This window comes from Chryseobacterium geocarposphaerae (assembly GCF_002797535.1).
GTDB classification, from domain to species: domain Bacteria; phylum Bacteroidota; class Bacteroidia; order Flavobacteriales; family Weeksellaceae; genus Chryseobacterium; species Chryseobacterium geocarposphaerae.
The window spans coordinates 346029-403699 of the sequence record NZ_PGFD01000001.1; the positions used below are offsets into that span (position 1 = coordinate 346029).

At 36.2% G+C, this 57671-nt stretch carries 61 protein-coding genes and 1 tRNA gene (2 of these 62 cut by a window edge); 46 read left to right on the top strand and 16 right to left on the bottom strand.

Features of this window, described 5'->3' with window-relative positions; translation table 11 throughout:
- From CLV73_RS01535 to argH, 5 genes are all read left to right on the top strand, one after another.
- Positions 1-411 carry the end of an aspartate aminotransferase family protein gene (locus tag CLV73_RS01535; protein WP_100375144.1) on the top strand. Its footprint begins 729 nt before the window's first position, so only the last 411 of its 1140 coding nucleotides appear in the window; its start codon lies off the left edge, out of view; it ends in the stop codon at positions 409-411.
- Positions 412-548: 137 nt separating this feature from the next.
- Positions 549-1508 (top strand): N-acetylornithine carbamoyltransferase, encoded by a 960-nt coding sequence (locus CLV73_RS01540; protein WP_100375145.1) that lies wholly within the window; start codon positions 549-551, stop codon positions 1506-1508.
- A 7-nt stretch (positions 1509-1515) separates the two neighbouring features.
- Entirely contained in the window at positions 1516-2310 is a 795-nt protein-coding gene (gene argB / locus CLV73_RS01545; protein ID WP_100375146.1) for an acetylglutamate kinase, read from the top strand.
- Entirely contained in the window at positions 2285-3367 is a 1083-nt protein-coding gene (locus CLV73_RS01550; RefSeq protein WP_100375147.1) for a M20 family metallo-hydrolase, read from the top strand. Before argB ends, CLV73_RS01550 begins: the two co-directional genes overlap by 26 nt.
- A 606-nt stretch (positions 3368-3973) precedes the next feature.
- A complete protein-coding gene (gene argH / locus CLV73_RS01555) occupies positions 3974-5278 on the top strand; it encodes an argininosuccinate lyase (protein WP_100375148.1) in 1305 nt (434 codons plus the stop codon).
- 114 nt (positions 5279-5392) lie between these two features.
- On the opposite strand, the gene CLV73_RS01560 is transcribed toward argH, so the two are convergent.
- Positions 5393-5854: an Lrp/AsnC family transcriptional regulator gene (locus CLV73_RS01560; RefSeq protein ID WP_039365735.1), complete on the bottom strand. Its 462-nt coding sequence runs from the start codon at positions 5852-5854 to the stop codon at positions 5393-5395.
- Between the two features lie 243 nt (positions 5855-6097).
- Between CLV73_RS01560 and CLV73_RS01565 the strand changes: the two genes are divergently transcribed.
- The 14 genes from CLV73_RS01565 (at position 6098) to CLV73_RS01625 (ending at position 16957) form a co-directional block, all read left to right on the top strand.
- Entirely contained in the window at positions 6098-6988 is an 891-nt protein-coding gene (locus CLV73_RS01565; RefSeq protein WP_100375149.1) for an aspartate carbamoyltransferase catalytic subunit, read from the top strand.
- Between the two features lie 126 nt (positions 6989-7114).
- A complete protein-coding gene (locus CLV73_RS01570) occupies positions 7115-8188 on the top strand; it encodes a carbamoyl phosphate synthase small subunit (protein ID WP_100375150.1) in 1074 nt (357 codons plus the stop codon).
- A gap of 163 nt (positions 8189-8351) precedes the next feature.
- Positions 8352-11534 carry a carbamoyl-phosphate synthase large subunit gene (carB, locus tag CLV73_RS01575; RefSeq protein WP_100375151.1) on the top strand — a complete coding sequence of 1061 codons (3183 nt, stop codon included), beginning with the start codon at positions 8352-8354 and terminating at the stop codon, positions 11532-11534.
- 108 nt (positions 11535-11642) lie between these two features.
- On the top strand, positions 11643-12092 hold the full coding sequence (locus CLV73_RS01580; RefSeq protein ID WP_100375152.1) for a hypothetical protein: 450 nt from the start codon (positions 11643-11645) through the stop codon (positions 12090-12092).
- A 155-nt stretch (positions 12093-12247) separates the two neighbouring features.
- Positions 12248-12619, top strand: coding sequence for a hypothetical protein (locus tag CLV73_RS01585; RefSeq protein ID WP_157798693.1), 372 nt, complete (start codon positions 12248-12250; stop codon positions 12617-12619).
- A gap of 4 nt (positions 12620-12623) precedes the next feature.
- Entirely contained in the window at positions 12624-13052 is a 429-nt protein-coding gene (locus CLV73_RS01590) for an SRPBCC family protein (RefSeq protein ID WP_100375154.1), read from the top strand.
- A gap of 115 nt (positions 13053-13167) precedes the next feature.
- Positions 13168-13662, top strand: coding sequence for a hypothetical protein (locus CLV73_RS01595; protein ID WP_100375155.1), 495 nt, complete (start codon positions 13168-13170; stop codon positions 13660-13662).
- A 57-nt stretch (positions 13663-13719) separates the two neighbouring features.
- Positions 13720-14244, top strand: coding sequence for a Crp/Fnr family transcriptional regulator (locus tag CLV73_RS01600; protein WP_100375156.1), 525 nt, complete (start codon positions 13720-13722; stop codon positions 14242-14244).
- Positions 14245-14298: 54 nt separating this feature from the next.
- The gene (locus CLV73_RS19185) at positions 14299-14634 is read left to right on the top strand and encodes a hypothetical protein (protein WP_317044596.1); all 336 of its coding nucleotides are present in this window, start codon (positions 14299-14301) and stop codon (positions 14632-14634) included.
- 27 nt (positions 14635-14661) lie between these two features.
- Entirely contained in the window at positions 14662-14847 is a 186-nt protein-coding gene (locus CLV73_RS19190; protein WP_317044615.1) for a DinB family protein, read from the top strand.
- 36 nt (positions 14848-14883) lie between these two features.
- Entirely contained in the window at positions 14884-15396 is a 513-nt protein-coding gene (locus CLV73_RS01610; protein WP_100375157.1) for a methylated-DNA--[protein]-cysteine S-methyltransferase, read from the top strand.
- 28 nt (positions 15397-15424) lie between these two features.
- Positions 15425-16030 (top strand): DUF2911 domain-containing protein, encoded by a 606-nt coding sequence (locus tag CLV73_RS01615; protein WP_100375158.1) that lies wholly within the window; start codon positions 15425-15427, stop codon positions 16028-16030.
- 31 nt (positions 16031-16061) lie between these two features.
- Entirely contained in the window at positions 16062-16589 is a 528-nt protein-coding gene (locus tag CLV73_RS01620) for a GNAT family N-acetyltransferase (RefSeq protein WP_100375159.1), read from the top strand.
- A complete protein-coding gene (locus CLV73_RS01625; RefSeq protein WP_100375160.1) occupies positions 16586-16957 on the top strand; it encodes a cupin domain-containing protein in 372 nt (123 codons plus the stop codon). Before CLV73_RS01620 ends, CLV73_RS01625 begins: the two co-directional genes overlap by 4 nt.
- A gap of 170 nt (positions 16958-17127) precedes the next feature.
- On the opposite strand, the gene CLV73_RS01630 is transcribed toward CLV73_RS01625, so the two are convergent.
- The 3 genes from CLV73_RS01630 to CLV73_RS01640 form a co-directional block, all read right to left on the bottom strand.
- Positions 17128-17871 carry a dienelactone hydrolase family protein gene (locus CLV73_RS01630; RefSeq protein ID WP_100375161.1) on the bottom strand — a complete coding sequence of 248 codons (744 nt, stop codon included), beginning with the start codon at positions 17869-17871 and terminating at the stop codon, positions 17128-17130.
- Positions 17872-17984: 113 nt separating this feature from the next.
- On the bottom strand, positions 17985-18596 hold the full coding sequence (locus CLV73_RS01635; RefSeq protein ID WP_100375162.1) for an HAD family hydrolase: 612 nt from the start codon (positions 18594-18596) through the stop codon (positions 17985-17987).
- 24 nt (positions 18597-18620) lie between these two features.
- The gene (locus CLV73_RS01640; protein WP_100375163.1) at positions 18621-19052 is read right to left on the bottom strand and encodes a type I restriction enzyme HsdR N-terminal domain-containing protein; all 432 of its coding nucleotides are present in this window, start codon (positions 19050-19052) and stop codon (positions 18621-18623) included.
- Positions 19053-19059: 7 nt separating this feature from the next.
- Between CLV73_RS01640 and holA the strand changes: the two genes are divergently transcribed.
- The 4 genes from holA to CLV73_RS01660 all read left to right on the top strand — a co-directional run bounded on the left by holA (position 19060) and on the right by CLV73_RS01660 (position 23029).
- Positions 19060-20097, top strand: a complete 1038-nt coding sequence (holA, locus tag CLV73_RS01645) for a DNA polymerase III subunit delta (protein WP_100375164.1) — start codon at positions 19060-19062, stop codon at positions 20095-20097.
- A gap of 204 nt (positions 20098-20301) precedes the next feature.
- Positions 20302-21243, top strand: a complete 942-nt coding sequence (gene trxB / locus CLV73_RS01650; RefSeq protein ID WP_100375165.1) for a thioredoxin-disulfide reductase — start codon at positions 20302-20304, stop codon at positions 21241-21243.
- A gap of 219 nt (positions 21244-21462) precedes the next feature.
- A tRNA-Ser gene (locus tag CLV73_RS01655) sits at positions 21463-21550 on the top strand.
- Between the two features lie 252 nt (positions 21551-21802).
- Positions 21803-23029: a site-specific integrase gene (locus tag CLV73_RS01660; protein WP_100375166.1), complete on the top strand. Its 1227-nt coding sequence runs from the start codon at positions 21803-21805 to the stop codon at positions 23027-23029.
- 374 nt (positions 23030-23403) lie between these two features.
- On the opposite strand, the gene CLV73_RS01665 is transcribed toward CLV73_RS01660, so the two are convergent.
- The 5 genes from CLV73_RS01665 to CLV73_RS19050 all read right to left on the bottom strand — a co-directional run bounded on the left by CLV73_RS01665 (position 23404) and on the right by CLV73_RS19050 (position 26060).
- Positions 23404-24078 (bottom strand): peroxiredoxin-like family protein, encoded by a 675-nt coding sequence (locus tag CLV73_RS01665; protein WP_100375167.1) that lies wholly within the window; start codon positions 24076-24078, stop codon positions 23404-23406.
- 22 nt (positions 24079-24100) lie between these two features.
- Positions 24101-24649 carry a carboxymuconolactone decarboxylase family protein gene (locus tag CLV73_RS01670; RefSeq protein WP_100375168.1) on the bottom strand — a complete coding sequence of 183 codons (549 nt, stop codon included), beginning with the start codon at positions 24647-24649 and terminating at the stop codon, positions 24101-24103.
- A gap of 129 nt (positions 24650-24778) precedes the next feature.
- Entirely contained in the window at positions 24779-25369 is a 591-nt protein-coding gene (locus tag CLV73_RS01675) for a Crp/Fnr family transcriptional regulator (RefSeq protein WP_100375169.1), read from the bottom strand.
- A 167-nt stretch (positions 25370-25536) separates the two neighbouring features.
- On the bottom strand, positions 25537-25719 hold the full coding sequence (locus tag CLV73_RS19045) for a cyclic nucleotide-binding domain-containing protein (protein WP_228424145.1): 183 nt from the start codon (positions 25717-25719) through the stop codon (positions 25537-25539).
- A gap of 14 nt (positions 25720-25733) precedes the next feature.
- Positions 25734-26060, bottom strand: a complete 327-nt coding sequence (locus tag CLV73_RS19050; protein ID WP_228424147.1) for a Crp/Fnr family transcriptional regulator — start codon at positions 26058-26060, stop codon at positions 25734-25736.
- Positions 26061-26231: 171 nt separating this feature from the next.
- Between CLV73_RS19050 and CLV73_RS01685 the strand changes: the two genes are divergently transcribed.
- The 3 genes from CLV73_RS01685 to CLV73_RS01695 all read left to right on the top strand — a co-directional run bounded on the left by CLV73_RS01685 (position 26232) and on the right by CLV73_RS01695 (position 28427).
- Positions 26232-27107, top strand: coding sequence for an AraC family transcriptional regulator (locus CLV73_RS01685; RefSeq protein WP_100375170.1), 876 nt, complete (start codon positions 26232-26234; stop codon positions 27105-27107).
- Between the two features lie 112 nt (positions 27108-27219).
- A complete protein-coding gene (locus CLV73_RS01690) occupies positions 27220-27645 on the top strand; it encodes a YybH family protein (protein WP_100375171.1) in 426 nt (141 codons plus the stop codon).
- A gap of 29 nt (positions 27646-27674) precedes the next feature.
- Complete coding sequence (locus CLV73_RS01695; RefSeq protein ID WP_100375172.1) at positions 27675-28427, top strand: SDR family oxidoreductase; 753 nt, start codon at positions 27675-27677, stop codon at positions 28425-28427.
- A gap of 47 nt (positions 28428-28474) precedes the next feature.
- Here CLV73_RS01695 and CLV73_RS01700 read toward each other — a convergent pair whose 3' ends face one another.
- Entirely contained in the window at positions 28475-29065 is a 591-nt protein-coding gene (locus CLV73_RS01700) for a Crp/Fnr family transcriptional regulator (protein ID WP_100375173.1), read from the bottom strand.
- A gap of 189 nt (positions 29066-29254) precedes the next feature.
- Here CLV73_RS01700 and CLV73_RS01705 point away from each other — a divergent pair, with 189 nt between their 5' ends.
- Positions 29255-29767, top strand: coding sequence for a YceI family protein (locus CLV73_RS01705; protein WP_100375174.1), 513 nt, complete (start codon positions 29255-29257; stop codon positions 29765-29767).
- Between the two features lie 64 nt (positions 29768-29831).
- Here the strand turns inward: CLV73_RS01705 and CLV73_RS01710 are convergent, their stop codons facing one another.
- Both CLV73_RS01710 and CLV73_RS01715 read right to left on the bottom strand, forming a co-directional pair.
- Complete coding sequence (locus CLV73_RS01710; RefSeq protein ID WP_100375175.1) at positions 29832-30560, bottom strand: pirin family protein; 729 nt, start codon at positions 30558-30560, stop codon at positions 29832-29834.
- 72 nt (positions 30561-30632) lie between these two features.
- On the bottom strand, positions 30633-31208 hold the full coding sequence (locus CLV73_RS01715) for an isochorismatase family protein (protein WP_100375176.1): 576 nt from the start codon (positions 31206-31208) through the stop codon (positions 30633-30635).
- A gap of 334 nt (positions 31209-31542) precedes the next feature.
- Between CLV73_RS01715 and CLV73_RS01720 the strand changes: the two genes are divergently transcribed.
- The 4 genes from CLV73_RS01720 (at position 31543) to CLV73_RS01735 (ending at position 34279) form a co-directional block, all read left to right on the top strand.
- Positions 31543-32088 carry a carboxymuconolactone decarboxylase family protein gene (locus CLV73_RS01720; RefSeq protein WP_100375177.1) on the top strand — a complete coding sequence of 182 codons (546 nt, stop codon included), beginning with the start codon at positions 31543-31545 and terminating at the stop codon, positions 32086-32088.
- 158 nt (positions 32089-32246) lie between these two features.
- On the top strand, positions 32247-32825 hold the full coding sequence (locus tag CLV73_RS01725; protein ID WP_100375178.1) for a Crp/Fnr family transcriptional regulator: 579 nt from the start codon (positions 32247-32249) through the stop codon (positions 32823-32825).
- Between the two features lie 95 nt (positions 32826-32920).
- Positions 32921-33412 (top strand): cupin domain-containing protein, encoded by a 492-nt coding sequence (locus tag CLV73_RS01730; protein WP_100375179.1) that lies wholly within the window; start codon positions 32921-32923, stop codon positions 33410-33412.
- Between the two features lie 27 nt (positions 33413-33439).
- Positions 33440-34279, top strand: a complete 840-nt coding sequence (locus tag CLV73_RS01735) for a helix-turn-helix domain-containing protein (RefSeq protein ID WP_100375180.1) — start codon at positions 33440-33442, stop codon at positions 34277-34279.
- A 393-nt stretch (positions 34280-34672) separates the two neighbouring features.
- Here CLV73_RS01735 and CLV73_RS18820 read toward each other — a convergent pair whose 3' ends face one another.
- Positions 34673-35158 (bottom strand): hypothetical protein, encoded by a 486-nt coding sequence (locus tag CLV73_RS18820; RefSeq protein WP_157798694.1) that lies wholly within the window; start codon positions 35156-35158, stop codon positions 34673-34675.
- Positions 35159-35214: 56 nt separating this feature from the next.
- On the opposite strand from CLV73_RS18820, the gene CLV73_RS01745 reads away from it, so the two are divergent.
- On the top strand, positions 35215-35409 hold the full coding sequence (locus CLV73_RS01745; RefSeq protein WP_100375181.1) for a tyrosine-type recombinase/integrase: 195 nt from the start codon (positions 35215-35217) through the stop codon (positions 35407-35409).
- A gap of 83 nt (positions 35410-35492) precedes the next feature.
- Here CLV73_RS01745 and CLV73_RS01750 read toward each other — a convergent pair whose 3' ends face one another.
- Positions 35493-36083 carry a Crp/Fnr family transcriptional regulator gene (locus CLV73_RS01750; RefSeq protein ID WP_100375182.1) on the bottom strand — a complete coding sequence of 197 codons (591 nt, stop codon included), beginning with the start codon at positions 36081-36083 and terminating at the stop codon, positions 35493-35495.
- Positions 36084-36198: 115 nt separating this feature from the next.
- Complete coding sequence (locus CLV73_RS01755) at positions 36199-37152, bottom strand: beta-1,6-N-acetylglucosaminyltransferase (RefSeq protein WP_228424149.1); 954 nt, start codon at positions 37150-37152, stop codon at positions 36199-36201.
- Positions 37153-37532: 380 nt separating this feature from the next.
- Here CLV73_RS01755 and CLV73_RS01760 point away from each other — a divergent pair, with 380 nt between their 5' ends.
- The 4 genes from CLV73_RS01760 (at position 37533) to CLV73_RS01775 (ending at position 40707) form a co-directional block, all read left to right on the top strand.
- Positions 37533-38648 carry a DEAD/DEAH box helicase gene (locus CLV73_RS01760; protein WP_100375184.1) on the top strand — a complete coding sequence of 372 codons (1116 nt, stop codon included), beginning with the start codon at positions 37533-37535 and terminating at the stop codon, positions 38646-38648.
- Between the two features lie 53 nt (positions 38649-38701).
- Positions 38702-38896 (top strand): cold-shock protein, encoded by a 195-nt coding sequence (locus CLV73_RS01765; RefSeq protein WP_072960946.1) that lies wholly within the window; start codon positions 38702-38704, stop codon positions 38894-38896.
- A 203-nt stretch (positions 38897-39099) separates the two neighbouring features.
- Positions 39100-39558 carry a MaoC family dehydratase gene (locus CLV73_RS01770; RefSeq protein WP_100375185.1) on the top strand — a complete coding sequence of 153 codons (459 nt, stop codon included), beginning with the start codon at positions 39100-39102 and terminating at the stop codon, positions 39556-39558.
- Between the two features lie 51 nt (positions 39559-39609).
- Complete coding sequence (locus CLV73_RS01775; RefSeq protein ID WP_100375186.1) at positions 39610-40707, top strand: calcium:proton antiporter; 1098 nt, start codon at positions 39610-39612, stop codon at positions 40705-40707.
- Positions 40708-40825: 118 nt separating this feature from the next.
- Here the strand turns inward: CLV73_RS01775 and CLV73_RS18825 are convergent, their stop codons facing one another.
- Positions 40826-41068, bottom strand: coding sequence for a hypothetical protein (locus tag CLV73_RS18825; protein ID WP_157798695.1), 243 nt, complete (start codon positions 41066-41068; stop codon positions 40826-40828).
- 314 nt (positions 41069-41382) lie between these two features.
- On the opposite strand from CLV73_RS18825, the gene CLV73_RS01780 reads away from it, so the two are divergent.
- The 10 genes from CLV73_RS01780 to CLV73_RS01825 all read left to right on the top strand — a co-directional run.
- On the top strand, positions 41383-42387 hold the full coding sequence (locus tag CLV73_RS01780) for an SDR family oxidoreductase (RefSeq protein ID WP_100376946.1): 1005 nt from the start codon (positions 41383-41385) through the stop codon (positions 42385-42387).
- Between the two features lie 503 nt (positions 42388-42890).
- The gene (locus CLV73_RS01790) at positions 42891-44018 is read left to right on the top strand and encodes a serine hydrolase domain-containing protein (protein ID WP_100375187.1); all 1128 of its coding nucleotides are present in this window, start codon (positions 42891-42893) and stop codon (positions 44016-44018) included.
- A 321-nt stretch (positions 44019-44339) separates the two neighbouring features.
- Positions 44340-44936: a Crp/Fnr family transcriptional regulator gene (locus CLV73_RS01795; RefSeq protein WP_100375188.1), complete on the top strand. Its 597-nt coding sequence runs from the start codon at positions 44340-44342 to the stop codon at positions 44934-44936.
- 408 nt (positions 44937-45344) lie between these two features.
- A complete protein-coding gene (ligD, locus tag CLV73_RS01800; RefSeq protein WP_100375189.1) occupies positions 45345-48047 on the top strand; it encodes a DNA ligase D in 2703 nt (900 codons plus the stop codon).
- 42 nt (positions 48048-48089) lie between these two features.
- Entirely contained in the window at positions 48090-48275 is a 186-nt protein-coding gene (locus CLV73_RS01805; protein ID WP_100375190.1) for a hypothetical protein, read from the top strand.
- A 655-nt stretch (positions 48276-48930) separates the two neighbouring features.
- Complete coding sequence (locus CLV73_RS19055) at positions 48931-49554, top strand: hypothetical protein (RefSeq protein ID WP_228424151.1); 624 nt, start codon at positions 48931-48933, stop codon at positions 49552-49554.
- A gap of 511 nt (positions 49555-50065) precedes the next feature.
- The gene (locus CLV73_RS19060; RefSeq protein WP_228424328.1) at positions 50066-50509 is read left to right on the top strand and encodes a T9SS type A sorting domain-containing protein; all 444 of its coding nucleotides are present in this window, start codon (positions 50066-50068) and stop codon (positions 50507-50509) included.
- Positions 50510-50518: 9 nt separating this feature from the next.
- Complete coding sequence (locus CLV73_RS01815; protein WP_157798696.1) at positions 50519-54004, top strand: hypothetical protein; 3486 nt, start codon at positions 50519-50521, stop codon at positions 54002-54004.
- A 12-nt stretch (positions 54005-54016) separates the two neighbouring features.
- Positions 54017-57517 (top strand): DUF6443 domain-containing protein, encoded by a 3501-nt coding sequence (locus CLV73_RS01820; protein WP_228424153.1) that lies wholly within the window; start codon positions 54017-54019, stop codon positions 57515-57517.
- Positions 57514-57671: the 5' portion of a hypothetical protein gene (locus CLV73_RS01825; RefSeq protein WP_100375192.1), read on the top strand. It continues 214 nt past the right edge of the window; the window shows 158 of its 372 coding nt (coding positions 1-158); the start codon lies at positions 57514-57516; its stop codon lies off the right edge, out of view. Before CLV73_RS01820 ends, CLV73_RS01825 begins: the two co-directional genes overlap by 4 nt.

Consider the following 57671-nt stretch of genomic DNA (forward strand, 5'->3'; position numbering starts at 1 on the left):
GGTTTCCCTATCGGTGGCGTTTTGATTCACCCGAAATTTCAGGCAAGCAATGGTTTGTTGGGAACAACTTTCGGTGGAAATCACTTGGCTTGTGTTGCGGCAATTGCAGTATTAGACGTGATGAAAGATGAAAATCTCATCGAAAATGCTCAGAAAATGGGCGCTTATATTGAAAATGAAATTAAAGATTTTCCACATATTAAAACGATCCGAAGGAAAGGCTTGATGATTGGGATCGAACTCGACAGGGATTGCTCGGAAGTGAGGAATAGTCTGCTGTACCACCATCATATTTTCACAGGAAATTCTAATGATAAGGCGGTGTTGAGGATTCTTCCGGCGCTTACCATTAAAAAAGAAGAAACTGATTTGTTCATAAATTCTTTGAAAGAAGTATTGGAGAATATTTAGAATGTGAAAATTTTGCATTATGTCATTCTGAACGAAACGAAGTGTAGTGAAGAATCTCCATCGTAGTACAATAGATTCTTCCTTCGTCAGAATGACAATAATATGTAAGAAAAAAAATCTTTAAAATCAATTCAAAAATGAAAAAATTCACCTCTGTAAGTGATGTTGAAAACTTACAGGAAATTATAAAAAAAGCGTTACAAATTAAAGAAAATCCTCTTTCGGAAACCGGGAAAGGAAAAGGAAAAACCATAGGACTTGTCTTTTTAAATTCAAGTTTGAGAACCCGTTTAAGCAGTCAGATTGCGGCTCAAAATTTAGGCTTAAATGTTTTAACATTAAACGCGGCTCAGGAAGCCTGGAACTTAGAATTTGCAGATGGGGCGGTAATGAACGGCGATACGGTTGAGCATATCAAAGATGCGATTGAAGTATTAAATCAATATTGCGATATTATTGCCGTTCGTTGTTTTGCAGGTATGAAAAGTAAAGAAGACGATGTGAATGAAAGTATTTTAAGCCAGTTCGAGCAACACGCAAAAGTTCCGGTTATTTCATTGGAATCAGCAACATGTCACCCTTTGCAAAGTTTGGCAGATTGCATCACAATTACAGAAAATTGGAAAGAAGAACGCAAACCGAAAGTGGTTCTAACCTGGGCTCCTCACATCAAACCAATCGCTCATGCGGTGGGAAATTCTTTTGCGGAATGGATGCAGGAGATGGATGTAGATTTCGTCATTACAAATCCTGAAGGTTATGATTTAGATAAAAACTTTACTAAAGATGTCAAAGTAATTCATGATCAGGATGAAGCGTTGAAAGATGCAGATTTTATTTATGTTAAAAATTGGTCGTCTTTTGATGAGTATGCAGCAATGCCGGAAGTGAAAGAAAACTGGATGTTAACGAACGAAAAATTAGAAAACACCAATCAGGCAAAGGTAATGCACTGCCTTCCGGTTCGTCGAAATGTGGAATTGAGTGATGAGGTGATGGATGGTGAAAATTCGATCATTTATCAGCAGGCCAAAAACCGGATTTTCTCGGCTCAGGCAGTTTTTTCAGAAATTTTAGATGAAATTAATTCAAAATAATTAAATCATGCAGGAAAAGCTTTTCGTTATAAAAATAGGAGGTGCTTTAATTGATGATGAGGAATTATTAGAACAATTTTTAGAACAGTTTGCTGAAATTCCGGAAAAGAAAATTTTGGTTCATGGCGGTGGAAAATTGGCAACTACTTTAGCGGATAAGCTGGGAATTGAACAAAAATTGGTAAACGGACGGAGAATAACAGATAAAGATACCCTGGATATTGTAGCGATGGTGTATGCAGGAGGTATTAATAAAAATATTGTCGCAAAACTTCAGCAAAAGAAGTGTAAAGCCATAGGTTTTTCGGGTGCTGATGCAAATTTAATTAAAGCTAAAAAACGGGAACACGAAGAAATTGATTTCGGGTTTGTGGGTGATATTACAGAAAAAAGTGTGAACAGAAAGCTGATCTCAAAGTTGTTAAAACTGGAATTGGTCCCTGTGTTTTCAGCGATTACCCATGATAAAAAAGGGCATCTCTTCAATACGAATGCAGATACGATTGCTTCGGTAATCGCACAGGCTTTATCAGTGAAATATGATGTAGAATTATTGTATTGTTTTGATAAAGAAGGTGTTTTGGAAGATGTAGACAATCCGGAATCCGTTATTAAAAATATTTCTGAAGAAGAATTTTCTACCTTAAAAGACGAAGGAAAACTTCACAAAGGAATTCTTCCAAAATTGGAAAATGCTCTTGGAGCAGTAAAAAATAATGTAAATAAGGTATTCTTAATTAAAGAGACCGAACTAAAAAAACATATAGAAAACCATCATGCAGGAACTGAAATCTGTTTATAGTAAAGAAGAATTACTGAATAACGCAGTAGAATTGTTGAAAAAACTGATTGAAATTCCGTCATTCAGCAAAGATGAATTTAATACGTCGGTGGAAATTGAAAATTTTTTCAAAAAACATCAGATTCCTACCAAACGTTTTAAAAATAACATCTGGGCGGTGAACAAAAATTTTGATGTTTTCAAGCCGTCGATTTTGCTGAATACGCATCATGATACGGTGAAACCGAATAAAGCGTATACGTTGGATCCTTTTGTACCCATAGAAAAAGACGGGAAATTATTCGGACTGGGAAGTAATGATGCGGGAGCTTCTTTGGTTTCGATGGCGCAGGTTTTTTTGCATTTTTTCGAAAAAGAAGATTTAAGATATAATTTAGTTATTGCTTTGACGGCCGAGGAGGAGATTTCAGGGTTTGACGGGATCGAAGCTTTATTTCCGCAGCTTCCGAATGTGGAGCTCGCCATTGTAGGAGAACCAACGCAGATGAATCTGGCGATTGCGGAGAAAGGACTTTTGGTGATAGATGGGGAAATGAAAGGTACTCCTTCTCACGCCGCTCATCCGAACAACGATAATTCGATTGTGAAATGTATGGAAGATTTGCAGCATATTCTGGGCTTCAAATTTCCAAAAGTTTCGGATTATTTGGGTGAGGTAAAGGTAACGCTGTCAGGGATTCACGCCGGAGTTCAGCATAATGTGGTTCCGGAATCGTGCACTTTTACTTTAGATGTAAGGGTTACGGATGAATATTCTAATAAAGAGGCATTTGAAATCATCCAGTCGCAGATGAAATCAACGTTGACAGCGAGATCTTTCAGATTAAATTCTTCAAAAATAGAAATGGAACATCCGTTCGTACAGGCAGGTCTGGAAATCGGAAGGACAACGTACGGCTCACCCACTTCATCGGATCAGGCCATTATACCTTGTACATCTGTGAAGCTTGGTCCAGGTGACAGCAGGCGCTCTCACACAGCAGATGAATTTATTTTCATCGAAGAAATTGCGGAGGGAATTGAAATTTATATTAAGATTTTAGAGAAAATGTTATAGGCTTGAAGTGGAGATGATGGATGCATGTAAATGACCTAGGAAAATGGAGCGTTAAGAAAATTAATTCTATGAACGTTAAGAAAATTCTACTGTTCGAAGCGCGAGACAAATCGAAAACAAACATTGAATTCGCGAGAGTTTTAGAATTTTTAGAGAATAGAATTAATTTTTAGCGGAAGTTTCCAAGTCTTGAACTTTTGTTTCTTTTGTTTCAAGACAAAAGAAAAAGTATACAAAAAAACAGTTTTTTGTCATTCTGAAAGGAACGAAGTGGATTGAAGAATCTCTTTCGATCATTCAATAGATTCCTCCTTCGTCGGAATGACAAAGTTGAGTACAATAATAAATAAAGGAAGGGAAGTAGTGGTAATAAATTTTTAGCATACTGCTTCGGAATTCCTTTCCAAACATTTAGTTTTAGTTAGTTTTTTACTGTTTTGACTTTACTCAGCAGGCAATGAAGTTTGAATATTTTTAATAAAGATTTATGCAAAAAGTTATATTAAAAATGAAAGGCTTTAAAAATGTGGAAATGTTTAAAGTTATGGAATTAGAAATGGGTTCTGCTGAGTTGTCAAAACAGATTAAATTTTAAAGAAAAAAAATATGAAAAAAATATGGCAGAAAGACGATAATGCCACCAATATATTAGTGAATACATTTACGGTCGGGAAGGATCTTGACTTTGATGAGCGTTTGGCAAAATACGATGTCAAAGGTTCGATGGCGCACTGTACAATGTTAGCAGAAGTTGGGATTATTTCCAATGAAGAATCGAAGCAGATGCTGTCTGTTTTGGCAGCGATTTTAGAAGATATCGAAAATGGAAATTTTGAGATTGATAAAAATGCGGAAGATATTCATTCTCAGGTGGAATCTATTTTAATTGAAAAATTAGGAGACACTGGAAAAAAAATTCATACGGCAAGATCCCGTAATGATCAGGTTTTATTGGATATAAAATTGTATTTATTAGATGAAATCCGTGAAATTACAGCATTAACAGATGAATTCTTTCAGATATTAATCAAACTGGCAGAACAGCATAAAAATGTTTTGCTTCCGGGATATACCCATTTACAGATTGCGATGCCATCCTCATTTGGATTATGGTTTGGAGCGTATGCAGAAGCATTGTTGGATGATGTTGAGATGTTGTTTTCGGTAAAAAATATCATTAATAAAAATCCATTAGGTTCAGCGGCAGGTTATGGCTCGTCTTTCCCAATTGATCGTGAAAGCACGACTTATAATTTAGGTTTTCAGTCTATGAATTATAATTCGGTTTATGCACAGATGATGCGCGGGAAATCTGAGAAAATGTTATCGATGGCAATGGCAACATTAGCGGGAACATTAGGAAAATTTGCTTATGACGTTTGTCTATATTTAAATCAGAATTTTGATTTTATCAGTTTCCCTAAAGAATTCACAACGGGAAGCAGCATTATGCCCCACAAGAAAAATCCTGATATTTTCGAATTGGTTCGTGCGCGTTGCAACAGAATTCAGTCACTGCCGAATGAGTTTATTTTGTTGACGAATAATCTTCCTTCAGGATATCACAGAGATATGCAGTTAACGAAAGAAATTCTTTTCCCGGCAATTGATTCATTAAAAGAATGTCTGGAAATTTTGAATTATACCTTACCAAATATCCAGGTAAAAGACGGGATTTTGGAGGATGAAAAGTATAAATATCTTTTCAGCGTAGAGAAAATAAATGAAGAAGTTAAGAATGGAAGTTCATTCCGTGATGCGTATGTAAAAGTAGGCCAGGAGATTGAAAATAATGAGTTTGATTTTGAAATTGGAAATCTGAACCACACTCATCAGGGAAGTATCGGAAATTTGTGTTTAGATAAAATAGAGTATCAGTTTAATAAACTGAAAAATAAATTATTGGGTTGATTTATTTTGAACCATTAAGCTTTATTAAGGGGTTATTAATTGAGGAAATTTAGCATTGTTGCGAAAAACTCAATGCCCTAAACTTCTTAATAAAGCTTAATGGTTAAATTCATTTTAATCCAAATCAATCTTAAACTTAGTAGATTTTTTCACCTCATGAAGCACAATAGAACTATGGTACTGCCCGATATTAGGAATATTTGAAATTACATTGACGGCGAATTCATTATAAGAATTGATATCTTTTGCAATGATTTTTAACATATAATCGTATTCACCGGAAAGACTGATGATCTCCTGAACTTCATCGTGCTTGCCAATGTTTTTCTCAAATGTTTCTAAAACTTTCTGAGATTGCTCTTTGAGACGAACATTGCAATATACAACAATATTCAAGCCCAGTTTTTCACGATTCAAAAGACCTACATATTTTTCAATAATTCCGTTTTTCTCCAGCTGTTTGATTCTTTCATACGTTGGAGTAAAGGTAAGACCTATCTTTTCCGAAATTTCTTTCACGGATAAAGTGGAGTCTTCCTGAATTATGCTGAGAATCATTCTGTCTTTTAAATCCATATCATAAAGTTGAGTTCTAACAAAAATAATATTTAAAAATGAAAATAACGAGAGATTACTATTTTTTAATCTAAATCAGATTTTAGTTTTGTTAGTTTGTAAAATTGTTGTATCTTTGCACCTAATGAATAAGACAGTATTTATATCATTAGAATTACCGGGCGATAACGTCCTTTACGATATTTATTTATAGTAAGCGAAGATATTTTCTTCGCTTTTTTTTTGTGAAAAAATTAAGAGAGTATGTTTACAATTACAGAACTAAGCACCGAGAGAATCAATAGTATAGTCACAGATGCATTGGCTTTTGCCAATGGTAAAACGGCTAAAATAGAAGGAGAGGTTTTTTGCTCAAATCTTTTCTTTGAAGACAGCACCAGAACAAAAACAAGTTTTGATATAGCCGAAAGAAAATTAGGATTACAGGTTGTTCCTTTTGATGCTTCTCACAGTTCTGTAAACAAAGGGGAAAGCCTTTATGATACGGTAAAAACAATCGAAAGTCTGGGAGTAAATCTGGTTGTAATCAGAGATAAAAAAGACAGATATTTTGATGAATTAAAAAATATAAAAATTCCTGTAATCAACGGAGGAGACGGAACAGGAAACCACCCTTCTCAGTGTATGCTGGATTTAATGACCATCTATCAGGAATTCGGAAAGTTTGAAGGTCTGAAAGTTGGAATTGTAGGAGATGTAAAACACAGCCGGGTTGCCAATTCAAATGCAGAAGCTTTGAGAAGATTGGGCGCAAAAGTGTACTTCTCGGGGCCTGAACAATGGTTTGATGAAGGAGCTTTAATCAACGGGACATACTTAAGTGTTGATGAGTTAATTGCTGAGGTCGATGTGTTAATGCTGTTAAGAATTCAGCACGAAAGACATGATGCTAAAATGAGTTTCTCCGCTTCGGAATACCATAGAAAATATGGTTTGACGAAAGAAAGGGAGAAAGCCATGAAAAAAGAAGCCATCATCATGCATCCGGCTCCGATTAACAGAGGAGTAGAAATTGATACAGACTTAGTGGAATGCGAACGTTCAAGAGTATTCAAGCAAATGCAGAACGGGGTTTTCGCAAGAATGGCGATTTTAAAAGAAGCCTTGGAGAAAGAAGGGTATACTTTTAAATAAGAGCCAAGTAAAAAGATAAAAGTGCACTCAAATTCCCCTCCTCTGGAGGGGTGGCAAAAATTCCAAGAATTTTTGACGGGGTGGTTTAAATAAATACAAAATAAAATAAAGAGATAAAAGTTTAAAATGAAGAAAAAATTAATACTGGAGTCCGGTGAAGTGTTTCATGGAGAAGGTTTCGGAGCAGAATTGGAAACTGCAGGAGAAGTAGTTTTCAATACCGGAATGACAGGGTATCAGGAACTGATTTCTGACCCGTCTTATTGCGGTCAGATTGTTTGTATGACCTATCCATTAATCGGAAACTATGGGATTAATAGAGATGATTATGAGAGTATTGAACCAGCGATCAAAGGGCTTATCGTAAAAGAACTTTGCGATTTTCCTTCGAATTTCCGTACTCAGATTACTTTAGATGAACTGTTTAAAAAGAAAAACCTTTCAGGAATTTCAGGAATCGATACCAGAAGACTGACAAGAATTCTTCGTAACCACGGAGTTGTGAAAGGAAAAATCGTAAACGCTGATGCTGATGAAAGCACAGTAGTTTCAGAATTAAAATCAACCAATTTCCCAACAAACCAGGTGGAGCAGGTTTCAACAAAGACACCTTACGCAAATCCGGGAAGAGGGTTGAAAGTAGTGTTGGTAGATTTTGGTTCTAAATTAGGAATTATCAGAGAATTGTCTCAAAGAAACTGCGATATCACAGTAGTTTCTCAGGATGTAACAGCTGAAGAAATTTTACTGATGAATCCTGATGGAGTAATGTTGTCGAACGGCCCAGGAGATCCGGAAGATAACCAGCACGCTCTTGAAATGATCAGAGGAATCCTGGGTAAAGTTCCAATTTTCGGAATCTGTCTAGGACACCAATTGATCGGTTTGGCTTGTGGAGCAAAGACTTTCAAATTAAAATTCGGACACAGAGGAGGAAATCACCCGGTGTTGGATTTAGAAAAAAACAAAGTGGCAATTACTTCCCAAAACCACGGTTATGCTGTTGACCAGGAAAGTTTGAAAGGAACAGATTTAATTGAAACACACATCGCATTGAACGACAGAACCAACGAAGGTCTGAAACACAAAATTCACCCTTGTTTTTCCGTTCAGTATCACCCGGAAGCAAGTCCAGGTCCAGAAGATGCAAACTACTTATTTGATGAGTTCATTGAATTAATGGAAAACTTCAAAAAGTAAAACACTCAGTTTGTCATTCTGAATGAGCGAAAAGCGGAATGAAGAATCTCTACAAATAAGTTTAGATTCCTGGGAATGACAATGTGTGGAAAAATTAAGTCAATAAACACAACGCTGGAAGTCTAGATCTGAAATCTGACATCTGGTATCTAAAAAAAGAAAAATGGCAAAACGTACAGATATAAAAACAATTTTAGTAATCGGTTCAGGCCCAATTATTATTGGTCAGGCGGCCGAATTTGATTACGCGGGAACGCAGGCTTGTCTGTCTTTGAAGGAAGAAGGCTACAAGGTAATTTTGATTAACTCAAACCCTGCGACGATTATGACGGATGTTGAAATCGCGGATAAAGTATATATCGAGCCGATTTCACTTCAGTTTGTAAGTCATATCATCAGAAAAGAGCGTCCGGATGCACTTTTACCGACTCTTGGAGGTCAGACTGGTTTGAATATGGCGGTAGAATTGGAAAAATCAGGAATTCTTGAAGAATGTAAAGTTGAAGTTTTGGGAACGAAGCTTTCAGCGATCAACAGAGCGGAAGACAGAGATTTGTTCCGTGAGTTGATGAGAGAACTGAATGAGCCGGTTCCGGAATCTGATATCGTAAACACGGTAGAAGGAGCATTAAATTTTGCTGACAATATCGGATATCCTGTTATTGTTCGTCCGGCTTTCACCATGGGTGGAACAGGAGGGGGTATCGCTTCCAACGAGGTTGAATTGAAAGAAATCGCTGAATTAGGATTAAAACACAGCCCGGTAACCCAGTGTTTGATCGAAAAATCAATCGCAGGTTTCAAAGAAATTGAATATGAAGTAATGCGTGATGCAAACGACAACGCAATTGTGGTTTGTAACATGGAAAATATAGATCCGGTTGGAGTCCATACAGGGGATTCAATCGTTGTGGCGCCTTCTCAAACGCTTTCAGACAGAGAGTATCAGTTGTTGAGAAACGCTTCATTAAAGATCATCAGAGCTCTAGGAATTGAAGGAGGATGTAATGTACAGTTGGCATTAGACCCGCATTCATTCAACTACTATATCATCGAGGTAAACCCTAGAGTATCCCGTTCATCAGCTTTAGCAAGTAAGGCAACAGGGTATCCGATTGCAAAGATTGCAGCAAAAATCGCAGTAGGTTTAACGCTTGATGAAATCATGAATCCGGTTACAGGAAAGACTTACGCTTGTTTCGAGCCGGCTTTGGATTATGTGGTAACTAAATTCCCAAGATTCCCATTCGATAAATTCGAAACGGCGGACAGAAGATTATCAACCCAAATGAAAGCGACGGGTGAAGTAATGGCGATCGGAAGAAATTTCGAGGAGTCTTTACAGAAAGCCATCCGTTCATTAGAAACAGGGATTAAACATTTAGGTTTAAAAACCAAACAGGCTGCAGCTTTAACGGCTGAAGAAATCGAAAGAAGAATCAGAATTTGTGACGACGAAAGATTGTTCATCATTGGTGATGCTTTAAGAAGAGGATACGACTGGGAACAAATCGTAGAATGGAGCAAAATCGATAAATTCTTCATCTGGAAATTAAAGAAATTAGTTGATTTCGAAAAGACAATTGCGGAGAATAAATTCAACAAAGAAACTTTAATTGAAGCGAAAAGATTAGGTTTTGCAGATGTAAATATCGCAGTTCTTTGGGACGTAACGGAGCGTGAAGTTTTCAACTTCAGAAAAGAAAATGGGGTGATGCCAGTTTACAAAATGGTAGATACCTGCGCCGCAGAATTCGAATCTGAAACGCCATATTTCTACGGAACTTACGAAGAAGAAAACGAAAGTGTTGTTTCAGATAAAGAAAAAATCATCGTTCTAGGTTCTGGACCAATCAGAATCGGACAGGGTGTTGAGTTTGATTACGCAACGGTTCACTCGGTTTGGGCAATCAAAGAAATGGGTTACGAAGCGATTATCATCAACAATAACCCTGAAACGGTTTCTACAGACTTCTCCATTTCAGATAAATTATACTTCGAACCTTTAACGGAAGAAGATGTCATGAACATCATCGAGCTGGAAAAACCAAAAGGTGTTGTAGTACAGTTCGGTGGTCAAACAGCGATTAACTTAGCGGATAAATTGGCTTCTCACGGAGTTCAGATTTTAGGAACAACTTTGGAAGATCTAGACAGAGCTGAGAACAGAGATAAGTTCGAAAAAGCGCTTCAGGAAATGCAGATTCCACAGCCTTTAGGAAAAACTTCGACTTCAAAAGAAGAGGCGATAAAAATTGCCAACGAAATAGGGTATCCGGTATTAGTTCGTCCGAGCTACGTTTTGGGAGGTAGAGCAATGGAAATTGTATACACGGAAACAGAACTGGCGCATTACATGGAAAATGCGGTGGAAGCAAGCCCGGAACACCCGGTTTTGGTTGACAAATACATGGTTGGAAAAGAGGTTGAAATTGATGCCATCTGCGACGGTGAAACAGTAGTAATTCCAGGGATTATGGAGCACATCGAAAGAGCGGGAGTACACTCCGGAGACTCGATTGCGGTATATCCTCCACAGAATATTTCACAAAAAGAAATTGAAACTTTAGTTGATTATACAAAGAGATTGGCAAAAGGATTAAACGTGATCGGTTTAATGAATATCCAATACGTTCTTTTCGACGGAAATGTGTATGTAATCGAGGTTAATCCAAGATCATCAAGAACGGTTCCTTTCTTGTCTAAAATCACGGATGTTCCAATGGCGAACCTGGCTACAAAGGCAATCTTAGGTCAGAAGTTGAAAGATCTAGGTTACGAAAGCGGATTGGTTCCGAATAAAGAAGGAGTATATGTAAAAGTTCCTGTGTTCTCTTTCTCAAAACTAACGAAAGTTGACATCTCTTTAGGCCCTGAAATGAAGTCTACAGGAGAGGTTATGGGTAAAGATACAACACTTGAAAAGGCTCTTTACAAAGGACTGGTTGCGGCAGGAAGAAAAGTTCCGATGCACGGTTCGATCCTGTTCACGGTAGCAGATAAGCACAAGCAGGAAGCTGCTGATCTGGCGGCGAGATTCCATGAAGTTGGTTTCAGAATCTGGGCAACAGAAGGAACGGCAAAATTCTTCGAAGAAAAAGGAATTCCTTGCAAAATAGGCTACAAAATAGGAGAGGAAGATGTAAACCTGATTGATCTGATCCAAAAAGGGAAGGTTCAATATGTTGTCAACACGACTACAAAAGGAAAACAAGCCGAAAGAGACGGTTTCCAGATCAGAAGAATGAGTGTGGAAAACGGTGTTCCTTGTTTAACATCAATGGATACAGTTGAAGCCATTCTAAAAGTAATCGAAAGCATGAGTTTCAAAATGGAAACAATGTAATTTTCGGATTAAAATATTTTTAAAACGCATCTTTTTAAGGTGCGTTTTTTATTTTATAGTATGGCTAAAATTTATAAATTAGAAAAAACAAATGGCTAGTTTAAACAAATGAGTAATGCTATAAGATTAATAATTTTTTCACTTAGTACCCTGCTAATTTCCTGCAATCAAACAAAAAAGCAAAAACTAATTGATGATAAGATTTTAAGATCAAAACTTTCTGATTCGATAAATAAACTTTCTGATAAACCAGCTTTTAAAGTTGATGCAAAAGTGAAAACTTTGATTCTGGATTATAATGCGATTTCCTGTAGTTGCGCACAGTGGAGCGAATCGAAATCAAATAAAAAAGAATATTACTGGCTAGAACCTGCCAATGAACAATTAATAAATGCAGATCATTTATTTAATGGGAGAAATTTACCAATACAAATTAAAGTAACCGGTCAGATTGTGAGTGAAAATGGATTTCCTAAACAAAATACTTTATCAAAAGTAGGTGAAAATGAAGCTGGAAAAGTCTTTCGGTATACAAATATTGAAGTACTTAAAAAGTAAATCTTCATAGATGATCTACAAAAAGTTCGCTTTGTGAAAATTAATTTTTTAGAGTGAATTTATTAAATTAGTTTTGAAATTATAATTTAGATTCAAATATAGTGGGGAAATATAATATCAAAAAATTACCAAAAGGGTTCCGGTTCTTATTGAATTTGAAAGAGATTAAAGAAATAGAAAGCTATGCTGATCTCAAGTTTACAAATGTTACTTATGGCAGCTTGGCAAATTCAAAAACATTTAATGATGAATCATTTTTTCAAAGCAGTTTTCGGGGTTTTTCAATTCAAGGCTTAAAAAAAGGATCAATCTGGGAATTTAGTTTATTACAAAAGGGATTTAGAGATGAATTATTACCTGAAATTTATGAAGTAGACATCAAAAAAACGATAAAGGAAAAAATAAAAGATTATCTGAATAAAATTTATTATTCCCAAGAAACAGACTGTTACAATAACCCACAGCTTTGGTGTTTGATTTCTATAATTCAAAATAAAGCTGATATATCATGGACTGAATTAAAATAAAAATATGCCAACACAAAATTTCTCCTACACATTCACTACATCAAAGCCTATTGATAAAGTTTTCAATATTTTGATTGATCCACAAAAATGGTGGTATGGTTTACACAATGAAATCATTACCGGAAAATCGGAACAGCTAAACGATATATTTATTTTCGATGCCGGAAACGGGGTGCATCATACCAAGCAAAAACTGATAGAAGTTATTCCGGACAAAAAGATTGTTTGGGAAGTTACGGACAGCAATCTGACTTTTGCAAGTAAGGCGGATGAATGGACGGGAACGAAAATTGGTTTTGATATTTCTACGAAAGATAATCATACACAGGTTGTATTTACCCATAATGGACTGACTCCCGAATTTGAATGCTATGAAGGCTGTTCAAGTGCCTGGACGCAATATTTGGAAAAGCTGGAAAAAGAGCTGAATTAACTGAATAAAAAACCAATCAAAACTATATCCATGAAAGAAATTTTATTATTCTTAGTAGCACCTCTAAGTGTATTTTTTTGTAATACGGCATTTATTAACAACAAAATAAAAGCTTATGAAAGAGTATAAAGTAAGGTCAAAAAAAATGTTAACTTTCGAATTGGTTGAAAATGAGATACTTATCGGTACGCTAGTGTATAAAAGCTGGTTCAAGTTCAATGCTGACATCGAAACTTTAGGTTCTAAATATCAAATCGAACCCAAAGGCTTTTGGGGAACAACCATTGAACTCAAAGAAGGTGAAAAAATACTTTTAAAATTCAGAATGAACTGGAATGGAGAAATTGTGATTCAAACCTATTTTAATGAAGTAAAAAGTGGATATATTTTTAAACATAGAGGCATTTTCAAAGAATCATTTGTACTTGCAGATCAAACCGGAACTGAGCTTTTGGTAATGAAGCCCGATTTGAAATGGAATACAATGAATTATGAATACCATATTACTACTTCAGACATTTTCGATACCTTTTCAGAGAAAGAAATATTGCTAATGATTGCTTTGCATTGCGCCAATTATTATATGTCGATGATAACAGCGGGAATGTGAACCGATGTAAATGAATATGGTTTTTAGATAAACCTGATTTTAATTAAATATTTTTCTGTGGATTTTATTAAAACACTACTTGAAGCAGATCTTTTTCAGGATAAAAAGATCATTCAGCGGTATCAGTTTCTCAAAGTAAAAGATGAAACAGACACCAATATTTATTTTATTGAAAAGGGAAGTGTCAGAATCTTTATGATGGACGAAAATGAAGAAAGAATCATCCGTTTTGGATATTCTGGAAATATTATTGTTTCGTTAGATTCGTTTTTATCGGGAAAGTCTTCTGATCTGTATATTCAAACCATAAAAAAAACAGAAGTTAGAATAGCTTCAAAGAAAGATTTTTATCAATTTATACATTCCAGCGATGAGCATCTTAAACTTTGGATTTTAGTATTAGAAGATTTGGTAATGCAACAACTTGAAAGAGAAAAAGACCTGCTCATTAATTCTCCTCAGGAACGATTTGAAAGAGTGCTGAAAAGGAGTCCGCAGCTTTTTCAGGAAATTCCACAAAAATATATTGCCAACTACCTGAGAATGTCTCCCGAAACTTTATCAAGACTCAAAAAATCTTGAGTTCAGTCAATATTTAACTGAGCATTAAAAGGGAAATTTGTACAAAAAATAATAATGAAAATCTCTTCCTATCAATTAATTGTTGATTTAAAAAATATCACCCAGGAAAATCTTCAGTCTGCAGAAAACCTATTACAGAAATCAGATCATGAACTTAATTATCGAACGTCGCAAGAAAGCTGGAGTGCTTTAGAATGTTTTGAACATCTTAATCGGTATGGGAATTTCTATATTCCCGAGATCAGGCGGAAAATTGTATCCTCTAGGACCTCTTCCAATCCATTTTTTATGCCGGGAATTTTAGGAAACTATTTTGCTAAAAGTATGCTTCCCAATGAAAAAGTAAATAAAATGAAGACTTTTAAAAGCATGAATCCTATTCATAGCTAGCTAAGCAAAAATGTTATTGTTGAATTCATCAAACAGCAGGAACAGATGTTAGATTTACTAAAAAACGCTCAAAATGTAGATTTAAACAAAACAAAAACCGGTATCAGTATTTCATCACTGATTAGGCTTAAGTTAGGAGATACATTCAGATTTGTAATTTATCATAACCAAAGACATGTTCAGCAGGCGAAAAGAGTTTTAACTAATTTATAATTCCTAGATTTCCGGATTTTGTTTAACTTTAATTCAATGGAAATCATATATCGAAAAACCATAGAAACTCCGCTCGGAACAATGTTTGCCTGCGCTGTTGAAGAAGGAATATGTCTGCTGGAATTCACAGACAGGAAAAATATGGAAAAGCAATTCAAATCCCTGTCTAAAACTTTAAACGCTGAATTTGTTGAAAAAGAACATAAACATTTTCAGCAACTGGAAGGAGAACTGGCAGAATACTTTGAAGGAAAAAGAGAACGGTTCGAAACCCCTTTATTCATTACAGGAACCGATTTTCAGAAGAAAGTCTGGCAGTTACTGGCAGAGATTCCAATGGGAATAACAAGAACCTATAAACAGCAGTCGGAATTTCTGGGAAATTTAAAGGCAATTCGGGCAGTTGGAACGGCAAACGGGATGAATAAAATTGCCATTCTGATTCCCTGTCATCGTGTAATTGGCTCCAATGGCGAATTGGTCGGTTATGCAGGAGGAATCTGGAGAAAACAAAAATTATTGGAACTGGAGAAGGCTATTTTGTTTTGATTTTGTAATTTTAAACAAAAATTTACACGTGAAAAAGTTACTATTTGCACTTTGCATATCAACATCAGTTTTCAGTTTTGCTCAGGATTATTCGGTACCGGCAGTAAGTCCGCGTCAGAAGGTAGAGCAGCAGTTTTCAATGTCTAAAATCACCATCGATTACGGAAGACCGGGAGTGAAGGGGCGTAAGATTTTTGGAGATCTGGTTCCTTATGGTCAGGTTTGGAGAGCAGGAGCGAACTCATCAACAAAAATTACTTTCGGACAGTCGGTAAGCTTCGGAGGAAAAGTGGTTCCTGCAGGAACATATGGATTATTTATTGTTCCAACAGAAAAAGAATGGAAGGTTATCTTAAATAAAGATTTTCAGCAGTGGGGAGCTTATACGTATGATCCAAAACAGGATGTGGTAGATGTTACCGTTCCGGTGAATAAACTTGCGGATAAACAGGAGTGGTTTGAAATTACTCTAAATCCTATCGATGAAAATACCGGTAATTTAGTGATTAAGTGGGATACTTCCGTGGCTGAAGTAAGCTTAAAACCTTCAAAATTGGATGCCGTGATTAAAATTTCGGACAAATTGAAAGAAATTAAAAAAATTGAGTCGGATGCCGCAAAAGCTAAAAGCTAAAATAGCTCTGATTTAAATTCAATATTTACAGATGAAATTTTCTATACAAACCATTTTAGAAAATCAGGAATACCAATTAATCCCCTTACAGCAAGGGGATTTTGAATCTCTATACGACGTGGCTTCAGATCCTGAAGTCTGGCTACAGCATCCGAATAAAGACCGTTACCAGCGGGAGGTTTTCGAAAACTTTTTTAAAGGGGCAATAGAAAGTAAAGGAGCTTTTAAAATTATTGAAAAATCAACCGGAGACATTTTAGGAAGTACAAGGTTTTATGATTTTGATGAAAATAACAACAGTATTTTCGTTGGATACACATTTTACGGAACTAAATCCTGGGGAAAAGGAATTAATCCCCAGATAAAAAAAATGATGCTAGACTATATCTTTCAGTTTGTGGATATTGTTTACTTCCATATCGGAAAAGAAAATTTCCGTTCACAAATTGCATTAGAACGACTTGGGGGACAAAAAATTTCGGAACAGGAAGTTGCCTATTTCGGAGAGCCGGCTAGAACTAATTTTGTTTATGAAATCAAAAAAGGAAACTGGATATGAAAAAATATAAAATTCAGCAATCTCCGTTTGTAGTTCCTACAAAGGATGGAAAGCTAATAGAAGAACATTGGGGACACTCAACGCAGAACCCTAATATTTCAATTGCTCATATGGTAGCGCCCCCGGATTGGAGCGAGCCACATCAAACTCCTGAGTTTGATGAATTTACCATCATTGTTTCAGGAAAAAAACAGTTTGAAATCGACGGAGAAATTGTAGTTCTTGAAAAAGGACAAAGTATTTTAGTTGAAAAGGGAGCGAGGGTTCGGTACAGCAACCCATTTCCTGAGTCCTGCGAATATATTTCCATTTGTCTTCCTGCATTCTCTATGGAATTGGTGAACAGGGAAGAAGAAGGTGTTGACTAAATTATGGCAACATAAATTTTGTCCAAAGTAGTCCTTTGTCATTCTGAAAGCAGCGAAGCGAATTGAAGAATCTATCTTAATCATCTTAATTTCTAAATGAACTTAATGGTTAAAATTAAAAAATAGAGGTTCTTCCTTTCGTCAGAATGACAAAGAGACTAATTATTTTGTTATTTTAAAATCTCTTTCAGGAACATTAATGTATGGTTCCAGGCTCTTTTTGCCATGATTTCATTATAATCCGGTGATTTCGGGTCTGTAAAAGTATGTTTTGAGTGGGCATAGGTGATGATCTGCCAATCAGCATTTCCTTCATTCATTTCCCTGATCAGATTGTTGTAATCTTCAGGCGTTACACTTTTATCATCTGCCGGATTTTCCACCAGAATTTTAGTGCTGATCGGACCATTTTTCCTGGCCTGATCTTTCCCGATACTTCCATGAATGGAAACAACGCCTACAACAGGCAGGCTTGCTCTTGCGGATTCAAGTGCTCCGGTTCCCCCGAAACAATATCCTATCACTGCAATTTTATTTGGAATTGCCCCATTTTTTTTCAATTGTTCCAAAGCCAATGTTATTCTTTTCTGATAGGCTTCATAGTTTTGCTTGTAATATCCCGCAGCTTTACCTGCAGCAGCGTTGTCAGCAGGAATATTTCCTTCCCCGTAAATGTCTGCAATAAAAGCAATATATCCTTGTTTTTCAAGTTCTGCGGCAGCTGTTTTTGCTTCATCGTCAATGCCTTTCCAAGCCGGAAGAACCAAGACTCCTGGAAGTTTTTTACCTGCGTTGGAAGTTACCAGCCCGTTAAGTTTTTGCGAACCGTCCTGATAAGCAACCGGTTTAAGATTTTGACTGAAAATTGTCCCTGAAACAATGAGCAATGCTGAGGATAAGATTGATCGTACCATATTTTGTAATTTTAGTAATGAGAGTGGAGTGTAATGACAAGAAGATCTTTGAATTATAATAAAATCCTCATCTAAATTAATAAAAATAACTCATAATGAAGATGATATTCAGATTAAAACTGAATGCCTAAATCGATCAATTCTTTTTCTAAATTGGTTTCAGTAGTAATATGAACTGTTTCAAAACCTAATGACCGCGCTGTTTCAATATTTTTTAGACTGTCATCAATAAAGACAGATTCCTGAGGCTTAAGGTTATATCTTTCTAACAAAACATACCAGATTTCAGGATCGGGTTTAATTAATTTCTCAGTTCCCGAAACCACGATCTTTCCGTCAAATAATTGAAAAAAATCATAATTTTCCAAGGCATAAGGAAACGTTTCTTCAGACCAGTTGGTTAATCCAAATAAATGATAATGAGTTTTTGCAAGCTTTCTCAACACTTCCACATTCTGGGGAATATCGCTTTTCAGCATGGTGGTCCAGTTGTCATAATATGCTCTGATTTCCTTTTCCCAATCCGGAAACTTTTTTACCTGGACTTCTGTTCCTTCCGAAAGTGATCTCCCTCTGTCCTGTTCTTGATTCCATGCAGACTGGGTAACATTTTCCAAGAAATATTCCATCTTTTCATCATCATTAAAATAATCTTTGAAAAAATACCGGGGATTCCAGTCCATCAAGACACCTCCGAAGTCAAATATGATGTTTTTTATTTCCATAGTAAATTCTGAATATTAGAAAAGTTATTCAGGTCTGTAAAATTGATATTGTTCATTTTCATAATAGGCATTGATGTGCTGTAAACCATTGGTTAAAATGATTTCTCTGGCTCCGATAATGGAGTTGTATCTTGCCGTCTGTTCAAATGTTTTTTCGGTTAATTTAATATGGGGAGCTTTACATTCCACCAGAATTATAGGCTCTGTTTTTTCAGTGATTAACAGATCGACTCTTTTAGTTAATCCGTTCAGAACAATTTTTTTTTCAGTAATTAAAGCTGAGGTTGAATAAGATTTTACTGTAAGATAATAATGAATCCAGTGCTGACGGACCCATTCTTCGGGAGTGAGCAAAAGATAGGTCTTTCGAACTAAATCATAAATAAAAAACTTATCTTTGTCTTTCTTGAATTTAAAATCAAAAGTTTCCTGAAAATTCAGTTTTGGAAGTTCCATTTATAAGATGAAAGAATTAGATTTAATCCTCAAAAATATTAAAAATAAAGAAGTTTTACCTATTTATTTTTTCCACGGAGAAGAACCTTACTTTATAGATCTTGCGGTAAAAGCCTTAGAACACGACTTTTTGAATGAAGATGAAAAAGCATTCAACCAAACAGTGGTATACGGAAAAGATACCTCTTATCAGGAAGTTCTTTCGCTGGCAAGACAGTTTCCGATGATGGGAGATAAGCAAGTAATCATTGTAAAAGAAGCGCAGGATTTAAAATTAAATGAGGAGGAAAACAGAATTTTGGAAGCTTATGTAACGAGTCCTGTTCCATCTACCGTGCTGGTTTTTGCCCATAAACATAAAAAATTAGACAGCAGAAAAAAAGTAACGAAAGCGTTGGATAAAGCCAATGCGCTATTTTTAAGTGAGTCCATCAGAGAAAATAACCTTCCGAAATGGATTGCTGATGAATGCATTGCTTTAGGGGTCAAAACGGCTCCCAATATTTCTCATCTTTTGGCAGAATATCTTGGTAATGACCTTTCCAGAATTGCCAATGAACTGAATAAACTTAAAATCATTCTTAAAGAAGGGGAAGTACTGGACGGAAAGATCATTGAAGACCACATCGGAATCAGCAAGGAATATAATGTTTTTGAGCTGCAAAAAGCTTTGGGAACAAAAAATGCCAATGCAGCATTCAAGATCGCCCATTTTATGGGGAAAAATCCTAAGAACAATCCTTTTGTGATGATGCTGGCGAGTTTATATAATTATTTCTCTAATGTCATTATTTACAATACAATGGCGGGCCAGTCGCCACAGACAATTGCTTCTCAAATGGGAGTAAACCCGTATTTCATCAAAGACTATGCAGAATCGGCAAGATTGTATCCTTTAAAGCATGCTACAAGAGTGATTTCTATTCTAAGAGAATTCGATATGAAAGGAAAAGGATTGGGAGCGGTCAATATGAGCGAGGCGGAACTTATTAAAGAGCTGGTTTACAAAATTATTAATGTTGATAAGATTAAGATGAAAGTGTAATTTGGTTGATGGTTGATAGTTTACAGTTGTTGGTTTATTGAATTTTATTTACCATCAACTAACAACCAACAACCAACAACTAGCAACCGCTATCGAAATTCAACATATTAGATATTGACAACTATCATTAAAATAACTTTAAATTAACAGTAAAAATCACGAAATTAGCGCACGTTAATTTTATAATCTTTTGAAAAGCAAATTATGGAGCAAAACATTTTAGATTGTGTGATCGTTGGATCTGGACCTTCTGGTTTCACAGCGGCAATTTATGCAGCAAGAGCAGACCTTAAACCTGAATTGTATACAGGTCTGGAACCAGGTGGACAATTGACTACAACCACGGAAGTAGATAACTTCCCGGGTTACCCAGCGGGAATTACAGGTCCTGAAATGATGATGGATTTGCAAAAACAGGCAGAAAGATTCGACACAAAAGTTCATTACGAGATGATCACCAAAGTTGAATTTTCTAAAGAAGTAGGAGGTATTCACAAATTATATGCAGGAAATAAAGAGATTTTTGCAAGAACAGTGATTATTTCTACAGGAGCTACTGCAAAATATTTAGGGCTGGATGACGAAAAAAAATACAATGGAGGAGGAGTTTCTGCTTGTGCAACATGTGACGGATTTTTCTACAGAGGTAAAGATGTTGTAGTGGTAGGAGCAGGAGATACGGCGGCTGAAGAAGCAACTTATCTTGCCAAATTGTGTAAAAAAGTAACGATGTTGGTGAGAAAGGATGAGTTCAGAGCTTCAAAAGCAATGATTCACAGAGTTCAGAACACACCTAATATTGAGGTGAAATTTCACCACGAGTTAATTGGTATTGAAGGGGAAAATAATCTGGTAGAAAGAGCAGTAGTGATTAATAACCAGACTCAGGAAAAATCTACAATCGATGTTCACGGAATTTTTATTGCAATTGGTCACAAACCCAATACAGACATCTTCGTAGGGCAAATCAATTTAGATGAAAACGGATATATTGATACTGAAAAAGGTTCTTCAAGAACAAACCTTCCGGGAGTTTTTGCAGCGGGAGATGTTCAGGATCATATCTACAGACAAGCGATTACCGCTGCAGGAAGTGGTTGTATGGCTGCAATGGACGCTGAAAAGTATCTGGCAGAATTACATTAATAGCAAATTAGTTTTTACAACATAAAAAACGCATCTTTCGGGATGCGTTTTTATTTTTAGAGTCTTGGTTTCTTCTCTATCCATGGTTTATGAAAATAATTAGTTTGATTTATAGTTTATTATTAAGTTTTGTTAAAATTTATATGGAAAATATTTTGAGGGAATTAAAAAACATTCTATATTTGCACCACTGAAAACGACGATATAATCGGAGTTTATGGAGAGTTGGCAGAGTGGTCGATTGCGGCAGTCTTGAAAACTGTTGACTGTAACAGGTCCGGGGGTTCGAATCCCTCACTCTCCGCCAGGTTAGAAACCAAAATAAGCTAAAACGCTGTAAACATTGATGTTTACAGCGTTTTTTGTTTTAGCGCAGGTATCAAAAAAAACCAAAATAGGTCATGATTTATATGTCCTATTTCGTGTCCCATTCAAAAAATTATAAAAATGGGTCACGAAAAATCAAGGAAAGCCCGACCAATAGGTAGTCTAACGATTGTACATCTTGCAAAAAGTGGTAACAAAAAGTAAATTATTAATCAATTAAAGTTATCACACAATGAACAAAACATTCAACCTGCTATTCTTTATCAAAAAGAATAAAATCAGAACAAACGGAACCGCTCCCATCTACTTACGAATTACGATAGACGGTAAGGCAGCAGACATTGCCGCCAAAAGATATATCGACCCGAAGAAATGGGATGTTAAAGCACACAAGGCATTGGGTAATTCGCAAGAAGCCAAAACACTGAATCTCTATCTTAAAACTTTGGAACAGAAAGTTTACGATTTCCACTACCTGATGCTGAAAGAAGAAAACTTTGTAACTGCAGAGAGTTTAAAATCTAAACTGCTTGGAACTGACATTGAGCAAAGAATGCTTATTCCGATATTTCAGGAGCATAATGACAAAGTGGAAGCTTTAGTCGGTCAGGATTTTGCCCCAGGAACATTGGAGCGCTATAAAACATCTTTAAAGCATACCCAGGAATTCATTAATTGGAAATACAAAGTTTCTGATATCGACATCACGCAAATCGATCACGGTTTTATCAGTGATTATGACTTCTGGCTCCGCAGTGTAAGAAAATGTGGAAATAATACCGCTGTGAAATACCTCAAAAATTTCAAAAAGATCATCCGTTTGTGTATGGCGCACGGCTGGATCACCAAAGATCCTTTTCTGGGTTACAAAGCAAAGATCAAAGCTGTTGAACGTCCCTATCTTACCAAAGACGAAATTCAGATGATCTATGAAAAGAATTTTGCATCAGATCGATTGAATCAGGTTCGCGACATTTTTCTTTTTAGCTGCTACACCGGCTTGGCTTATGTGGATGTCAAGCAATTGTCTAAGTCTAACATCAACGTCGGGATTGATGGTGACCAATGGATTTTTACCCACCGTCAAAAGGCCGATACCTCAACCAGAATTCCATTGTTGCCTGTGGCTCAGGAACTGGTTTTAAAATATGAGAACCATCCACAATGTGTCAATTCGGATGTTCTTTTTCCTGTTCTAAGCAATCAGAAAATGAATTCTTACCTCAAAGAAATTGTGAGTGTCTGTGGAATCAATAAAGATTTGACCTTCCATATAGCTAGGCATACGTTTGCTACTACTATTACATTATCCAATGGTGTTCCAATTGAAAGTGTTAGCAAAATGTTAGGACACACAAATATTAAAACTACACAACAATATGCGAAGATATTAGATAAGAAAGTAAGTGATGATATGACGATTTTACGAAATAAACTGCAGCACGTAAGTAGATTTTAAGCTAAATTAGATAAAAACATAATTTGTTTAGTCCTGTTAAGTGATTTTAACCAGTGTATTTTCAAACACTTTTATAGATGATTTGGTTCAATTAAGTCAAATTAAAAATGAATAACATCCCTCCAATTTATCAAACAAATCTATTAGATTTTTGTTTTAATGTCATTTAGTTTTCAACACTTGTAGAAAATACTAGTGGAATAGTAAGTGTTTACTTATCTTTTTCGGTCTTGTACTCAGGACCGAAGAAATATCGAAACATTTAGTGGAAGATTTGGAAAGAATTTTAGAAATTCGTAATTCTGTCATGTGACCACGATGAGCTTATCTTCAAACACTTTTATAGATTTAACTCGATTGAACCAAATTAAATGTTACGGCTTCGCTAAGTTTTTGATAAATGTTAATGTGGCATAAGGTTCCGGCCGGAAACGGTAATCAGGATCTGCCAATACGTCCAGAATCTTTCCGTCCTGCCCGATTACGAACCGGGCGGGAATTGGAAGTTCCCAGGCAGAACCCTCATTGATCTTCTGGATATTATTATTAAATCTTTCCATATACAGATCTTTTAAATATTGAGGAAATTCGTACACCAATCCGAATGCTTTTCCGGTTTTGTTGTCATCATCAACAAGAAGATTATATTTCAAATGCAATTCTTCAGCTTGCTTTTCTGTTCGGCTAAAACTTTGTGGCGACAATACGACCAAATCTGCTCCGTTGGCCTGAATTTCAGGATAAAACAGGTCTAAAGCTTTTACTTCTTCGACACAATATGGACACCAGCTTCCTCTGTAGAAGCTAACGACCAACGGTCCCTTTTTTAATAATTCGTAGGATGAGATGATCTCTCCGTTTTGATTTTTAAGATTAAATTCAGGAGCGTGATCGCCTTTTTTCAACACTTTATCCAACGCTCCTGAATCACGGAGAAACTCAATATGTCTTTCCATTGTTTCATTTTGTGCAGCTGTTAATTTGGAACCCCAAAAATCTCTGTGCTTTTTAAGACGTGTTTCTAACTGAAAGTTTTCTGTATTTTTCATTGTTTTGATGATTAAAGGTTAGTTATAATTGATCAGCTAAAGGAAAATCAATTTCAAGGTTCGTAAGATTGTGAATGTAATTGCTAATGATCTTGTCGCCAACGACCATAATGACGTCGATCAGATTAGCTTCAGTATATCCGGCTTCAAAAAACGCGTCAACGCTTTCCTGAGCGGCCTTACCACGATTTTCAACGACAGAAGCCGTGAATTTTGCCAAAGCATCTAATTTTGTATCAAAGGAAGCTTTACCACTGCGGATCTCTAAAATATTTTCTTCTGAAAAACCATTCATTTTACCTAAAACCGTATGGGCAGATTGGCAGTAACGGCATCCGTTGATCTGGCTCGTTACCAGATTGATCACTTCTCTTTCTTTAGGTCTTAATGTGCTTTTACGATTCTGGAATCCAAGATAATCGCTTAATGCAGTTTCATTCTTCCCAAAATAGGCGTATAGATTCGGCACAAAGCCAAGACCTTTCTGAAGATTCTCGAAAATGTTTTGATTGTTGGAAGAAACTTCGTTGCGTGTAGGAACTGTAAATGTTCTGTTGTCTGTTGTACTCATATTCTTTCTTTATATATAAATTATTTGTCATTATTGACATTACAAAGGTGCGGCAATCACCGCTGCGAGTACAATCAACTAGATTAGGAAATCAACAGAAACCAGTTGAACATAAAAAGTGAAACTGGATTAACTTTTTTTGGAGACCCTTATGTTTCGGAGTTTAGAAAGATATTGGGTGGTCATGCCCAGGAAAGAGGCCAAGGCGTACTGAGGAACACGCTGAGTGATGGAAGGATATTTTTTTTCGAATTCCTCATAACGTTCTTCAGCAGTTTTTGTAAGGTTGCTGATCAATCTTCTCTGCATCGCTGCCACTGAGCTTTCTGCCATTTTTCTAAAAAAAGTTTCGAATTTGTGGTTAACAGCTTTTAAGTTTTGTTCACTTTGGTAATCGATCTGCAGTATAATGCTGTCTTCCAAAGCCATGACAAACATTGATGCCGGCTGCTGGAAGATATATCCGTTGTAATCTGAAATCCACCAATCCTCAATGGCAAACTGGACAGTATGTTCCTCGCCTTCATCAGCGACAACATATGCTCTGAATGCACCTTGTACCACATAATTTCTATATTTAGGAACAAAATCCGGCTGGATGATGAATTGTCTTTTCTTGATTTTGGCTACTTTGAAATAGGAAATAAACTCCTTCATTTCATCCTCGGTAAGGGATACTTTTTTACTGATGTGATCGATAAGCGGCTGAAATGAATCCATATCTATTTCTAAAATTTACATTGCTAATATAAGATATAAAGTTTTATTTGAAAAAATGTAGCGTGTTATGTCGTTCTATTTGGAAAAAATAATATTGTTGATAGATACTTTGTAATCTATATTCCGGGCATCTCCTTGAATTATTTAGTTATAAAAATTATCCCCATCTATTTTTGTTTTCGAATACGGCTCAATGTTTCTTTTGTAATTCCCAGATACGATGCTATCAGGTGCTGCGGGAATCTCTGCAGAAACGCCGGATGAGTTTTAAAAAGATTATTGTACCGCTCAACAGCAGGAAGACTTATCGCATTATTTACGCGGTTTTGCATTGCTATTCTGTAGTTCATGTCCAGTCGTTTTGTCAATTCGTGAAAGCAGTAACTTTTGTCATTTCTTTAATGCCTTCTTGCGAAATCATCAGTATTTTGGTGTCTTCACAAGCTTCAATGTTATAAATAGTCGGCTTGGAGCCCAAAAGACTTTCCCGATCCGCAACCCACCAGTTTTCCAGATAAAGATTGATAACATTTTCTTTGCCTAAGTCATCTTCAGAATATTGTTTCATTGAGCCTTTGATGATAAAACCACAGTATTTGCAGATTTCTCCCTGTTTCAGAAAGAACTGTTTTCTGCCAATTTTTTTGTAAACAAACAACTCTCTTATAAATTCTTTGTCTTCGGAACTCAATGGTGATGTGCTGTGTTCTTCTATGTAACTTAGATAACTGTTAAAAATGGATGTTTTTTAATTTTGTGACGGATGAAAAATTGCACATTTAGTTAGCTTCTTTAATTTAGTCTTGAATAATACACACTATTAAATAAAGAAAAACTAAATTAGTTGTGCAAAGAAATTGTTATGCCTAAAAACGATTCAATTACATTAAATAGAATGGATTACAGCAGTGGGATTGCTGTTGGTATTTGGAACGGATCTACACCAGGTATTATAAAAGCACTTTCACCTCACAGGCACGATCATTATACTTGCATGCTAATTGAAGCTGATCAGCTTGAAGTTGTATTTGATTTTAAGCATTTAACAATGCCGGTGGGGACACTTTTTATCTCTCCTCCTGGACAAGTTCATCAGATTCTAGAGACTCTTAGCGCAACCGGTTGTTATCTGTCTTTTGAAAGCCGTCATATCGGTAGAACGGCACAAACCAGATTGGATAATTTGTTAGAGGAAACCTTGATTATCGCTCTCTCTAATAATGAGCGTGATTGGTTTAGAACAATCTTTGATTCAATGATGAAATTACAAGATCTGAATGATAGCGCTTACAGGCAAGTTGAAGAACCATTGCTTTCAGCTTTTATTGAACAGGCAGTTTTATGCTACAAACGCCAATCATTCATTAATTCCGAAAGTATCAGTCTACGTTCTATCAGTCTCACGAAGGAATTCAGGAATCTTGTAAAATCACATTTCCGGAGTATAAAGCGTCCATCTGAATTTGCAGAAATGCTTAATATAACTGTTGGACATCTAAGCGATACAGTAAAAAAAGTAACTGGTTTATCCGCTTCCGAACATATACAAAAGGAAGTGATGAATGAAGCGCAAAGATTGCTCTACTATACGGAAATAAGCATCAAGGAAATTTCCTATCAGCTAGGATATCAAGATACCAAATATTTCATCAGGCTGTTTAGTAAAAAAGCAGGTTGCTCGCCAAGTGAATATCGGAAGAAATACGCTGAAAACTCAGACCAAACCTTAGATCATTAAGATTGTTCCTTATTTTGTCCACCTTTTACCTTAATTTGTGAGTGGCGTTGCATATGCCAATTGCTCAATTTTGTAAGACAAAAAAATTACTTCTAAAGAAAATTTAAGTCTTATGATTGGACAGAATTTTGTTGAAAGCTCAGTATACTCATTGTCAAAAACTCCCGAGGGAATAGTCGACTCTTTTCTTGCTCATATGAATTCTTTCCATACGGAGACTATGCTTCGTTTCTATGAGGAAGATGCAATCTTTATTAATGATAACGGTGAGCCTAGGAGAGGAAGATTGGAGATTGCGCGAGAATTGGACTGCTTCTTTAAATTCGGTTTGCCAATCAAAATTACAACAAGGAATGTTTATGTAGATGGTAATCTAGCATCACTAATCTTGGGCTGGAGTATAGCAGGTATTGCGAATAATGGTGAAAAAATATGTATGCGAGGAACATCTAATGATTATGCTAAAAGAGGAACCGATGGATATTGGAGATACTGGTTTGAAAATCCCTTTGGTGTTCAAGTGCGCAGCTTATTTTAAAAAACTTTACAATATTAAAAAAATCAGATATGAAAATTTTAGTAGTAGGAGGTACAGGTCTAACAGGGAGGCTTGTAACTAACAAATTGGAAAAACTTGGTCATAAAGTAGTAATTGGTTCGCCATCACAAGGTGTAAATATCCTTACTAGTGAAGGGCTTCAGGAAGCATTGACCGGAACTGAAATAGTAATCGATCTATCAAATTCATCTTCTCCCGAAGGAGAAAATGCACTTCGATTTTTTGAGACTGCGGGAAAGAATCTTGTCAAAGCAGAATTGAATGCTAGTGTTAAGCATCATATCGTTCTATCAATTGTAGGAACAGATGATGCATTGGAAATCGGTTATCTTAGAGCAAAAAAACTTCAAGAGGATACTATTAAAAACTCAGGTATACCTTACACTATAATTAGGTCAACACAATTTCACGAACATGTGGAAGCCATCATCCAAGTTCAGGGAGAAGGGGATAAAGTTTTTGTTTCGAACTTAGACTATCAGCCAATTGCACTTGATGATGTTGCCGAGTTCATAGTACAATTTTCTTTGGAAGAACCTAAAAATAATACCATTGAAATTGCAGGACCAAGACGTGGCAAAATGGAGGCTTTTGTCTCTGAGTATATTCAAATTACCGGTCAGGATAAAAAAGTGATTATAGACAATGAAAATAAGTATATGCATTTTGTTGTTCCTACTTCACTTTTAGTCCCCGCTGGTCAGTACTCCGTTGGTCAGGTACTTTTTGAGGATTGGGCACTTGAAACATTTAAAAGCTAAATTTCACCTTTGGAAATCAGGAAATGGTTTAATTAAGATTTTGAAAATTATTTTTGTTTTCGGATACGACTCAATGTTTCTTTTGTAATTCCCAGATACGATGCTATCAGGTGCTGCGGGAATCTCTGAAGAAACGCAGGATGAGTTTTAAAAAGATTATTGTAACGCTCAACTGCAGGAAGGCTAATTGCATTGTTAACGCGGTTTTGCATTGCAATTCCGTGGTTCATGTCCAGTCGTTTTGTCAATTCGTTGAAAGCCGGAACTTTTGTCATTTCTTTAATGCCTTCCTGCGAAATCATCAGTATTTCGGTGTCTTCACAAGCTTCAATGTTATAAATAGTCGGCTTGGAGCCCAAAAGACTTTCCCGATCCGCAACCCACCAATTTTCCAGATAAAGATTGATGACATTTTCTTTACCCAAATCATCCACAGAATATTGTTTCATTGCTCCGTTAATAATAAAACCGCAATATTTGCAGATTTCTCCCTGTTTCAGAAAAAACTGTTTTCTGCCAATTTTTTTGTAAACAAACAACTCTCTTATAAATTCTTTGTCTTCGGAGCTCAATGGTGATGTGCTGTGTTCTTCTATGTAACTAAAAAGGATTAAAAAACTGTCTTGATTGATATTCATATGAAATGCTAACCTTATTCTAGATTTACGAATTTAATGAAAATAATCTAGTCGTTATAGACTATTATAAAGTCCAAATTAAAAATTGAATTTATTCAACACAAAATATTTATTATCAAATATCAACAATTTCCGTTTGGTACTCCCTATAAATTTGTAGTATAAATAACAATTTAAAATATAATTACAATGGCAACAAAATGGAACCTGGACCCGACACACAGTGAATTGACTTTCAAAGTTAGACATATGATGATATCAAATGTCAAAGGAAATTTCACCAATTTTGATGTACAGCTGGAAGCGGAGGACGATACTTTTGCAAACGTAAAAACAGTGGCAACCATTCAGACAGATTCTATCTCTACGTATAATTCCGACAGAGACAATCACCTGAAGTCTGCAGACTTTTTTAACGTTGAAGTACATCCTACAATCACTTTCGAAGCTTCAGCGCTTAGTGACGATGTAACCGGAAATCTTACCATCAACGGAATTACAAAACCAATTACCCTTGATGTAGATTTCAACGGAATCAAGACAGATCCTTACGGAAATATAAGGGCGGGATTTTCTTTCGAAGGAAAAATCAATAGGAAAGATTTCGGACTTACTTGGCACGCTGCACTTGAAGGTGGAGGAGTAATGGTAAGTGATGAGGTAAAATTGGCAGGTGAATTACAGTTTGTAAAACAGCAATAAGCAGACTTGCATATAATAGAAAAGCCTTTGGAACTTCAAAGGCTTTTCCATTTTGTAGGTGTGATCAATGGAATTTATTTCCGCTGAACATTCCCGTCTCACTGTATTTGGCATCTTTTTTTATCTGAAATAAAACCAGGTCACTTTCTGTAGTCGCTTTTAGAGGAAGATTTTCTTCAAGAATCACGCTGTTGCCTTTTGCAATGATCTCGTTTCCGATTTTAATTCCTCCGTTGAAACAGTAAATAAAATTGATGAATTCTTCATTCCATTCTGGGATTTCCACAACTTTATCTTTTTGTAGTCTGATGTCGAAAATATTAGTTTCTACCCTTAATTTCAATGGTGAATCAGCTCTGTTTCCGGCGACCAATCTCCAGATATTTTCACTGAAAACATTTTCAAATTGATTAAACTGAACCTGCGGTGGCAAATCATTTTCAGAAGGTCGCATAAATATTTGGAGCATTTCCACATCTTCTTCGGCACTTTCTTCGTGTGAAATTCCGCTTCCGGCATTCATCAACATCATATAAGAATTATTCAGATGTTCCTTTTTGCCGGTGCTGTCCATATGAATCATCTTTCCGGAACGGATGTATGAAAATATTTCGTCATCCTGATGCGGATGCATCGGAACTAAACCGGGAGGTTTAAATAAGGCGTGGTCAATTCTTCCAATGGTTAAAAATCCCGTATCATTTTTTCCGAGATTGGTTCCGGGATACAATATTTCGACGTGAAATGTCTGATTTCCGTGTGTATGCTTTTCTAAAGCTCTAATGATTTTCATAATGTAGGTTTTAATATTACAAAAGAAACACCGCTTTACTTCCGAAAGAATGTTTCTTTCATGAACTAATTTTTAATGATAGTTTAAAATTCCAACCAGTTTTCCTCCGTTTGGACTGGTCCAGTCAATCGCCAGTTCAGAAATAATCTGGTCAACTGTCGTGATAATTGCCCCTGCCTGTCTCATTCTTTCTAAAGCTAGATTATCGCCGTATTGGGTGTAAGAAGCTGATGCATCTGCGGAAACCTGCACTTCATATCCTTCATCCAGCATCTGTAAAACCGGAAAAGTGACACAAATTTCAGTAGTAACACCTGCTACGAAAAGTTTTTTTCTGCCTAACGCTTTTACTGCTTCATTGAAACCTTCGTGATGCATCGCATTTACAATTCCAGGACGTTTGATTCGAGCTTCAAAGGCTTCGGGTAAAATTTCTTGTAATTCGGGAATCAAAGGCCCCTGAACTTGGTCTTCCATACTTGATGTTAAAATTACAGGAAGATTTAGGGCTTTTGCAATTTTTGCCAGCTTAATGGCATTTTGTTTTACCAAATTAATGTCGTGAGAATGTGTCCACGCCATTGTTCCTACTTGGTGGTCGATAAGTAGTATCGCTGCGTTTTCCGGATTGAATGCTTTTGTGTGCATAATAAATGTATTTAAGTTAATATTATTTTATTCTGTACTTCAGCCGTGTAATTGCTTATTGTACAGGACAAAATTAGGATGAGTTGATTCGTGAAAACGGTGATATTTGATACAAAAAACTTGTGACAAATGTCAATGAACTTAATTAAGTGTTTGATTTTAAATATTAATAAGGTAAATGTGTTTTTGCAAATGAATTTTCGAGAAGAAAATAAAAGAAAAAGTTTGTAAGGAAAATTGCCAACTCTTCGGGAAATGATGCCTAACTGTTGCCAGCTCTGAAGCCGCAACTTTGTACCGTCAATAATGACAAACAATTTTAAAACATATTATTATGGCACGCATTAAAGCATTAAATCCGGAAGAAGCTACCGGAAAAACAAAAGAACTTTTTGATACGGTAAAATCTAAAATGGGAATGGTTCCTAATATGATGAGAACATTGGGGAATTCTCCCGCAGTACTGAATGCTTATCTGGGATTCAATGCAGGATTGAGCTATTCGTCACTTGGCGGTAAATTAGGAGAATTGATTGCCCTCACCGTCGCCAATGAAAATGGTTGTGACTATTGTAATGCCGCTCACAGTTTTGTAGGCGGTAAAATGGGAATCAGCGAACAGGAAATTGATGGTGCAAGAAATGGATTTTCTTCTGACACTAAAATAAATGCAGCATTAACTCTCGCAAAAGAAATCCTGAATAAAAAAGGAGCAGTTTCCAACGAATCTTTGGAAAATTTAAGAGCTGCTGGTTTTAATGATACACAGATTCTTGAAATTTTAGCACAGGTTTCGTTAAGTATCTTTACCAATTATGCCAATATTTTATCAGAAACAGACATCGATTTTCCGAAATTGGCACCTATTTTTAAAAACTAATCAAATTTAGATTAGCGATTTAGTGATGATTGAAAATCGTCCTGGGAATCAATAGGACGATTTTTATCATTTTAAGATTGAATATAATAAATGACAATTGAGCGAAAATTTTTAAATTTGATGAATAACGATTTTCTTTATCGCCTCAAAAAACTAAAATGTACGAACCACTTTTTAATTATATAGAACGCTACAGCAATTCAATTCTTTCCTCAGAAGAAAAAGAAAAGATCCAGTCGCTGTTGCTGCCGAAAAAATTAAGGAAAAAACAGTATTTTCTTGAAGAAGGAAATGTTTGTCCATACACAGGTTTTATCCTCAAAGGGGCAACGAGACAGTTCAGCGTAGACAGTCATGGGATAGAGTACATTCTGCAATTGGCGGTAGAAGACTGGTGGATTGTTGATCGCCAGAGTTTTATGAATCAGATGCCTTCCAAATATTACATCGAAGCTTGGGAAAATACGGAATTATTGATTTTACCAAGACCTAATCTTGATGCTTTTCTTGAGATTCCGTCAGTGAGAGATATGTTTTGGAAAATGAGTGAAAACAATCATATTGCTTCACAAAAACGAGTGGATGACGCGATAAGTCTCAGTGCTTTGGAGCGCTATGAAAGTTTTGTGAAACTTCATCCGGATATGATTCAGAGATTTCCTTTGCACCAGATTGCTTCTTATTTGGGAATCTCCCGTGAAACGCTCAGCAGAATCAGAAAGCAGAGTTTTCGTTAATTAGGTTCTGTCACATTGATTGTGACAAATGTCAACGATTTCTAGTTTGGCACTGATGTAAATTTGTTTCGTTAATAATTTAAAAAATCAAAACTATGGACTCCGATATTAAAATTATAGACGAGAAAAGTGGCAAAAGGCTGGCAGTTGCAGGAGGAAATTACCGAATCGTTATTTCTGGTGAAGAAACGGAAAACCGTTATGCTGTCATCGAGATGACTGTTCCGCCGAATGGAGGTCCGCCACCACATTTTCATCCGAATACCCATGAAACTTTCTATGTTTTGGAAGGCGAAGTTGAATTTAAAACTGAAAAAGGAAAAACGGTTGTATCCAAAGGTGGGTTTGTGAAAATTCCTTTTGGAGGCGCTGTTCATTGCTTTAAAAATGCTTCGGATTCTTTCGCTAAACTTCTCTGTACCGTAATGCCTGCAGGTTTGGAAAAAATCTTTGAAGCCATCGGACAGCCGGTTTCCGAAGTTGAGTTTTTGCCAATTCTGGAAATGACGGAAGAACGGAAAAAGTTCCTGCAAAATCTGGATGAAAAGTTTGGACAGAAAACTTTTCCGCCTGATTATTTAGATTGAAATCAACTATAATTAATCAAAATCAGTATGATTTTCACCAATAATTCTAACGAGGTTTTACAGATTTATGATCTGAATCCCTCCAATTCGGATGTTATTTTTGATGTTAATAAAACAGATCTCACATTTATCTGGAATACGGGAGAGAGTATGGAGATTATGGTTGATAAAACCTTATTTAAGCTTAAGAAAAACCAAATAATTTTTCTTACCGAATTTCATAAAATAGATTCTATTGAGTTTGAAACGGCAAGAATGATAAGATTTAACCAGCCTTTTTTCTGCATCATCAATCACGATAACGAAGTGGGAAGCAAGGGCTTACTGTTCTTTGGAGCTTCGAATATTCCGGTCGTTACCATTGAAGAAAGCATGGTAAGGGAATTTGAAATTTCTTGGGAAATTTTCTGTTCAGAAATGCAGAAAGTCGATATTTTACAACGTGATATGCTTCAGTCTTTGCTGAAGCGATTGTTGATTTTATCCGTAAGAATTTTAAGGCAATCCAATAATTTCAATAAGCTTGAAAACAGCCAGAGTGATATTATCCGTGAGTTTAATTATCTGGTGGAAAGTCATTTTACAGAACATCACGATGTGGCTTTTTACGCATCTCAACTGAATAAATCTCCCAAAACATTATCCAATTTATTTTCCATTGTTTCGCAATGTGCCCCGCTGAACATTATTCACGACAGAATTATGATGCATGCAAGGAAACAGATTAATTATTCCAATTTATCGATAAAGGAAATTGCCTACGAACTGGGCTATGACAATATCCAGACTTTCAGCCGGTTTTTTAAAAGTAAAGAAGGCATTTCTCCCGTTCACTACCGTAAAAAAGCTATGGAATTGGTGGCTTAATCGGCATGCTGGATATCGGCTTTGTGCGGATACAACAGTTTAAGGCCGGTATTTCCAAATACATGATTCATCAGGATGCTTTTTCTCTGGTGCTGCCTAAAAAGCCACCCAATGAAAAAGGCCAGTTTTAAAGCGGTGAAAAAACTGGGCAACGAACCTTTATCTTTTTCTCGAGCGATGACAGTACCTTTTATTACACCTAATGATAAGTATCTGTGAAGACCATGGATTTAACCCCAAAAACTATCAATACCCTAACCATTTATAAATTGGTAGAAGAAGGTTTACGTATTGCCATTGTGCCAACAGGCTTGCAATACGGCTATCAGGAAAACGTGAAGTTTATAGAGATGACTCATATCCCAGAACGAACGGAGCTGTATATGACTTCGATTATTCCAAAATCCGTTTTTCCAATTTTTGAGTTAGTTCATCCAATGGAACAGGAAGTTTCTGTGCTATAAAAGGCAGAAAATCTTTTAATAATGGATGGCTAATAAAATCAATCGGCAGGCCTTGTTGTGAACGCAATTGCAGAAGTGCTATAATTTCTATTGGAAAATATTGCCATCTTTCACGATTAAATGCAAATGTTAAATCATCCTTACTATTGGCTATATGGAAATTGCACATTCCATTTATCCATTCGTTTAAAGAATCAGTGTTAGTGGTATGTAGCTCACTAATAGCCATCTTATAATCTGTAATGGGAGATTTACAATAGCTCAGAATTTGAGAAGAAATATTAGAACACCCCGATTGATCTAATAAACAAGAGGTTAAATATAATGTGCTACTGTAACGAAATTCCAAATTGTCTGGATAGATTTTAAATTGTTCTTCAGTAGCAATGAGAAAATCAAGAAGATGCTTTGCCAAATGTTTAGCTTTTATTGCTAAGAATTATATGCCTGATTGCTACCATAAAGTAAAGATTGCAAAACATTACTTTTCACAGCACAAGGCATCCAAATGCAGTATTACTACTTGAAAATGGTTCAGATATTCATATAGTATCTAAAAGGTTAGTACACAGGAAATTAAGAACCACTCAGATTTATGCAAAAATTGTTGATTCTAAAATGAAAGAAGCTGTCGAAATGATACCGGAAATGTTAATTGTTTTTTAATTAACCGACGCTAATTAATTGAAGTGATCCGAGATTCTGTGCTTCACAGCTTAATCCGGCAGCTTAATCCCTATAGAGGCGGGTTAATAAAAAATTTTACCTTTTGTAATCACAAGAAGACCCTCACTTTCCAACTGCTTGATTGTTCTTATGACAGTTTCAACTCTTAAACCGGTAAGGGAGGCGATCTCCTGTCTTGTAAGTAATACTTCATCCGGATTGGTTGAAGAATCATTTGATACTTTTAAATATCGAAGTAAATTAATAGTTTTCTCTGCGGGATTCTCTAAAGCAAGTCCCCTCATCATGTAGGTATAGTGCAAGCTTTCGGCAATACTTTCATAAAGATCCCGTAGAATAGCTGGATTATCCTTTAGCATTAGATCAAAATCCGACTTTTGCAAGATGAAAATCCGACAATCCTCCATTGCAATAGCACTTACAGAATACTGATGTTTTAAGAACAGGAACAATTCACCCAAGCAATCTCCCTGATTAAACATATGGTGAATAAACTCACGACCCGGCTTTTTCTGACTAACAATTTTTACTCTTCCGGTTAGAATCTGAAAGTAGGCGAGTGCTTCTGTATTTTCCTGAAATACAAACTGATTCTTGGCATAATTTGCAATTTTAGCACCAGAACTCATAAGAAGGTCTTCATTTATCAGCATACGTCGTAGCTCTAATCATTCAGGTCAAGCACCCTGCTTTTTAGCTGTTAAAGCTAAGAATAAATTTTCTATAGCTTTATGACTGGAAGCACAAACCATTATAGATTAAGATTTATTAAGACCATTTATCGTTGCGGTCATCTCTTTTAATTTCTCTATCTATCTCGTCTACATATGGTAGTGGCAAAAGATAGGTTTCATCAATATATTGTAAAATGCTCTTATTGGTATCATTATTAATCTTTCTGATAAAAAGCTGGTTGCTTTTTTTTAATGATTCAATAAAAGAAGTGTGGTAAGAATTTTTATTAAAGATTATTTTTTCAATAGATGCTCTTTTATCATCATTTACCACAATATCCTTAAAATCAGTATTCATAAGAACCGTCTGAAAAAAGGATTCTGCCGGTAAGAGTGTATGCAGGTAATAGTCTTCGAAGTCCATTACCCGTTTATTGTTGGTCAAAAAAGAACAGGTTTCTCTTGTGAAAATAAACCATTTGCCTCCGATGTAAGGTGTTACCCCTTCCATAAATGTTCTTTTATAAATTAATGACGATATTTTATGGCTTAGTTCGGTAAAATGATTATGTATTCTCCTAAGTGTATCAGGTCTGTAAAATTTTTGGTCGTAATAGAACAAATAATTCCTGCCGTTATTAGCTGTAAGAAACTGACGAATAATATTCTGCGACTTTAGCGGATAATCTTCGCCACTTAAGTTGATGAAATAATCCCATTCTGCGGTTACATTGAGTAAATATTCCATAGCATTGAGCTCTGCCTGAATGATACTGAATCCTCCTGCCACAATATTCATGCTCTCAAGAATATAGACATTGGGAAAATGGATGAGGTATTGTTGAATTTCCTCAGTAAACTCTTCTTTAGCTTTTCTGTCTATATGAATCAGATAAAACTGATCACGGGTATAGATTTTCTCAAACATTGCCTTAAAAATATCGGGTTTATGATGGATCATGATAAAATAAGCAATTCGGATCTGAGAAGATGGTGGACTGTCTGACTTTCTTGTAAAGGGTTGGATTTGGGATGCTAAAGTTTGCATAGGCTGGAATTTTAAAATCATCCGCACTTTGCAAACAATTAGATTATGTGCGTAAGCTACGAATATATTTTTGATAATCAACTAATTATATTGTATTGTTATTGGGTTGTTTTATTATACATTTGCAAAGTATCAATAAAAAAGGTTCCTGCCTCTGCTACTCTGCAATAATTTAAATCAGATTTTTATCATTCAGTTTGCTTTTTCAGATTCCCGATTGTCAACTGATTTCTTTAAGGAAGGCTTTTTATTTTTTAGCTTTCAATAAAGAAAAAGTTTAAAGTAATGAAAGCATATGGAATTAGTATTAATTCTTACCAATACAAATAATTCATTAAAAATGCACCTGCCGGAAAAAAGATCGGAAACTGCAAAAATTTATGATAAGTTTCAAGAATCTACAATTAATTAATCCCATAATCCGAGCGATTACAGAGTCTGGATATTCCCAACCTACTGAGATACAGAATGCTATAATTCCAAGTGTTTTAAAAAGAAAAGATGTTCTGGCCTCTGCACCCAAAGGAAGTGGAAAAAAATTAGCTTTTACGGTGCCGATATTACAATTGTTGGGAAGAAACCCTACTGAACACACTAATATCAGGGTACTGATCATTGTTCCTACAGATGAAATCGGAGCTCAGACCGACGAAAAGATTAAACAGTGCAGTAAATATCTTTCTCTTTTAACATTTAGAATTAATGATGGAGAGTCAACTGAGAATCAGCTTGCTGCTTTCAGAAAGAGAATGGATATACTGATCGCAACTCCTGAAGGGCTTTTAGAGATTGCCGAAAGAAGACCTCTGAATTTTTCCAAGTTAGAAATTCTGGTTTTATATGATGCAGATAAAATGATTGAGAAAACATCAATCAACAGAATAAAAAATATTCAGAAACTAATTCCTAATCATATACAAGCTTTAATCTTTTGTACAGAAGCTTCAGATTATCTAAAAAAATCTGTTTCTTCTTTTCTCAGAAATCCAGTAGAGATTTTAATAGATGCAAGCTTGGCTTCAATAGAAAGTATTTCCCAGTGTGTATATTTTATTGAAAAAAGAGATAAGTCAGGATTTTTGATTGATCTTCTCAGAAAAAGCAACATGAAAGGATTTATGGTTTTTACGCGCAGCAAATACATAGCCGATGAGCTGGTACAACAGCTGGAAAATGCCGGTGTTAATATTGGATGGATTCATGGAAACAGATCAAGAGCTGTGAGGAATAATGTCGTGGATGATTTCAAAAGCGGAAAAATTCAGGCTTTAGTCACTACAGATATCGCAGCAAAGGGAATCGATCTGGATAAGATATTTCATATCATCAACTTTGATCTTCCTGCTATTCCTCAAACGTATATACAAAGGATTGAGAGGATACGAAGGTTAGGAAGTGACGGTTCTTTAATATCATTTTGTACGGCAGATGAACACATGGATTTAAAAAACATCCAGAGTCTGATAGGTTTTACGATGCCTGTCGGTACATTTTAAAAATAAAGCTGTAAAGTTTACAGATTATACATACAATTTTAATAATAATTACAATGCAACAAGGCACAGTAAAGTTTTTCAATGAAGCAAAAGGCTTCGGATTTATTTCTCCTGCAGATGGGAGTAAGGACATATTTGTACATTCTTCAGGGTTGGTTTCAGGATCAATTCGTGAAAATGATAAAGTGAATTTTAATATTCAGCAAGGCGACAGAGGTTTAAATGCTGTCAATGTGAAATTAGCATAAGGTGAAACGATTTCTTGCTTACAAAAGTTAAAACATTTTTTCTCATCTTTAGTAGATTAGACTGTTTTTAATATATGTTTGAATGAAATATGGATATAACTACATCCGTTTTTTCATGTTCATCCAACCTCTTGCAATTTAGCGAGAGGTTTTTAAATGATGTAATGATACAATGCTTTTAATCTCTTATTTTTTTGTATAAAATGATTATTATCAACAATTTTGACGAATATAAATTGCTGGAAGGAACTATGGTCGGAGCGTCATCTTGGCATAGGATCGATCAGAACCAAATTAACCTTTTTGCAGATGCCACTTTGGATCATCAATGGATTCATACCGATGAGAAGAAAGCAGCAGAAGAAAGTCCCTATCATTCTACAATTGCTCATGGCTATTTAACACTTTCGCTGATTCCTTATCTCTGGAAGCAGATTGCAGAGGTGAGAAATATCAGTATGGAAATCAATTACGGAATAGAAAACCTCAGGTTTGGTCAGCCCGTGAAAGTTAATGATGAAGTAAGTCTTGAGGCAACTATTAAAACCGTAAACAATATTAAAGGTACTGTAAAAGTTATGGTAGGAGCTAGGCTGAATATTAAAGATCAGGCTAAACCTGCCTATACAGGAGATGTGGTCTTTCTGTACCGATTTTCGTAACATTAAGGAGAAAGATTAATGTAACAATGACTAAAATTAAGATATAAGCAGATGATCAAAAAAAAATATCTTTCTGGTTGGACAATACTAATCCCGTTTCTGGCATGGATATTTTATTTTGCTAATGCAACGTTTTCTTCAGGGTATTATTCTCTGGTCCTTAGTGTATTACTTTTGGGAACTGTTCTCGCAGCAGTTTACCATTCCGAAGTCATAGCCCATAAAGTAGGCGAACCTTTCGGAACCTTGCTTCTTGCATTTGCAATTACGGTTATAGAAGTGGGACTGATAATTTCTATTATGATGGGTGTAGAAGGTCTTGAAACCGTTACGCTCGCAAGAGATACTGTTTTTGCTGCAGTGATGATTATCCTTACGGGGATCATCGGTATTTGTATTGTCATAGGATCATTGAGATATAGGGAGCAGACTTTTATTTTACAAGGGGTAAGCACGGCCTTAATAACGCTGACTGCGGTAGTGGTTTTTGTTCTCATCTTGCCGAATTATACGGTAAGCCATACAGGTGGCGAATATACTTCTTCCCAATTGCTTTTTATTGCTTTGGTTTCACTGGCACTTTACCTTGGATTTACCATGGTGCAAACCATGAGACACCGAAGCTTTTTCATATCACCACAAAACAAACTGCTGACAGATCAAAAGGAACAAGACAGCAATAGGCAACTTTCCCGAAAAAAAATGCTTGTCAGTTGCTTTATGTTAGTTTTATGTCTGGGAATAGTTGTACTGATGGCAAAACTTCTGTCCAAAGATGTTGAACATATTGTTTTATCATTCGGAGCACCAAAATCGATAGTCGGAGTTATTATTGCCGGAATTGTTCTTCTTCCGGAAGGGCTTGCTGCTTTCAGAGCGGCAAAGAACGATCAGATACAGACGTCTTTAAACCTTGCATTTGGTTCTGCATTGGCAAGTATCGGTTTAAGTATTCCTGCGATTGCTATCATATCTGTTATTTTCGGAATACGAATGACACTGGGCATAGATATTAAGTCAACTGTGCTTTTAGGACTTTCTTTGTTTATCATTACGGTGTCACTTGCAACAGGTAAGACTAATATTATGCAGGGGAGTGTTTTGGTTGGAATTTTTTTGATTTATCTTTTTATATCCATAGTGCCTTAATTCATTTGAGTTTTCAAGAAGAGTTGTTACTACATTTTCTAAAACTTATAAGTAATGATTTGATTACTTTTAAGAAAGTTAAAACCATTTCACATTTATTGTTGTATCTTACAAAATGCTACAGCGTAAGCTCCATGAAATTTTCGAGAATGAGAGTAGCGGTCAATAATAGCGCTTGTTGATTGTAACAGAAGCTTAGCCCTGCACCATTGTCAACAACTGTAGCTGTCGAAAATCGGGAATCCGAAAACAATAAATTCAGATATGCAGAAGTGGTACCACCGTAACCAAAAGATAAATTAATAAGAAAAAAATATACCCTTGTGAGTGAAAATAGCCACTGGTCGGAGAGGCTATCCATAAATAAATCATTAAGTGACGGCGTTACTATTGTTCATGCTGTCACTTTTTATTTTCCGATGTTTTTAGAAATAATAATAAAACTTATCATTGCTAATATAATCAGGAAAGCATTCCAAAACAATATAACATCGTTCATATCGCAAATATAATATCAGGATCTACCGAAAGCATTTTTTGCTTAAAACCAGTCCTTAGGAGAGCAATTGAATTATGATTTGTATCATAAAACCTTTGTTGAGTAGTCTATTAATTTTACATAAGCACCCATTTTACAAATTACAGAATTCTAAAACGCCAAATAATCATATTGATATGGAAAATAAAATAACAAGGAGAGATGCTATTGGAAAGATAGCTGCAACCGTTGCCATAGCAGCGGTTGCTCCAGGCGCTTTAGCGCAGTCACAGAACAGCAATACAAATAAAGCGAATGCAAAGGAGCTTACTGACCCGCGAAACAAATATCCCAAACCGCCTTTTAATAAGCAATCGCAACCTTTTCCTGGTTTGGCAGGCAAAATGACACCGGTGCCGGACCATGGAGAGAAGAGCTATGTAGGTTCGGGAAGATTAGAAGGAAGAAAAGCATTGATTACTGGCGGTGATTCCGGTATTGGTCGGGCTGCTGCCATTGCTTATGCAAGAGAAGGAGCAGATGTAGCCATTAATTACCTACCTGCTGAAGAGGAAGATGCTAAGCAGGTGATCGAACTTATCAAAAAGGAAGGCCGTAAAGGTATAGCCATTCCAGGAGATATTCGTAGCGAAGCCTTCTGCAAACAATTGGTTAGCCAAGCTGTGCAGCAACTCGGAGGTCTGGATATTCTGATCAATAATGCAGGACATCAGAAAGCCAATGAATCTATACTCGATCTTAGTTCCGATGATTTTGACTGGACTATGAAAACAAATATCTATGCACCTTTTTGGATCACAAAGGCTGCTCTACCTCATATGAAGCCTGGCTCATCTATTATTGGGCTGTCATCCATCCAGGCTTATGATCCTTCTGCTGATCTTTATGATTATGCACAAACCAAAGCAGCAACGACCAACTATGTAAAATCTCTTGCCAAGCAGCTGGGACCGAAGGGCATAAGAGTCAATGGTGTTGCGCCCGGACCTGTCTGGACACCCCTTCAGGTAAGCGGAGGCCAGACACAGGAAAACCTGGAAAAATTTGGTGGCGATACCCCTCTCGGAAGACCGGGACAGCCTGTAGAGCTAGCTTCTATTTTTGTTCAGTTAGCCGCTGATAATGCCAGTTTTGCAACAGGACAGATCTACGGAGCAACTGGAGGCAAAGGACAACCGTAATGTTTTGACTACAAATAGAAAAAGATTCTTGTCGGAAAAATTATCCTTTTACAGGAATTCAAAAAAATAATAAGTGCGCTTTACAAGCTAAAGCGCACTTATTTTAATAAAAAAAATAGGTAAGTGAACAAAAAATTGACGATGGGTAATTTTGTACGTGTCAATATATTTTTTCCTTATTCTCCATTATATAAATAATTATATTTGAATTTGAAACCTTCATAGACAAATAATTATGAAAGCAATCATATTATTTTGCCTGTTATAGGAAGTCTTTTTCCAGGCTCACAAACACATTGAATACCAATAAAAATGAAACCAAATTTTATGAAAGAAATCTATTAATTATCGATTCTTTAAATCAACAATACCCAAAAACTGAATAAACAGCTAAAAAATATGCAGGCAATTATAGGAAAATGTAATAATCCTGTTGAGGTTGATAAGGCTATAAAGTATAATTAATATTGTCAATAAACCTTTAATTTTAATAAACATGATTCATGATAAAAACAGGATTAAATAGTATTATCTTCTTTATTACAGATTACATTTTAAAACAAATGAAAATAAAATTTCAATCTATTTTTATCTTTTTAATATCCTGCTATACAACTGCACAAAATATTTCAGATAAGATTGACAGTATCAGAATTAGATATCAAATTCCTGCTTTAGAAATCGCTGTGATATCTTCTGATTCAATTTTAGATATGAAGGCTTTTGGAACAAATAAGATTAATTCTAATGTAAAGGTTACTCTACAAAATAGGTTTCACCTGGGTTCAAATACAAAGGCAATCACATCATTTATTGCTGCTGATCTGGTATCACAAGGAAAAATTAACTGGAATACTGATTTTTTTCACCTGTTTCCGGAATTGAAGACAAAGCAAAATCATGGTAGGTATCTAACACTAATTAATCTTCTGAATTTTAAAGCCCAACTTGCTCCGTTTTCTTATGATACATATATCCCGGAATCCGTTATAGTAACGGGAACGAATCAAGAACAACGATACAATATTGCGAAATATTTACTTACTCAAAAAGTGGTAAAGAAAAATAACGATGATTTGTATTTAACTAACCTGGGCTACGTTTTAGCGGGACTTATGTTAGAAAAAGTAAGCAATAAAAATTATCATGAATTGGTCAATGATCTCAATAAAAAATTAAATACTGATTTCAGATTTGGTAGTCCAAATATCCAAGATGAACAACAGACTTACGGCCATAATGAACAACTAGTCCCACTCACAGAAGAGAATGTAAAATTAAATTGGTTGTTGTCAGCGGGTAATCTTAATACAACCTTGCCTGATTATTCATCATATATTCAAAACTATTTGAAAGGAATTGAAGGAAAAGGAATACCATTTCAGAAAAAAACTTTTGAACAACTTCTGTTTGAATTTCCCACGTTTTCTTTTGGTTGGTTTAACAAAACCGGAAAGGAAGGAAACAATTATATAAACAATTTTGGAAATGCAAACGGCTTTATGTCCTCTGTATCAATATTTAAAGATAAAGGAATTGTTGTGATTATTTTCAGTAATTTATCTTCGGACTCAGCAAGTGAAGGAATAGACCTGATCCTTGAAATGTTAGCGAAAAAATATTGCAATTGACGTCGTCTGCTTCTAAATTATATTGCTAATTTAGGTCTATATTCATCTTAATTAATAACCAGATCAGTTCTGATAAATTATTCTATCTCTAAACTTTTTAATAAAATACAATTATGATCTCAATCACAAAATTTCCCGATGAATAACACGAAATTTAGGGATTCATAAAAACTAACCATTTTGTGATTTATCACGTGGTAAACTACCAGTGATCAGTTCAATATTCATGATTCACCGCTCTGAATGGCTCAAAATTTGCATTTTGAAAACTTATAACTTGCTATATTTTAGTGGATTGTGTTTTAATTTTAATTTTTTGTTATGATTATTAAGGAAAATCTTTTATTAGAATATGGCGCCGAATTTATTGAATATAAGGCTAAAGAGATCATCTGCAGTAAAGACGGCACACCCGGAAATTATTTACAGATCAGTAAGGGCATTGTGGAACTTAACAATTATCATGAAGATGGTAAAGAGTTTACCCTGAATATCCTTTATGAAGGACAGAGCATCGGCGAATCGCTATTATTTAACGGAAGAGGCTATCCCATGTATGTTATTGCAAGAACGGACTGCCGTTTATTAAAATTACCCAAAGAAAGATTTTTGCAGCTGATAAAGGATAATGCTGATGCAATGGACAGTTTGCTAAAATACATTTCGGACAGGCTGTTTTATAAATACCTGATGCTTTTTAATAATTCGGCAACTGACCCCAGCGTAAAAATCAAATACCTGATCGACTATTATAAAGAAGCTTCCTCCAAAGCTGGAAAATATGAATACGAAGTACCTCTGACCAGAAAACAGATAGCCAATTTAACAGGCCTACGGGTGGAAACTGTAATAAGGACCGTAAAAAAAATGGAAAGTGAACACGTTCTAAAAATGGAAGGCGGTAAGATTCTGTACTGATTCTTTCTTCTGATCCAGATCACGAATCCTAGGCAATACCTCTTTTAATTCACGTTTTTCATATAAGTAGTTCCTGTAGAAAACCTTTTTACATTGACTTTTGTGCTACTTAAATCGATTTTTAAGCGGCTTAGTATTTGCTTTTTTATAATTACCAAAATATTAATTCTTAAAAACAACAGATCATGGCAGATAACAAATCCAAAAAAGGGAAATCCGACAGAAATAAAGTAAGCGGATCAGAAAACTACGAAATCTAGTATCTAAAGAAAAAGATGGAAGTGGGCTCTCAAGCTGTTACCGGCGCAATCCGTGTGACAGGATTAAATGATAGAAAAGTTCTTGAAATATCTGAAAGAACGGCATGGTAAATAACCTATTCTTTTAACACACTTAAATATAACAGTTATGGGCCTATCTAAATATCGCGAAAAGCGTTCTGAAGAGAAAACCCCGGAACCATTTGGCGGAAAACCGAATGGAACTGAATTACGCTTTGTTGTGCAGAAACACGATGCTTCACATCTCCATTATGACTTTCGTTTAGAGATGGACGGCGTGCTGAAAAGCTGGGCGGTTCCCAAAGGACCATCGATGGATCCAAGCGTCAAACGTCTGGCGATGATGGTCGAAGACCACCCCTATGATTACCGGAATTTTGAAGGGATCATTCCCAAAGGACAATATGGGGGCGGTACAGTAATCATCTGGGACGAAGGAACATACGAGCCCGCCGAAGGCGACTTAAAAGATGTACCGAAACAGGAAAAAGAACTGTTACACCAGCTTTATTCCGGCAAGCTTAAATTTAAGCTCAATGGAAAAAAGCTTAAAGGTGAATTTGCTCTGGTTAAAGCATACGGAAGAGGAGATAACGGCTGGCTTCTGATGAAGCTTGATGATAAATACGCCAGTGAAAAAGATATTACGGCCAAAGATAAGTCCGTGATTTCCGGAAAGACTATTCCGCAGATGGAAAAGTCGCCAGATAACGTATATGGTGAGAATATCCTGAGGAAGGACAGTACCGTAAAAGACAAACGTCCCACCAAAAAGAAAGCATCCGAGCTCATTAATGACCAATTGGAAGCTGTTCCAGCATTTACTTCAAAAACGAAAACTAATATTGAGATACTTTTAAAAAATGCGCCAAAACAAAGATTCTATTCCCATATTGAGCCTATGCTCGCAACGCTGGTCAACAAACCTTTTGATGACGAAGACTGGATCTATGAAGTCAAGTGGGATGGCTATCGTGCTGTTGCTTTTATGAATAAGGGCGAAGTAGAATTAAAATCCCGTAATGACAAAAGCTTTAATGAAAAATTCTATCCCATATATGATAAATTAAAGGAGTTGGATATAGATGCAATATTAGATGGAGAGGTAGTAGTTTTAGGAGAAAGCGGTACGGCAAATTTTGGTTCGCTCCAAAACTGGCGTAGTGAAGCCGATGGCGATCTTGTCTACTACGTTTTTGATATTCTTTGGTATAAGGGACAGGATCTAAAAGATCTGACACTTCTTGAGCGTAAAGCTATTTTAAAAGAAGTCCTCCCTAAAAATAACAGCATCCTGGTCAGTGAACATTTTGAAACTTCCGGAATACAATTTCTAGAAGAGGCGAAGAAACTTGGGCTTGAAGGAATCATGGCTAAAAGAAAGGACAGTATATATCATGTCCATAACCGTTCCAAAGACTGGTTAAAAATTAAAGCTAATAAAAGACAGGAGGTTGTGATAGGAGGATATACGTTGAACGATGATTCAAGTAAACAGTTCAGTAGCCTTTTAGTCGGAGTTTATGAAGGGAAAAAATTAATCTATAGCGGAAAAGTTGGTACCGGTTTCAATGATAAGCAGCAGAAAGAGATGATGAAGCTTTTCAAACCTCTTGTTATTAATAAGGCTCCTTTCGCTGAGGAACCTGACATTAATAAGCCTTCACGCTTCAGACCAAATCCACCACATGCCTCCGTGACATGGCTTAAGCCGGAACTGGTCTGTGAGGTGAGCTTTACGGAGTTAACCAGTGACGGGATCATGCGGCATCCTTCGTTTGACGGGATGCGGGAAGATAAAAGCGCCAAAAAAGTTATTCTTGAAAAGGAAGCTCTAACTGAAAAAGTTGTAGATGATAAGAAAACAAGCAGCATGGTTAAACCAAGAGCAAAGGGTGAACGGAAAACCCTTTTAAATCCGTCAGATAAAACCCAGGTCAGAAAAGTAAACAGACATGAATTAAAATTCACCAATCTTGATAAGGTTTTCTGGCCGAAAGAAGGCATTACTAAACGAGACCTCATTAATTATTATTATCAGGCAGCTCCATTTATATTACCTTATTTGAAAGACCGTCCGCAGAGTATGAACCGTTTTCCGAACGGCATTGAAGGAGAAAACTTTTATTTCAAGAACGTGACCGATACGGCTCCTGATTGGGCAGAGACTTATCTTTACCATAGTGATACCGATGAAAAAGACCGCCATTATCTTGTTGGCAAGGATGAAGCTACATTGCTCTATATGGCGAATTTGGGCTGTATTGAAATGAATCCCTGGAGCAGTACGGTTAAAAAGCCAGATCATCCATCTTTCTGTATTATTGATCTGGACCCGGACAAAAATTCGTTCGATCAGGTTATTGAAGCTGCACAGGTCACAAAGAGCATTTTAGATGATATGGGCGTTCCGAGCTATTGCAAAACTAGTGGTTCAACTGGTCTTCATATCTATATTCCGCTTGGCGGAAAATATACCTACGAGCAGTCAAAAGAGTTTGCCCGGGTCATTGTTACCTTAATCCATAATGAACTTCCTAAATTCACCAGTATTGAACGGGCTATAAAAGACAGAAAGGGTAAAATGTATCTGGACTTTTTACAGAATAGGCCACATGCAACCATTGCCGCTCCCTATTCCGTCCGACCAAAGCCCGGTGCTACGGTTTCCATGCCGCTGCATTGGGATGAGGTGAAGAAAGGTTTAAAAATAAGTGATTTCCGTATTTTAAATGCCATTGAAAGGATGCTGAGTGAAGGAGATATTTTTAAACAAGTATTGGGAAAAGGGATCGACTTAAAGCAGATCGTAGATAAGTACTATCAATAACAATATCTTATTCAAGCATTATTAATCTAAAAATAAACTATTATGAACGTTAAAAGAATTTTTGGAACCATTCTGACCGTTCTTGGCATTGTCGGTTTGATTTATACCGGATATGAACTTATCAATAAAAGCGCTGCATATACTACCTTAGGGGTAGTAGGCGTGCTGGGATTGATCTTCTTTTTTACAGGTATCAGCCTTGTGAAGAATACTAAAGATGAGGCTTAATTCGATTAATTAATGGTTTGTAAGGATATTGCCACATATATGAACTGGCATATTTATCCATACAGCACCATCAAAGCTAAGGGAAACATGGCTTGAACAAATTTTTGTACTTTTGCCTGAAACCGAACCATACGAATAGTTTTTCATCCATTCATTCGGTTTATTGTTATTAGTTGATCGACAGGATAATGGTCTTGTCGATTTTTAGTTTCCGGATCAGACTGGTGTAGTACACTTTTTCTTAGAATCATTAACTGGTGCTGCTAAAAAATTCTCCCTTTGAGGCACTATCAGAGCATTTGACATAGAACTTCTCGGAATTTGCCTCATCTTTATCTTAAGTGGTAGTTGGTATCATTGGTTTGGTTGTGAAGGATCAAATGATTGCTAAAAGCTTTGCTATGGTTTAAATTTGGAGGTTGACTAAAACTATGTTATTGGTTGTTTTTTGATTATACGTCTTTATTTTATTACTATTTATCAGCATATTTTTTATGATAAGTAGTAGTATTTATTTTTAATTATTAGTATTTTATGTAATTTTTATATATTGAAAATTATGATTACTTCAAAATTTATGGTATAATAGCTAATATTTTTGTTTATTATTTGGTTGTTTTCATATTTTAGTGAAAAATTAACAAAAATAATAACCATGCGAAAACTCTACATGGGTGCATATTCCCTATGCACAGTTCTGAGCCTATCCGCTCAGGAAGTCCTATGGCAGAAAGACATCAAATCCACTACTCAGGATTTTCTAAGCCAGGTGACTCCAACCGTAGATCTTCAGTATTTAATTACCGGAAGTTCCATTCAATCACAAAAACTCTCTACCGACAATAAACAAAATAACGGCTACGATTTCCATCTCGTAAAACTCAACCAACAAGGCGAAGTCGTCTGGGAAAAATACTTTGCAGGCAAGAACCACGATTACCTTTCCGCATCCCTTTCTACACAAGACGGAGGCTTTGTTCTCGCAGGGACATCGTATTCAGGCAAAGGCCTAGACAAAAAAGACGACTCCAAAGGAGGCTCCGATATCTGGCTCATCAGAATCAATGAATTTGGAGACGAATTATGGCAGAAAACCATAGGTAGCACTTTCGATGAAGAAGCCAGGGCAGTCATTCAAACCACCGACTTAGGATTCTTTGGCAGGAAATGTTCAGAACTCCGCACAGGGTTACGGTTCCAAAGACGTTCTTGTTATCAAATTAGACAAAAATGGAAAAGAACTTTCCCAGCTCATTCTAGGTGGAAAAGGCTTAGATGAAGTAGAAAAAATGATTCCCACCAGAGATGGAGGAGTTTTACTCGGAGTTTATTCCAGAAGTGGAAAAACTGCAACCAACAACCTACCATCTGCAGCCCCAAAACAAACTGAAAACTTTGGAGAAGGCGATTACTGGATCATTAAGCTCAATAAAGACGGCAAAGTAGAATGGGAAAAGAACTATGGCGGAACAGGAGACGATCATTTAAGAACCATGGCCATGACCACTTCGGGCTTTATCATCGGAGGCGAAAGCCGTTCCGAGAGATCAGGCAATAAAACCGTAGGCATAGAAGAAGGTACCGACCTTTGGTTCATCTCCTTAAACGAAAGAGGCGAAGAGATCTGGCAGAAATCCTACAACTTTAAAAACAGAGATGTTTTAATGGGAATGCATGTCATCTTAGGACATAATGAAAGAGAAAAAAATAAAGACCTAACCAAAGGAATACTACTCGGAGGCTATACCCAGGCAGAAGGCAGGATAGAAGCCGATGATGAAACCTTCTGGATGCTGTATGTAGATGAAAACGGAAACGAACAGTGGCGAAAACACGTAAAAGGAGAATCCAGAAAAAAAGAAGAGAGATTAGCAGATATTAAGCTAAACAGAGACGGCTCCATTATTCTGGCAGGAACCAGCGCAGAAGAATTAGGAAAAGAGAACTGGAAGATTGTAAAGCTGGGAGATCAGCAGGTAGATCAACTCATCGAAAAGCAGTATATCAAAATCTATCCGAATCCAGTATCCGATTATGCGTATGTAGAAATCGGTTTTGATTTCAAGGAAGCAGATATTACGATGTATGATATGTCAGGAAGACAGCTTCAGAGTCTGAAAACAAAGAATAAGGTAACGAAGATCAATACCCAGCCTTTGATACAGGGCGCTTATCTGATTACTATAAAAACAGATACCCACAAAACTGCGAATGCTAAATTGATTAAGAAATAAAATACATAAATGAGAAAGACAATTTTGTTATTTACCTTTTTGTCCATGGTTCTTTATGGACAACAAGGTAATCAGAATCTCCAACTTCCCACCATTATCCCGCCTTCGCCAACCGTACAGAATTTCATGAGATATGGGGAAATTCCTGTAGATTATAGCACAGGGGTACCAAAGATTGAGATTCCTATATACACAATACAAGGGAGGAAACTATCTTTACCTATATCAATTTCATATCATGCTTCAGGTATTAAAGTTTATGATATTCCTTCTGAGGTCGGATTGGGATGGGTGTTGAATGCAGGAGGAATTATTACAAGGACAATGTTAGATGCGATAGACGAAAAAGGAGCAACAAATAAAATCTATGCAAATGCTGCACAATTTTTGGCTGCCGTACCTACTATAGTTATGTCGGGATATAATACATTTTGTTGGACTTATCCGGGCCCCCACAGTATGGAGATGTACTTGAATGCTAATCCTAGTGAGGATAGAATGAGTGATAGATACTTTTATAAATTACCAAATGGAGGCTCAGGAGTTTTTAGATATAATTATCCTCAAACAAGCACATTGATAACGCTTCCTTATCGTCCCTATAATATAACTAAAACGGTTGAACAAAATCAGTCAAACGGAAATGTGGTTACGGAATTTCAAATAATCGACGACCAGGGCATTATCCACAAGTTTAAAAGGTTTCAGGATTCAAGTTACGGGTCCTCTGAATGGTTTCTCACAGAAATGAGCTCACCTGATGGACAGGAAAAAATAAAATTTTCTTACAATTCCGTGCAAACGACACCGAACGGAATGCCTAATGATACTTTTATAAGTAAAAAAGATTTTGTAATCGGAGTTGGTGGTTGTCAAGTTCAGCCTTCTCAGGGAGATCCCAGCACAAGTATGGGGGGAACAGGTGGAGCTACAAATGCAGTTATTTTATCCTCTATTGAGAGCGAAGATATAATTATTAATTTTCTTTACGCCAACAGAGAAGACTTTCCCAACTTAAAGAAACTTACAGAAGTACAAATTTTACCTAAAAATAATCCAAATACAATCAAGAAAAAATTTATTTTTCAGCAAAGTTACTTTGGCACGATTGGGTATGAAAATACAAATAACAGGGACAAAAGGCTGAAATTGGATATGTTGAATATTTACGGAGAAGATGCTCAGAACAGTCAAAAGTATACATTTGATTATGAACAAAGTATAATGCTGCCGGCATATTCTTCACGATCATATGATTTTTGGGGGTATTTTAATGGTTCTAACTATAATGGCACTGCTATCCCGTATAACTTTTTACCTGTAGAATATCAGAATCCCGTTAATGGTACTGGGTATGGGGGCGATAGGAAAGCAGATAACGGTTATTTTTCAAAAGCCTGCATGCTAAAAGAAATTAAATATCCCGCAGGCGGAAGAACTGAATTCAAATTTGAGAGAGCATACGCTGATGGAGTTTATCGAGGCACTAATGGCGGTGGATATATAGGTGGTTTCAGGGTGGCAAGTATCACAAATTACTCAAAAGACAATAATGTCGCGAATATCAAATCATATCAGTATAGCCAGCCAAAATTCAATATAATCGATCCGGAATTTTATACTTACCCGCAATGGACGTTAGATTTGGAAGATCCCAACGGAGATTTTGTTCCTTGTCAAGGAACTGGTGGATGCTGGCGTTACTATAAACAAACCATTGTAACTTCGAATCCTATTGTGTCACATGATTTAACTCCCGGAATGCCTATTGCATATCTTGATGTTACAGAATATGATGGTACTCCTACGAATAATATGGGTTCCACAGAATATCATTATTCCTCCCCTGATCATATTTCCTATACAGATTTAATAAGGGAACTTCATACTTATCAGGAGGACTGGGGAAACTACGAACCTAAGTTAGGGTATAAATTGGTAAAGAATCAGATAGGAAATAAAATTTCAGAAGAGATTTTTCAATATTCTAATCATTTTCAACAAGAATTTCTGACAGGCTTCAATATCACAAGAACGCTTACGAACCTCGCCAATAATAAAAATATAGATCTCACTGAGTTCGGTTGCCATAACTGCCTGACGTTGTATATCCAATCGATACGAGCGCATGATACCAAAGCTTATCAGAATGCTAACCTTTTGGATTATACCATCAAAAGAACTTACGACCAGAACAATCAATCCAAATATGTTGAGGAAAGGATTGATTACGCCTATAATCAACATAATCTTATGGTAAAGCAAGCCGTGAGAAAAAATAGTCTAGGTGACGATATATTCACACAATATAAATATCCGTATGATTTTGGTACAGCCGAGCCTTATCAGACGATGTTAACTAAAAACATTCTGACCCCTATCATTGAGCAAACGGTCATTAATACGACCAATGGAAAACAGATACAGAAGCTTCGTACACTTTATGATAAGTGGGTGAATAATAGCATTATTGAACCGAAACTCGTTCAGGCTCAAGCTGACTCTTCATTACCATTAGAGGACAGGGTTCGCTTTATGTCCTATGATCAGAAAGGCAATGCTACCAATCTAAAGAAAGAAAATGGTATTCCTATTACATATATATGGGGATACGACAAGACCCTTCCAATTGCAATGGTTGAGAATTCCAATCTGGTTTCTCAAGCAGGTACGAATAACCAGGATAAGACCATCAATAGTAATTTATTCATTCCTATGGGTAGTACTGTATATGAATTGGGAAGCTTTGTCATTACAGAAGAGAAAAATTATATGATCGAAAGGATCTATGAAAAGATACCTAACGATAAGTCGGTGATGTATCAGGTATCTTTTGAGAATATCGATAATAGTGCTGGTTCCGTGTTGTTTACAGATAGTACTCCTGCAGGTGGGAATTCTCATACCTTCACTACTGCTTCTCAACTTTTAAAGCCAGGAAATTACAAGGTGAAACTGGTTAATATTGGATATAATGGTTATCAGGGTTCAATTGAACATCAATTTAACTTTACCATTTATAATACAGTAAACATAGAGAAGGCAATTCCCTTTCACACAAGCTTTGAAGAAGACGTAGAATATATAAATACAACTGATGCAAAAACGGGAAATAAATCTCACGTTGGTCAATATAGTGTTAAGCTTCCTGATGCATCGCTGGGTTATGACAAAGTAGTTATTTCATATTGGGGCAAGACCAGTGCCGGGTCTCCATGGCAATATGTTGAGGATATTGTTGATGTAGCTGGTCAGAACGTTCAAATAGGTCAGGCCTATAACTATATAGATGAAGTCAGAGTGTACCCGGTCAATTCGATGATGACAACTTATACTTACGATCCGTTTTACAAGCAGCCAACCAGTATTATGAAACCTAATGGACAGACCGAATATTATAATTATGATTCTTTCGGTAGGCTTAAAGAAGTGTATATCATAGAAGATAATGTAAAGAAAGTCATTAAATCAAATACCTATCACTACAAACAATAAAATCAGATTACGATGAAAAAGATAATTATACCTATCAGTGCTTTGTTTGTAGCGGGTTTATATAGCGGACAGACTACAGCACCCAGTACAGCGGAAAACTATATATACAGCAAGACCTACCTTGATTATGATGGAAATAACCAGCCTGTCAAAAGTTCAGAAACTATCCAGTATTTTGATGGGCTGGGAAGACCTAAGCAGGTTATCAATATAAAAGCTTCTCCAAGTAACAAAGATTTAGTAACCACTATACCTTATGATGGCTTCGGAAGGCAGGTAGATTCCTGGCTGCCTGTTCCCATGCCAACAATGAATGGGGCTATTCAGTCAGGAGTTGATGGTGCTGCACAGACCTATTACAGTGACAGCAGCCCGTTTGCCCATAAGAATGTTGAAGCTTCACCTTTATCCCGTGTCATCTCTCAGGTACAGCCAGGGCTTGATTGGCAGGGGCATCCCGTTCAGCTTAATTATGAAGCCAATGCAGGCGGAGAAGTAAAAAAGTACACTGCAACATTTGATTATGGTAGTTTTGAATCTAATATCACTCTTTCACAAACGGGATATTTAGCCAACCAGCTCTATAAGAATACGGTAACTGACGAAGATGGAAATGCCACCATAGAGTTTAAAAACAAAGACGGTCAGGTTGTTTTAGTAAGAAAAGTAATAAGTGCCACGGAAAATGCCGATACCTATTATGTGTATAATGAATATAATCAGCTAGCTTATGTTATTCCCCCTTTAGCATCGGTTTTAAGTTCATTAAATCCGACTGTTTTAGATAATCTTTGCTATCAGTATAAATATGACCACAGAAACAGATTGGTAGAGAAGAAGTTGCCGGGAAAAGGAAAGGAGTATATGATCTATGATAAACAGGACCGATTAATTATGGTCCAGGATGCCAATTTGAATACTCAAGGGCAATGGCTTTTTACAAAATATGATCAGTTTGGAAGGGTAGTTTACACAGGTTTAACGTCTAGTTCCAGTTCACGTCAGAGTATTCAGAATGATGTTAACAATAACACGGCTAATCCTACGAATAATGAAAGTAGATCAACTACCCCTGTATCTTATAACGGTATTGATCTCTATTACACCAATGTTTCGATTCCCTATACAATAAGTACGTTATTGTCCGTCAATTATTATGATACCTATCCTACAGGAACTCCTGCCTTTACCTCAAGCATTCCTAATCAGAGTGCCGTATTAACAGGTAATGTAAGCTCGGGGCTTACTACCAGAAGCTTGTCTTTGGCTACTTATGTTAAAAACATAGAAGATGACAACTGGACGAAAAACTACAGCTATTACGATCTTAAAGGAAGAGTAATTGCCACTCACTCCATCAATCATTTAGGAGGGTACACTAAAACAGAATCCAGGCTTGATTTTGCAGGAGTGCCTCAACAGACCATTACCAGACATAAGAGGCTCTCTACAGATACAGAAAGGGTTATCGATGAAAACTTCACATATGATTCACAAAACCGTTTGGTACAGCATACCCATAAAGTAGATTCCAATGCTACAGAGATCCTGACACAGAATATCTATAATGACCTCTCTCAGGTAACCACGAAGAAGGTGGGCGGGCTAGATGTTTCAACACCGCTTCAGGAAGTTAACTATGCTTATAATATCCGAGGATGGATGACAAAGATCAATGATCCTGCTAATCTTAACGGAAAATTATTTGGATATGAGGTAAGATATAATAATCCTGTGAACTCCAATATAACACCGGGAAAATTCAATGGCAATATTGCAGAAGTAGATTGGAACAATGGATCAGAAAATCTTTTAAAAAGATACAACTATGATTATGATCGCCTGAACAGGTTAAAGAATGCATTCTATAAAGAGCCCACTACAGGATCCAGCGGGAACTTTGATGAATACCTAACCTATGATCTGAACGGGAATATAAGCAACCTTAAAAGATCTGCAAATCCTATATCAGGAATGACTTCTACTTTGGTGGATAATTTAGATTATATCTATCAGGGAAACCGCTTAACGCAGGTTATAGAAAATTCATTGAACCTCACAGGATATGAAGGCGGAAACAATATCATTGATTATGATCTGAATGGAAATATGACCACAATGAAGGATAAAGGAATTCAATACATTGGTTATAATCATTTGAATGTACCCGATCAGTTTTCCATTACCCAGACTGATCCATTTCTGGGCACAACCACCAACTTTGGATTAAATTATCTATACCGTGCAGACGGAGTGAAGGTTCGTAAAACCTACAGTACAGGAGGAGGGAGAGGTCAGTCTACCACTTATAAGTACACAGACTACTTAGATGGCTTCCAGTATTATTTTTCAGAAACCGTGGCCCCATGTTTATGGTGCAGGACAAGTGTGGCTTATGAACAGGAAGCATTTAAAGATCCGATTATTGTAGTGCCATTAGCATGGACCTTAGATTTTGTAGGAACCGCTGAAGGTTTCTACAGCTATACGGAAAATCGTTATATTTACCAATATAAAGACCATTTAGGAAATGCACGGGTTAGTTATGCTAAAAAAAGCGATGGCAATCTTGAAATAACAGATACGAACAACTATTATGCTTTTGGGATGAACCATATTGGAGGGCTGAAAGGAGTATTTGGAGGTTACCAAAGTTATAAGTACAACGGCAAGGAACTTCAGGAATCGGGAATGTATGATTATGGAGCAAGATTCTATATGCCGGATTTAGGAAGATGGGGTGTGGTGGATCCCTTGGCAGAAACTTCGAGAAGGTGGTCACCTTATACTTATGCGTTTAACAATCCTATAAGATTTATTGATCCGGATGGGATGCAGAATAAAGATATTATAATTACTGGAAGCGAAAAAGATAAGGCCTTTGAACAATTACAGGCTTCTGTTCAAGGACAACTTAATTTATCAATGGATGAAAAAGGAAAGGTTACTGCAACAAAAATTGAAGGAGTTGAACAAACGGATGCATCAAATCTTCTTTTTCATGCAGCTAATGTTGATAAAGAACATATTGTAACCTTAAAAACAGACAGCGATTTGAGAATGGATAGTAGTGGTGATGGTTCTGTATTACATCAAGGTGGCGCATATGGAGGAAGTTATAAACATGGAGGAAAAGTTTACGCAAACAACGTTGTTAATCCTGACTTTTTAGGCAAATTAGAAACTCTGATGAATAAGATTAAAGGGACTAGTATTTTACATGAAGCACTTGAGGGGTATATCGGAAGTGTTCTTTCTCCCGGAAGTCCAGCTGCTATTACAGAGTCTGATAAAAGTCAAGGATATAATGACGCACATGATCTTGCTAATTATATAGATCCGAGAAATATTGAAAGTAACAACTTCATATTATCAAGGACTCCGAGCAGAACACATATTAGTAGCACCCAAGTTTTATTAAAAGATGAAATATCATTTAAAAATAAAACAACAGGTGAAGTAACACCATTTGGAACTTATCAAGGTATTTATAAAAAATCTCAAAAAAAATGAAATTAGTAAGGTTATTTTTTCTATTATTAATAATTAACTGTAGCTCTCAAAAAACTAAGGATTATGATATTGTAAATGCTGTTGTTAAAAATATAGAAACAACATCGAGTAGTTACATATTGTATTTACAAAATGATAACAGTAAGTTTATTGT

Excerpts from the sequence above, each read along its gene's own strand:
- CLV73_RS01775 (WP_100375186.1), top strand. The coding sequence starts at position 39,610 with ATGATCAAAAAAAAATATCTTTCTGGTTGGACAATACTAATCCCGTTT.
- trxB (WP_100375165.1), top strand. The coding sequence starts at position 20,302 with ATGGAGCAAAACATTTTAGATTGTGTGATCGTTGGATCTGGACCTTCT.
- CLV73_RS01710 (WP_100375175.1), bottom strand. The coding sequence starts at position 30,560 with ATGAAAATCATTAGAGCTTTAGAAAAGCATACACACGGAAATCAGACA.
- CLV73_RS01755 (WP_228424149.1), bottom strand. The coding sequence starts at position 37,152 with ATGCAAACTTTAGCATCCCAAATCCAACCCTTTACAAGAAAGTCAGAC.
- CLV73_RS01580 (WP_100375152.1), top strand. The coding sequence starts at position 11,643 with ATGAGTAATGCTATAAGATTAATAATTTTTTCACTTAGTACCCTGCTA.
- CLV73_RS01705 (WP_100375174.1), top strand. The coding sequence starts at position 29,255 with ATGGCAACAAAATGGAACCTGGACCCGACACACAGTGAATTGACTTTC.
- CLV73_RS01610 (WP_100375157.1), top strand. The coding sequence starts at position 14,884 with ATGGAAATCATATATCGAAAAACCATAGAAACTCCGCTCGGAACAATG.
- CLV73_RS01570 (WP_100375150.1), top strand. The coding sequence starts at position 7,115 with ATGAAGAAAAAATTAATACTGGAGTCCGGTGAAGTGTTTCATGGAGAA.
- argH (WP_100375148.1), top strand. The coding sequence starts at position 3,974 with ATGAAAAAAATATGGCAGAAAGACGATAATGCCACCAATATATTAGTG.
- CLV73_RS01640 (WP_100375163.1), bottom strand. The coding sequence starts at position 19,052 with ATGGAACTTCCAAAACTGAATTTTCAGGAAACTTTTGATTTTAAATTC.
- CLV73_RS01815 (WP_157798696.1), top strand. The coding sequence starts at position 50,519 with ATGAGAAAGACAATTTTGTTATTTACCTTTTTGTCCATGGTTCTTTAT.
- CLV73_RS01750 (WP_100375182.1), bottom strand. The coding sequence starts at position 36,083 with ATGCTGATAAATGAAGACCTTCTTATGAGTTCTGGTGCTAAAATTGCA.
- CLV73_RS01730 (WP_100375179.1), top strand. The coding sequence starts at position 32,921 with ATGGACTCCGATATTAAAATTATAGACGAGAAAAGTGGCAAAAGGCTG.
- CLV73_RS01715 (WP_100375176.1), bottom strand. The coding sequence starts at position 31,208 with ATGCACACAAAAGCATTCAATCCGGAAAACGCAGCGATACTACTTATC.
- CLV73_RS01770 (WP_100375185.1), top strand. The coding sequence starts at position 39,100 with ATGATTATTATCAACAATTTTGACGAATATAAATTGCTGGAAGGAACT.
- CLV73_RS01735 (WP_100375180.1), top strand. The coding sequence starts at position 33,440 with ATGATTTTCACCAATAATTCTAACGAGGTTTTACAGATTTATGATCTG.
- CLV73_RS01805 (WP_100375190.1), top strand. The coding sequence starts at position 48,090 with ATGAACGTTAAAAGAATTTTTGGAACCATTCTGACCGTTCTTGGCATT.
- CLV73_RS01790 (WP_100375187.1), top strand. The coding sequence starts at position 42,891 with ATGATAAAAACAGGATTAAATAGTATTATCTTCTTTATTACAGATTAC.
- CLV73_RS01630 (WP_100375161.1), bottom strand. The coding sequence starts at position 17,871 with ATGGTACGATCAATCTTATCCTCAGCATTGCTCATTGTTTCAGGGACA.
- CLV73_RS01685 (WP_100375170.1), top strand. The coding sequence starts at position 26,232 with ATGCCTAAAAACGATTCAATTACATTAAATAGAATGGATTACAGCAGT.
- CLV73_RS01595 (WP_100375155.1), top strand. The coding sequence starts at position 13,168 with ATGAAAGAGTATAAAGTAAGGTCAAAAAAAATGTTAACTTTCGAATTG.
- CLV73_RS01660 (WP_100375166.1), top strand. The coding sequence starts at position 21,803 with ATGAACAAAACATTCAACCTGCTATTCTTTATCAAAAAGAATAAAATC.
- CLV73_RS01700 (WP_100375173.1), bottom strand. The coding sequence starts at position 29,065 with ATGAATATCAATCAAGACAGTTTTTTAATCCTTTTTAGTTACATAGAA.
- CLV73_RS01675 (WP_100375169.1), bottom strand. The coding sequence starts at position 25,369 with ATGGATTCATTTCAGCCGCTTATCGATCACATCAGTAAAAAAGTATCC.
- CLV73_RS19045 (WP_228424145.1), bottom strand. The coding sequence starts at position 25,719 with ATGAACTACAGAATAGCAATGCAAAACCGCGTAAATAATGCGATAAGT.
- CLV73_RS01540 (WP_100375145.1), top strand. The coding sequence starts at position 549 with ATGAAAAAATTCACCTCTGTAAGTGATGTTGAAAACTTACAGGAAATT.
- CLV73_RS19060 (WP_228424328.1), top strand. The coding sequence starts at position 50,066 with ATGCTGTATGTAGATGAAAACGGAAACGAACAGTGGCGAAAACACGTA.
- CLV73_RS01625 (WP_100375160.1), top strand. The coding sequence starts at position 16,586 with ATGAAAAAATATAAAATTCAGCAATCTCCGTTTGTAGTTCCTACAAAG.
- carB (WP_100375151.1), top strand. The coding sequence starts at position 8,352 with ATGGCAAAACGTACAGATATAAAAACAATTTTAGTAATCGGTTCAGGC.
- ligD (WP_100375189.1), top strand. The coding sequence starts at position 45,345 with ATGGGCCTATCTAAATATCGCGAAAAGCGTTCTGAAGAGAAAACCCCG.
- CLV73_RS01760 (WP_100375184.1), top strand. The coding sequence starts at position 37,533 with ATGATAAGTTTCAAGAATCTACAATTAATTAATCCCATAATCCGAGCG.
- CLV73_RS01720 (WP_100375177.1), top strand. The coding sequence starts at position 31,543 with ATGGCACGCATTAAAGCATTAAATCCGGAAGAAGCTACCGGAAAAACA.
- CLV73_RS01620 (WP_100375159.1), top strand. The coding sequence starts at position 16,062 with ATGAAATTTTCTATACAAACCATTTTAGAAAATCAGGAATACCAATTA.
- CLV73_RS01565 (WP_100375149.1), top strand. The coding sequence starts at position 6,098 with ATGTTTACAATTACAGAACTAAGCACCGAGAGAATCAATAGTATAGTC.
- CLV73_RS01550 (WP_100375147.1), top strand. The coding sequence starts at position 2,285 with ATGCAGGAACTGAAATCTGTTTATAGTAAAGAAGAATTACTGAATAAC.
- CLV73_RS01690 (WP_100375171.1), top strand. The coding sequence starts at position 27,220 with ATGATTGGACAGAATTTTGTTGAAAGCTCAGTATACTCATTGTCAAAA.
- CLV73_RS01820 (WP_228424153.1), top strand. The coding sequence starts at position 54,017 with ATGAAAAAGATAATTATACCTATCAGTGCTTTGTTTGTAGCGGGTTTA.
- argB (WP_100375146.1), top strand. The coding sequence starts at position 1,516 with ATGCAGGAAAAGCTTTTCGTTATAAAAATAGGAGGTGCTTTAATTGAT.
- CLV73_RS01795 (WP_100375188.1), top strand. The coding sequence starts at position 44,340 with ATGATTATTAAGGAAAATCTTTTATTAGAATATGGCGCCGAATTTATT.
- CLV73_RS01635 (WP_100375162.1), bottom strand. The coding sequence starts at position 18,596 with ATGGAAATAAAAAACATCATATTTGACTTCGGAGGTGTCTTGATGGAC.
- holA (WP_100375164.1), top strand. The coding sequence starts at position 19,060 with ATGAAAGAATTAGATTTAATCCTCAAAAATATTAAAAATAAAGAAGTT.
- CLV73_RS01665 (WP_100375167.1), bottom strand. The coding sequence starts at position 24,078 with ATGAAAAATACAGAAAACTTTCAGTTAGAAACACGTCTTAAAAAGCAC.
- CLV73_RS18825 (WP_157798695.1), bottom strand. The coding sequence starts at position 41,068 with ATGGATAGCCTCTCCGACCAGTGGCTATTTTCACTCACAAGGGTATAT.
- CLV73_RS01560 (WP_039365735.1), bottom strand. The coding sequence starts at position 5,854 with ATGGATTTAAAAGACAGAATGATTCTCAGCATAATTCAGGAAGACTCC.
- CLV73_RS01765 (WP_072960946.1), top strand. The coding sequence starts at position 38,702 with ATGCAACAAGGCACAGTAAAGTTTTTCAATGAAGCAAAAGGCTTCGGA.
- CLV73_RS01780 (WP_100376946.1), top strand. The coding sequence starts at position 41,383 with ATGGAAAATAAAATAACAAGGAGAGATGCTATTGGAAAGATAGCTGCA.
- CLV73_RS01725 (WP_100375178.1), top strand. The coding sequence starts at position 32,247 with ATGTACGAACCACTTTTTAATTATATAGAACGCTACAGCAATTCAATT.
- CLV73_RS19185 (WP_317044596.1), top strand. The coding sequence starts at position 14,299 with ATGAAAATCTCTTCCTATCAATTAATTGTTGATTTAAAAAATATCACC.
- CLV73_RS19055 (WP_228424151.1), top strand. The coding sequence starts at position 48,931 with ATGCGAAAACTCTACATGGGTGCATATTCCCTATGCACAGTTCTGAGC.
- CLV73_RS01695 (WP_100375172.1), top strand. The coding sequence starts at position 27,675 with ATGAAAATTTTAGTAGTAGGAGGTACAGGTCTAACAGGGAGGCTTGTA.
- CLV73_RS01670 (WP_100375168.1), bottom strand. The coding sequence starts at position 24,649 with ATGAGTACAACAGACAACAGAACATTTACAGTTCCTACACGCAACGAA.
- CLV73_RS01590 (WP_100375154.1), top strand. The coding sequence starts at position 12,624 with ATGCCAACACAAAATTTCTCCTACACATTCACTACATCAAAGCCTATT.